Annotated in this window: 49 protein-coding genes, 3 rRNA genes and 1 pseudogene (1 of these 53 only partly in view); 24 read left to right on the forward strand and 29 right to left on the reverse strand. The window is 65.7% G+C overall.

Features of this window, described 5'->3' with window-relative positions:
• The first annotated feature begins 21 nt into the window (after positions 1-21).
• On the forward strand, positions 22-1,248 hold the full coding sequence (locus C5O27_RS21135) for an alanine racemase (protein ID WP_244216548.1): 1,227 nt from the start codon (positions 22-24) through the stop codon (positions 1,246-1,248).
• A complete protein-coding gene (locus C5O27_RS21140) occupies positions 1,236-2,567 on the forward strand; it encodes a D-arabinono-1,4-lactone oxidase (protein WP_042376604.1) in 1,332 nt (443 codons plus the stop codon). The genes C5O27_RS21135 and C5O27_RS21140 overlap by 13 nt, the downstream gene beginning before the upstream one ends.
• A 2-nt stretch (positions 2,568-2,569) precedes the next feature.
• Here C5O27_RS21140 and C5O27_RS21145 read toward each other — a convergent pair whose 3' ends face one another.
• Together C5O27_RS21145 and C5O27_RS21150 are read right to left on the reverse strand one after the other, a co-directional pair.
• A complete protein-coding gene (locus C5O27_RS21145) occupies positions 2,570-3,679 on the reverse strand; it encodes an XdhC family protein (protein ID WP_075863079.1) in 1,110 nt (369 codons plus the stop codon).
• A 121-nt stretch (positions 3,680-3,800) separates the two neighbouring features.
• Positions 3,801-4,532 (reverse strand): enoyl-CoA hydratase, encoded by a 732-nt coding sequence (locus tag C5O27_RS21150; RefSeq protein WP_006359708.1) that lies wholly within the window; start codon positions 4,530-4,532, stop codon positions 3,801-3,803.
• 54 nt (positions 4,533-4,586) lie between these two features.
• Here C5O27_RS21150 and C5O27_RS21155 point away from each other — a divergent pair, with 54 nt between their 5' ends.
• The 5 genes from C5O27_RS21155 (at position 4,587) to C5O27_RS21175 (ending at position 8,853) form a co-directional block, all read left to right on the forward strand.
• A complete protein-coding gene (locus tag C5O27_RS21155) occupies positions 4,587-5,723 on the forward strand; it encodes an NAD(P)-binding domain-containing protein (RefSeq protein ID WP_006359707.1) in 1,137 nt (378 codons plus the stop codon).
• Between the two features lie 79 nt (positions 5,724-5,802).
• Complete coding sequence (locus C5O27_RS21160; protein ID WP_006359706.1) at positions 5,803-6,117, forward strand: helix-turn-helix transcriptional regulator; 315 nt, start codon at positions 5,803-5,805, stop codon at positions 6,115-6,117.
• The gene (locus C5O27_RS21165; protein WP_035754851.1) at positions 6,114-6,734 is read left to right on the forward strand and encodes a hypothetical protein; all 621 of its coding nucleotides are present in this window, start codon (positions 6,114-6,116) and stop codon (positions 6,732-6,734) included. The genes C5O27_RS21160 and C5O27_RS21165 overlap by 4 nt, the downstream gene beginning before the upstream one ends.
• Positions 6,731-7,627: an ABC transporter ATP-binding protein gene (locus C5O27_RS21170; RefSeq protein ID WP_006359704.1), complete on the forward strand. Its 897-nt coding sequence runs from the start codon at positions 6,731-6,733 to the stop codon at positions 7,625-7,627. The genes C5O27_RS21165 and C5O27_RS21170 overlap by 4 nt, the downstream gene beginning before the upstream one ends.
• Positions 7,624-8,853: an ABC transporter permease gene (locus tag C5O27_RS21175; protein ID WP_127963592.1), complete on the forward strand. Its 1,230-nt coding sequence runs from the start codon at positions 7,624-7,626 to the stop codon at positions 8,851-8,853. The genes C5O27_RS21170 and C5O27_RS21175 overlap by 4 nt, the downstream gene beginning before the upstream one ends.
• Positions 8,854-9,060: 207 nt before the next feature.
• Here the strand turns inward: C5O27_RS21175 and rrf are convergent.
• From rrf to C5O27_RS21210, 7 genes are all read right to left on the reverse strand, one after another.
• Positions 9,061-9,177 (reverse strand): 5S ribosomal RNA (rrf, locus tag C5O27_RS21180).
• Between the two features lie 110 nt (positions 9,178-9,287).
• Positions 9,288-12,424, reverse strand: a 23S ribosomal RNA gene (locus C5O27_RS21185).
• Between the two features lie 469 nt (positions 12,425-12,893).
• Positions 12,894-14,416, reverse strand: a 16S ribosomal RNA gene (locus C5O27_RS21190).
• Together the 16S, 23S and 5S rRNA genes form the textbook arrangement of a ribosomal RNA operon.
• Positions 14,417-14,982: 566 nt before the next feature.
• Complete coding sequence (locus tag C5O27_RS21195; RefSeq protein ID WP_127963593.1) at positions 14,983-16,269, reverse strand: cryptochrome/photolyase family protein; 1,287 nt, start codon at positions 16,267-16,269, stop codon at positions 14,983-14,985.
• A 14-nt stretch (positions 16,270-16,283) separates the two neighbouring features.
• Positions 16,284-16,652 (reverse strand): FKBP-type peptidyl-prolyl cis-trans isomerase, encoded by a 369-nt coding sequence (locus tag C5O27_RS21200; protein WP_005198205.1) that lies wholly within the window; start codon positions 16,650-16,652, stop codon positions 16,284-16,286.
• A gap of 73 nt (positions 16,653-16,725) precedes the next feature.
• Positions 16,726-18,048, reverse strand: a complete 1,323-nt coding sequence (locus C5O27_RS21205) for a citrate synthase (RefSeq protein WP_006361229.1) — start codon at positions 18,046-18,048, stop codon at positions 16,726-16,728.
• A gap of 60 nt (positions 18,049-18,108) precedes the next feature.
• Positions 18,109-19,047, reverse strand: coding sequence for a carbohydrate kinase family protein (locus C5O27_RS21210; protein WP_127963594.1), 939 nt, complete (start codon positions 19,045-19,047; stop codon positions 18,109-18,111).
• Between the two features lie 58 nt (positions 19,048-19,105).
• Between C5O27_RS21210 and C5O27_RS21215 the strand changes: the two genes are divergently transcribed.
• The 6 genes from C5O27_RS21215 (at position 19,106) to C5O27_RS21240 (ending at position 22,828) form a co-directional block, all read left to right on the forward strand.
• Complete coding sequence (locus C5O27_RS21215; RefSeq protein ID WP_006361231.1) at positions 19,106-19,774, forward strand: 5-oxoprolinase subunit B family protein; 669 nt, start codon at positions 19,106-19,108, stop codon at positions 19,772-19,774.
• Entirely contained in the window at positions 19,771-20,643 is an 873-nt protein-coding gene (locus C5O27_RS21220) for a 5-oxoprolinase subunit C family protein (protein WP_035750965.1), read from the forward strand. Before C5O27_RS21215 ends, C5O27_RS21220 begins: the two co-directional genes overlap by 4 nt.
• Before the next feature lie 71 nt (positions 20,644-20,714).
• Positions 20,715-21,110 carry a phage holin family protein gene (locus C5O27_RS21225; protein WP_127963595.1) on the forward strand — a complete coding sequence of 132 codons (396 nt, stop codon included), beginning with the start codon at positions 20,715-20,717 and terminating at the stop codon, positions 21,108-21,110.
• Positions 21,111-21,368: a DUF3618 domain-containing protein gene (locus C5O27_RS21230; RefSeq protein WP_127963596.1), complete on the forward strand. Its 258-nt coding sequence runs from the start codon at positions 21,111-21,113 to the stop codon at positions 21,366-21,368. It begins immediately after the preceding gene.
• A gap of 23 nt (positions 21,369-21,391) precedes the next feature.
• A complete protein-coding gene (locus C5O27_RS21235) occupies positions 21,392-21,661 on the forward strand; it encodes a DUF4235 domain-containing protein (protein WP_006361235.1) in 270 nt (89 codons plus the stop codon).
• A 45-nt stretch (positions 21,662-21,706) separates the two neighbouring features.
• Positions 21,707-22,828, forward strand: coding sequence for an oxygenase MpaB family protein (locus C5O27_RS21240; RefSeq protein WP_006361236.1), 1,122 nt, complete (start codon positions 21,707-21,709; stop codon positions 22,826-22,828).
• A gap of 103 nt (positions 22,829-22,931) precedes the next feature.
• On the opposite strand, the gene C5O27_RS21245 is transcribed toward C5O27_RS21240, so the two are convergent.
• The 3 genes and pseudogenes from C5O27_RS21245 to pdxH form a co-directional block, all read right to left on the reverse strand.
• Positions 22,932-24,005 (reverse strand): isopenicillin N synthase family dioxygenase, encoded by a 1,074-nt coding sequence (locus tag C5O27_RS21245; RefSeq protein ID WP_127963597.1) that lies wholly within the window; start codon positions 24,003-24,005, stop codon positions 22,932-22,934.
• Positions 24,006-24,049: 44 nt separating this feature from the next.
• Positions 24,050-25,318 (reverse strand): annotated as a pseudogene (locus C5O27_RS21250) (MFS transporter).
• 89 nt (positions 25,319-25,407) lie between these two features.
• The gene (gene pdxH, locus C5O27_RS21255; protein ID WP_281430958.1) at positions 25,408-26,103 is read right to left on the reverse strand and encodes a pyridoxamine 5'-phosphate oxidase; all 696 of its coding nucleotides are present in this window, start codon (positions 26,101-26,103) and stop codon (positions 25,408-25,410) included.
• Positions 26,104-26,269: 166 nt separating this feature from the next.
• Between pdxH and C5O27_RS21260 the strand changes: the two genes are divergently transcribed.
• The 5 genes from C5O27_RS21260 to C5O27_RS21280 all read left to right on the forward strand — a co-directional run bounded on the left by C5O27_RS21260 (position 26,270) and on the right by C5O27_RS21280 (position 31,524).
• Positions 26,270-27,397: a citrate synthase 2 gene (locus tag C5O27_RS21260; protein ID WP_006361240.1), complete on the forward strand. Its 1,128-nt coding sequence runs from the start codon at positions 26,270-26,272 to the stop codon at positions 27,395-27,397.
• A gap of 162 nt (positions 27,398-27,559) precedes the next feature.
• Positions 27,560-27,883: an invasin gene (locus C5O27_RS21265; protein WP_127963598.1), complete on the forward strand. Its 324-nt coding sequence runs from the start codon at positions 27,560-27,562 to the stop codon at positions 27,881-27,883.
• Positions 27,880-30,276, forward strand: coding sequence for a TPR repeat domain-containing protein (locus tag C5O27_RS21270; protein ID WP_127963599.1), 2,397 nt, complete (start codon positions 27,880-27,882; stop codon positions 30,274-30,276). Before C5O27_RS21265 ends, C5O27_RS21270 begins: the two co-directional genes overlap by 4 nt.
• 263 nt (positions 30,277-30,539) lie before the next feature.
• The gene (locus tag C5O27_RS21275; RefSeq protein WP_232283215.1) at positions 30,540-31,109 is read left to right on the forward strand and encodes a hypothetical protein; all 570 of its coding nucleotides are present in this window, start codon (positions 30,540-30,542) and stop codon (positions 31,107-31,109) included.
• A gap of 208 nt (positions 31,110-31,317) precedes the next feature.
• Complete coding sequence (locus tag C5O27_RS21280; protein ID WP_127963600.1) at positions 31,318-31,524, forward strand: hypothetical protein; 207 nt, start codon at positions 31,318-31,320, stop codon at positions 31,522-31,524.
• Positions 31,525-31,616: 92 nt separating this feature from the next.
• Here C5O27_RS21280 and C5O27_RS21285 read toward each other — a convergent pair whose 3' ends face one another.
• A complete protein-coding gene (locus C5O27_RS21285) occupies positions 31,617-32,831 on the reverse strand; it encodes an alpha/beta hydrolase (protein WP_232283216.1) in 1,215 nt (404 codons plus the stop codon).
• A gap of 329 nt (positions 32,832-33,160) precedes the next feature.
• Here C5O27_RS21285 and serC point away from each other — a divergent pair, with 329 nt between their 5' ends.
• The 3 genes from serC (at position 33,161) to C5O27_RS21300 (ending at position 36,395) form a co-directional block, all read left to right on the forward strand.
• Positions 33,161-34,306: a phosphoserine transaminase gene (serC, locus tag C5O27_RS21290; RefSeq protein ID WP_075863653.1), complete on the forward strand. Its 1,146-nt coding sequence runs from the start codon at positions 33,161-33,163 to the stop codon at positions 34,304-34,306.
• Positions 34,307-34,538: 232 nt separating this feature from the next.
• Complete coding sequence (gene sepH, locus C5O27_RS21295) at positions 34,539-35,621, forward strand: septation protein SepH (RefSeq protein ID WP_127963601.1); 1,083 nt, start codon at positions 34,539-34,541, stop codon at positions 35,619-35,621.
• Positions 35,622-35,624: 3 nt separating this feature from the next.
• A complete protein-coding gene (locus tag C5O27_RS21300; RefSeq protein ID WP_006361250.1) occupies positions 35,625-36,395 on the forward strand; it encodes a DUF6928 family protein in 771 nt (256 codons plus the stop codon).
• 36 nt (positions 36,396-36,431) lie between these two features.
• Here C5O27_RS21300 and C5O27_RS21305 read toward each other — a convergent pair whose 3' ends face one another.
• The 3 genes from C5O27_RS21305 to C5O27_RS21315 all read right to left on the reverse strand — a co-directional run bounded on the left by C5O27_RS21305 (position 36,432) and on the right by C5O27_RS21315 (position 39,448).
• Positions 36,432-37,991: a DUF222 domain-containing protein gene (locus C5O27_RS21305; RefSeq protein ID WP_425269613.1), complete on the reverse strand. Its 1,560-nt coding sequence runs from the start codon at positions 37,989-37,991 to the stop codon at positions 36,432-36,434.
• Between the two features lie 306 nt (positions 37,992-38,297).
• The gene (locus C5O27_RS21310) at positions 38,298-38,597 is read right to left on the reverse strand and encodes a DUF2537 domain-containing protein (RefSeq protein WP_006360677.1); all 300 of its coding nucleotides are present in this window, start codon (positions 38,595-38,597) and stop codon (positions 38,298-38,300) included.
• The gene (locus tag C5O27_RS21315) at positions 38,594-39,448 is read right to left on the reverse strand and encodes a TrmH family RNA methyltransferase (protein WP_006360676.1); all 855 of its coding nucleotides are present in this window, start codon (positions 39,446-39,448) and stop codon (positions 38,594-38,596) included. The genes C5O27_RS21310 and C5O27_RS21315 overlap by 4 nt, the downstream gene beginning before the upstream one ends.
• A 96-nt stretch (positions 39,449-39,544) precedes the next feature.
• On the opposite strand from C5O27_RS21315, the gene C5O27_RS21320 reads away from it, so the two are divergent.
• Entirely contained in the window at positions 39,545-40,795 is a 1,251-nt protein-coding gene (locus C5O27_RS21320; RefSeq protein WP_006360675.1) for a GNAT family N-acetyltransferase, read from the forward strand.
• Positions 40,796-40,896: 101 nt separating this feature from the next.
• Here the strand turns inward: C5O27_RS21320 and C5O27_RS21325 are convergent, their stop codons facing one another.
• Positions 40,897-41,361, reverse strand: a complete 465-nt coding sequence (locus tag C5O27_RS21325; RefSeq protein ID WP_127963603.1) for a MarR family winged helix-turn-helix transcriptional regulator — start codon at positions 41,359-41,361, stop codon at positions 40,897-40,899.
• Positions 41,362-41,458: 97 nt separating this feature from the next.
• Positions 41,459-43,045 carry an NCS2 family permease gene (locus C5O27_RS21330; protein WP_006360673.1) on the reverse strand — a complete coding sequence of 529 codons (1,587 nt, stop codon included), beginning with the start codon at positions 43,043-43,045 and terminating at the stop codon, positions 41,459-41,461.
• Between the two features lie 24 nt (positions 43,046-43,069).
• Here C5O27_RS21330 and C5O27_RS21335 point away from each other — a divergent pair, with 24 nt between their 5' ends.
• Positions 43,070-43,318, forward strand: coding sequence for a DUF2530 domain-containing protein (locus C5O27_RS21335; RefSeq protein ID WP_006360672.1), 249 nt, complete (start codon positions 43,070-43,072; stop codon positions 43,316-43,318).
• 18 nt (positions 43,319-43,336) lie between these two features.
• On the opposite strand, the gene C5O27_RS21340 is transcribed toward C5O27_RS21335, so the two are convergent.
• Complete coding sequence (locus C5O27_RS21340; RefSeq protein ID WP_006360670.1) at positions 43,337-43,936, reverse strand: TetR/AcrR family transcriptional regulator; 600 nt, start codon at positions 43,934-43,936, stop codon at positions 43,337-43,339.
• Positions 43,937-43,989: 53 nt separating this feature from the next.
• Here C5O27_RS21340 and C5O27_RS21345 point away from each other — a divergent pair, with 53 nt between their 5' ends.
• Complete coding sequence (locus C5O27_RS21345; protein ID WP_127963604.1) at positions 43,990-44,958, forward strand: oxygenase MpaB family protein; 969 nt, start codon at positions 43,990-43,992, stop codon at positions 44,956-44,958.
• 59 nt (positions 44,959-45,017) lie between these two features.
• Here C5O27_RS21345 and C5O27_RS21350 read toward each other — a convergent pair whose 3' ends face one another.
• The 10 genes from C5O27_RS21350 to C5O27_RS21390 form a co-directional block, all read right to left on the reverse strand.
• A complete protein-coding gene (locus tag C5O27_RS21350; RefSeq protein ID WP_006360666.1) occupies positions 45,018-46,019 on the reverse strand; it encodes a formamidase in 1,002 nt (333 codons plus the stop codon).
• Complete coding sequence (locus C5O27_RS21355; RefSeq protein WP_006360665.1) at positions 46,016-47,494, reverse strand: amidase; 1,479 nt, start codon at positions 47,492-47,494, stop codon at positions 46,016-46,018. The genes C5O27_RS21350 and C5O27_RS21355 overlap by 4 nt, the downstream gene beginning before the upstream one ends.
• On the reverse strand, positions 47,491-48,879 hold the full coding sequence (locus tag C5O27_RS21360; RefSeq protein WP_164905336.1) for a cytosine permease: 1,389 nt from the start codon (positions 48,877-48,879) through the stop codon (positions 47,491-47,493). Before C5O27_RS21360 ends, C5O27_RS21355 begins: the two co-directional genes overlap by 4 nt.
• Positions 48,876-49,709 carry a 5-oxoprolinase subunit PxpA gene (locus C5O27_RS21365; protein ID WP_006360662.1) on the reverse strand — a complete coding sequence of 278 codons (834 nt, stop codon included), beginning with the start codon at positions 49,707-49,709 and terminating at the stop codon, positions 48,876-48,878. The genes C5O27_RS21360 and C5O27_RS21365 overlap by 4 nt, the downstream gene beginning before the upstream one ends.
• A gap of 4 nt (positions 49,710-49,713) precedes the next feature.
• A complete protein-coding gene (locus C5O27_RS21370) occupies positions 49,714-51,933 on the reverse strand; it encodes an amidase family protein (protein ID WP_244216550.1) in 2,220 nt (739 codons plus the stop codon).
• Between the two features lie 326 nt (positions 51,934-52,259).
• Positions 52,260-53,333 carry a phosphotransferase family protein gene (locus tag C5O27_RS21375; RefSeq protein ID WP_127963605.1) on the reverse strand — a complete coding sequence of 358 codons (1,074 nt, stop codon included), beginning with the start codon at positions 53,331-53,333 and terminating at the stop codon, positions 52,260-52,262.
• A gap of 48 nt (positions 53,334-53,381) precedes the next feature.
• Positions 53,382-54,632 carry an acyl-CoA dehydrogenase family protein gene (locus C5O27_RS21380; protein WP_127963606.1) on the reverse strand — a complete coding sequence of 417 codons (1,251 nt, stop codon included), beginning with the start codon at positions 54,630-54,632 and terminating at the stop codon, positions 53,382-53,384.
• A gap of 36 nt (positions 54,633-54,668) precedes the next feature.
• A complete protein-coding gene (locus C5O27_RS23065; protein ID WP_244216551.1) occupies positions 54,669-55,724 on the reverse strand; it encodes a hypothetical protein in 1,056 nt (351 codons plus the stop codon).
• Entirely contained in the window at positions 55,625-57,316 is a 1,692-nt protein-coding gene (locus tag C5O27_RS23070; protein ID WP_244216552.1) for an outer membrane protein assembly factor BamB family protein, read from the reverse strand. The genes C5O27_RS23065 and C5O27_RS23070 overlap by 100 nt, the downstream gene beginning before the upstream one ends.
• A 61-nt stretch (positions 57,317-57,377) precedes the next feature.
• Positions 57,378-57,671, reverse strand: partial view of a phosphatase PAP2 family protein gene (locus C5O27_RS21390; RefSeq protein ID WP_127963607.1) — the 3' portion only. It continues 288 nt past the right edge of the window; the window shows 294 of its 582 coding nt (coding positions 289-582); the start codon falls outside the window, past its right edge — the gene reads right to left on this strand; it ends in the stop codon at positions 57,378-57,380.

The raw sequence follows: 57,671 nt of genomic DNA on the forward strand, positions 1-57,671 counted from the left end.
TCCCCCGTCGACGGTCTGTGGGTGACCGACCCCGACCGGTACTGGGCGTCGATCGACGACGCGGTCACCGACGCAGGGCTCGATGCCCCGGTCCTCGCACTCGACCGCGCGGCGCTCGAACACAATGCCGCAGATCTGTTGCGCCGCTCCGCCGGTGCCCCCATCCGGGTCGCCAGCAAATCCCTCCGGGTGCGTTCGGTGATCACCGATCTCGCCACCCGTCGCGGCTTCCACGGCGTACTCGCCTACGACCTCGCCGAGGCGCACTGGCTGGCGACGACGACGGAGATCACCGACATCCTGATCGGTTATCCGAGCGTCCGACGGGAAGCACTGGCAGGCTTCGTGTCCGACGAGGTGGCGGCGAGCCGGGTGAGCCTGCTCGTCGACTCGGTCGAGCAGCTCGACATCATCGACGCCGTCGCCCCACCCGCATCACGACGACCGATTCGGGTCGCCATCGACCTCGACGCGTCGTACCGGCTCCTCGGCGGCCGCGTACACGTCGGGGTCCGGCGTTCCCCGGTGCATTCCCGGCGCGACGTCCTCGATCTCGCCCGGACCATCGTCGCGCGGAACGGTTTCGACCTGGTCGGCGTGATGTCGTACGAGGCGCAGGTCGCCGGTGTCGCCGACGCGGTTCCGGGGAAGGCAGTCGTCAACCGGGCGATCGGGATGATGCAGCGCCGGTCGATGGCCGAACTGCGCCGCCGGCGCGGGAAGATCATCGGCGAGCTGCGGCAGATCGCCGACCTGGAGTTCGTCAACGGCGGCGGCACCGGCTCGCTCGAGGAGACCGCCCGCGACCGGTCGATCACCGACATCGCCGCGGGCAGCGGACTTTTCGGTGGCCATCTCTTCGACGGTTATGCACGGTTCCGACCGGCCCCTGCGCTGTCGTTCGGACTCGACGTCGTCCGGCGTCCGGCCCGCGACATCGTCACCTGCGCCGGCGGCGGCTGGATCGCCTCCGGACCGCCAGCACCCGATCGCCTCCCGAAACCGGTGTGGCCGAGCGGACTCGAGTTCGTCGGCACCGAGGCCGCCGGCGAGGTGCAGACCCCGCTCCGCGGGAAGGCTGCGCCGGGCATCGCGATCGGCGATCGAGTATGGTTCCGGCACACCAAGTCCGGCGAGGTCTGCGAACGCGCCCGGCACGTCGCGATCATCGACCGCGACGACGCTGGTCACGCGGTGGTCAGTGAGGTCGTGCCGACCTACCGAGGCGAGGGGAAATGCTTTCTGTGAGCGGTACGTCGACTGCCGCCGGGCACGGCTGGCGCAACTGGGGTGGTACCGCGTCGTGCACACCGAGACGAGTGGTGCATCCGACGAGTGTGGGCGCGATCGCCGACATCGTGCGGGAGACCGCCGAGCGGGGCGGCACGGTCAAGACCGTCGGTGCCGGACACAGCTTCTCCCCCATCGCCGTCGCCGACGACGTCCAGCTCGAACTGTCCGGCCTGCGCGGTCTGGCCGGCGCCGACGGCCACCGGGTGACGCTGCACGCGGGCACCCACCTGCACGAGATCCCCGCGCTACTGGCACCGAGGGGTCTGGCGATGGCCAACCTCGGTGACGTCGACCGGCAGACCATCGCGGGCGCGACCTCCACCGGAACCCACGGCACCGGACTGGCATTCGGCGGCATCAGTACGCAGATCGCCGGCGTCACCCTCGTGAACGGCAAGGGCGAGATCGTCACCATCGGTCCCGCCGACCCCGAACTACCCGCTGCCGCACTGGGTCTCGGCGCACTCGGGGTGCTCGTCGAGATCACGCTCGACTGCGTCGACAACTTCCGGTTGCATGCCGTCGAAGGGCCGGCCTCCGCCGACGATGCGATCGCCGGCTTCCTCGACCACGTCGCCGAGTCCGACCATCACGAGTTCTACATGTTCCCGCACACCAATTGCGCACTCGTGAAGACCAATACGCGGCTCGGGACGGATGCACCGATCACCGGACCGTCGCGATTCCGCCGCTACGTCGACGACGAACTGTTGAGCAACAAGGTGTTCCGGCTGCTGTGCGAGGTCGGTGTCCGCGCACCCCGGCTCGTTCCCGCCATCAACGCGGTGGCCGGCCGCAGCCTGTCGTCCCGCGAGCTGACCGACACGTCGACCAAGATCTTCGTCTCCGACCGCGACGTACGCTTCCGCGAGATGGAGTACGCGATCCCCCTCGAGGACGTCCCGGCGGCGTTGCGCGAGCTCCGCGCCCTGCTGGACCGCCGCGAGTACCGCGTCAGCTTCCCCATCGAGGTGCGCGCCGCCGCGGCCGACGACCTGATGCTCTCCACCGCCACCGGACGCCGCAGCGGCTACATCGCCGTCCACCGCTACCACCGCGACGACCCGGCCGACTCCGCCGCGTACTTCGCCGACGTCGAATCGATCCTCACCGGCTTCGGCGGACGCCCCCACTGGGGCAAGATGCACACCCGCGACGCCGACTACCTGCGCAGCGTCTACCCGCGCTTCGACGAGTTCCGTGCGGTGCGCGATCGGTTCGATCCGTCTCGAGTGTTCGCGAACGACTACCTGCGGCGGGTGCTGGGGGACTGAGCTCAGCGCCGATGGATCGGCCCGCTTCCTTCGTGCAGTGGGCTCGCCTGTGCGCCATGACGTTCGGCGATGATCTGTGCTGCGATCGCCACCGCCACCTCCGCCGGTGTGTGCCCGCCGAGGTCGAGCCCGAGGGGCGACCGCAAGCGCGCGAGCTGTGCCTCGTCGACGCCCTCCTCGCGAAGACGACGGTTGCGGTCGTCAGCGGTCCGGCGAGATCCGAGGGCACCGATGAAACCGAGGGTCGGCGCCTGCAGGGCGGTGCGGAGGGTCGGCACGTCGAACTTGGTGTCGTGGGTCATCACGCACAGTGCCGTGGTCGAGCGGACCTCCCGGTCCCGGATCTGGTCGGCGAGATAGCGATCGGGCCAGCCGACGATCACCTCGTCGGCGTCGGGGAATCGTTCCGGGGTCGCGAACACCGGCCGGGCGTCGACAACGGTGACCCGCATTCCGAGCGTCGACCCCAGTGAACTGAGCGCGCGCACGAAGTCGTTGGCGCCCACCAGGATCAGACGTGCCGGCGGGGCGAAGGTCTGCACGAAGGTGCGTGGCCGGTCCTCGGTCGGCGCAGCGGGATCGGTGGCCTCGCAGTCGTCGAGGCCGATGACGCCGGTGCGGCCGGTGTCGAGCATGTCGGCGACGTCGTGGTCGAGGCGTCGCCACGGCGGCCGGGAGGTCTCGGTCGCGACATACCAGTCCGGGTGGGCGTTCAGCGTTGTGGCGACCGCGATCGGTTCATCGGCCGCGAGTGCGTCGGCGAGGCGTCGGAGCTGACCCAGTCGTTCGGGCGTCGGCTCGATGCGTTCGACGGCGACGTCGATCTGACCACCGCACGTCAGGCCGGGCGCGGGATCACGAGGGTCCTCGATGCCGAACTGCTCGACGACTGCGAGCCCGTCTTCGAGCACCTGCTGCGCGGTGTGGACCAGGGCCGACTCGACGCACCCACCGGAGACCGAGCCGATGACGGTGTCGTCGTGTGTGACGACCATCGACGCCCCGACCTCGCGTGGCGCCGACCCGGACGTCGCGATGACCCGACACAGCGCGACGGGGCGTGCATCCGGCCGGCCGAGGACGGTCAGCAGGTCGGGCAGGATATCGCGCATGCTCTCCAGTTGACCAGATGTTCCGGTGACCGGCCACCTCGCCACGACCGGCCGATCTCATCTCGACAAGCAGACGTCGATCGAAGTCGGCACGTCGAAGCGAGGTTCGCCGGTCGGGATCTCAGTGCCCGACGAACTTCGGCTGCCGCTTCTCGTTGCGTGCGGCACGCCCCTCGGCCATGTCGTCGCTCTGCCAGGCGCGGACCATCGCGGCGACCCGGTCCTCGGGTGCGGTGTCGCGGGCGCCGTCGCCGTTGAGCACCAGCTTGTAGTGCTGCAGGGTGAGCGGGGCGAGATCGGCGATGGTGGCCGCCCAGTGCTGGGCGTCGGCGAGATCGCCGATGCGGTTGGCGAATCCGAGAGTGTGGGCACGGTCGGCGTTCAACGGGTCGCAGCCGATGAGCATGCCGCGCGCCTGGCCGGCACCGACGAGCGACACGAGCCGGCGGATGGTCCACTCATCCACGGCGACACCGATTTTGGCGGCCGGGATGGCAGCGATCGCGTCGGGCGCCATCACGCGGAGGTCGGCGGCCATGGCCAGCTGGAGTCCACCGCCGATCGCGGAACCGTTGAGAGCCGCGATGACCGGCACCGGCGTCTGCTCGATGCGATGCAGCGTCGAGACCAGCTTGTCGAGGAAGCCGGGGTCGTAGACCGGCCCGGACAGATCGGCACCCGCACTGAACACCGGACCACGTCCGGTCACCACGATGGCCCGCGCACCGGCATCGACCGCGGCGCCGAAGGCGTCGGCCAGCCCGCTGAGCATCTCCTCGTTGAGGGCGTTGCGCTTGTCGACACGGTCGAGCTCGATGGTGACGACGGCGCCGTCGGTGGTGGAGTGAATCATGGGGGCCAAGCCTACCGATGACACTGTCGAGCCGACTCGTGACAGGGTGGTGACGTGCCGAACACCACGCCGAGCAGCGCCACGCCGATCGACGTCGAGGGCCACTCGGACGTCCTGATAATCGGCGGCGGGCAGGCAGCACTGTCGTCGGCCTACTTCCTGCACCGCTTCGGCCTCGGGGAGCGCTATCAGATGCTCGACCATGCGCCCGGCCCCGGCGGAGCCTGGCAGTTCCGCTGGCCGACGCTGACCCTCGCCACCGCCAATCGGGTCCACGACCTGCCTGGGTGGGGGCTCGTCGAGGCACTCGGACTCGACTGCGACCGGCTCCCCGCCGCCACCGCGGTCCCGGACTACTTCGGCCGATACGAGCAGAGGTTCGGCCTCAACGTCCATCGGCCGGTACACGTGCGGGCGGTTCGACGGGACGGTGAGGGTTTCCGTGTCGAGTTGGCCGACGGCCGTACCCTCACCACCAACGTCATCATCAACGCCACCGGCACATGGGACCGGCCGTTCATCCCGCACATCCCCGGCGCCGCGGATTTCCGTGGCCGCCAACTGCACACGCACGACTACAAGACCCCGGCGGAGTTCGCCGGCAAACGCGCCCTGGTGGTGGGTGCCGGCATCTCGGCGATCCAGTTGCTCATCGAGATCGCCCGCGAGGCGCCCGGCGTCGAGACGTTCTGGTGCTCTCGACGCGAGCCGGTCTTCAGTACCGAACCGTTTACGCCCGAACAGGGACGCGAAGCCGTGGCGCGGGTCGAACGCCGCGTCCGCGCGGGGCTGCCCCCGACCTCGGTGGTCTCGGTGACCGGACTCGCCCTGACACCCGCGATCGCGGCCGCCCAGCGCGACGGCATCCTGTCGTGGCGCCCGATGTTCACCCGCATCACCGAGACCGGCGTCTGCTGGGACTGCGGCCCGGAAGGCGGTGAACACCTCGATCTCGACGTCATCTTCTGGAACACCGGCTTCCGCAGCTCGCTCGATCATCTGACGCCGCTGCGGCTGCGCGCACCGGGTGGCGGCATCACCATGACCGGCCGTCTCGCGACGGTCGTCGAGGCCGATCCGCGGATTCAACTGATCGGATACGGGCCGTCGGCATCGACGATCGGGGCCAACCGGGCGGGCCGCGAGGCCGCGAGAGTGGCCGCTGACCTGCTCGGAGTCGCCGCTCACTGACCCGCCACCGCCGCGACGACGCTCACGTCGCCGTTATTGGGGATTGACAGATTGTTGTGTTTTCCTAACACTTGGTGGGGTGAGTCCAATACGCCGTGGGGAAAAACTCCCCATCTTCAACCGCATCGGCGTCCTGCGTGCGGAACGGCAGATGTCGCGGGCCGAGCTCGCGAATCTAGTCGGCATCAACGTCCAGTCCGTCGGCGCACTCGAGCGGGGCGACAACTACCCCAGCCTCGACCTCGCCTTCCGCATCTGCGACGTCTTCGACCTCCCCGTCGAAGCCGTGTTCAGCCGAACCCCGTTCGGCGCCATGTCCGCCGAGCTCTACCGGCGCGACACGCGTCCGGCCGCGAACGGCTCACCCACCAACGACACCGGAGGTGATCGATGAACGACCCGAACTCGGCATTCCCGGAGGAGGCCAAACCCGCGATCTGGCGCCGTTACGAGAACTGGCGTGGGCGCCGGCACGAGGAGTTCAACGCCAAGCACGCCCACCGCCTGACCACGTGGCGTAACCAGCGCGCATACCGGCGGCTGGTCATCACGCTGCTCTGCGCACTGGCGTTGATCATCGCCAGCTCCTACCTGGCCTTCCACTCGTCGGGATGGTTCCTGCTGCCGTTCGGCATCGGGTTGGTCTCGGTCATCACCATCCAGACCGCACTGCGCATCGTCACCGGCTCCATCGCCGACGCACCGGTGTCGGCGCTCGACGAGATCCAGCTGGCCCAACGTAATTCGGCGCGGTCATTCGGCTTCTTCGTGCTCTACGCGGTGATGTTCATCCCGTACTTCGTCCTCGTCGCGATCAGCATGCGCGACGAGGTACCCGGCCAGTGGGTCTACGGGAGCGCCATCCTGCTGATCTCCCTGGTCCTCACCGCGATCTGCGTGCCCACCATGCTGATCGCCTGGTGGATGGCCGATCCCGACCCGGAAGACCTGGTCGAGCCCCGACAGACACCCTCCGACACCGCCACGGGCGGAAAGGGACGTGACTCATGAACGCACCACTCATCGTGGACGGCCTGCACAAGCGCTACGGGGATCTGGTCGCATTGCGCGACATGACCTTTCACGTCGACCCGGGAGAGATCTTCGGCTTCGTCGGCAGCAACGGCGCCGGCAAGTCGACCACCATGCGCATCATTCTCGGAGTCCTCTCCGCCGACGCCGGCGAGGTCCGGCTCGGCAACCGACCCATCGATCTCGACCTGCGTCGTCGTATCGGCTACATGCCCGAGGAACGCGGCCTCTACCCGAAGATGAAGGTCGGCGAACAACTCACCTTCCTCGCGAAACTCCACGGCATGGACACCGCGGAGGCCGAGGAATCGGTGCGGCGCTGGACCGATCGCCTCGGCGTCGGCAGTCGGTACGACGACAACGTCGCCGACCTCAGCCTCGGCAACCAGCAGCGCGTCCAGCTCGCGGCCGCGCTGGTCCATGATCCCGAGGTGCTGGTGCTCGACGAGCCGTTCTCCGGGCTCGACCCGGTGGCCGTCGACGTGATGAGTGACGTACTCAAGGAGAAGGCCGCCGAGGGTATCCCGGTGATCTTCTCCTCGCATCAGCTCGATCTCGTGCAACGACTGTGCGACCGCGTCGGCATCGTCACCCGCGGCGAAATGCGTGCCCTGGGCACGGTCGACGCACTGCGTTCCCGCGACGGCATCACCCTCGAGGTCACCGGACCGCGTGCCGACGTCGCGTGGGCCGACGCCCTGCCCGGCGTCCGCGAGGCCGCCTACGGCGAGACCACACGACTCCTCGTCGACCCGGATGTGGTCGACGACCAGCAGATCCTGGCTGCGGCACTCGATCACGGTCCGGTCCACCGCTTCACGACGTCCACCCCGTCCCTCACCGACATGTTCCGAGAGGTCGTTTCGGCATGACCACACTGCACGACATCCCCACCACCACACCGAGCCCGTCCCCCAAGGCCTCGGCTGCGAAGGCCATCCGGCTCGTCGCCGAACGCGAGATCACCACTCGAGCCAAGACCCGGTCCTTCGTCGTCAGCACCGTGCTCCTGATGGTCGTGATCATCGTCGGCGCCATCGTCATCAACCTGCTCGCCGGTGGCGAGGACGTCGAGAAGGTCGCCGTCGTCGGACAACCGGCGGCGATCAGCGAGTCGATCGTCGAACTCGGCGACTCCGCCGGCACGTCCATCGCGACCGAAACCGTGGACACCGTCGAGCAGGCACGCGCCAAGGTCGCCGACGGCGATGTCGCGGCGGCACTCGTGCCGGGTGAGAACCCCGGGTCCTACGTGATCCTGACCAAGGACGGCGCCGACCCGGCTGTCGAGGCCCCCATCCGGACCGCCGTCTCCCAGGCCGGCCTCACCGACGCACTCGCTGCCCGCGGAGTCGACGCTGCGTCCCTTCCCGCGATGGCCATCTCGGTGACGCAGCTCGAACCTGCCCGCCCGGATGAGGGAGAGCGGCTTGTCATCGCCCTCGTCGGAGTCATCCTGTTGATCACCGCGATCATGATGGGCGGCACGATGGTGGCCGTCGGCGTCGTCGAGGAGAAGACCTCGCGGGTCGTCGAACTGCTGCTGGCGACGATCAAGCCGCTGCACCTGCTGTGGGGCAAGATCATCGGTATCGGTGCGGTCGCCCTCACACAGGTCGTGCTGCTCGGTGCGACGGCGCTGATCGCCGGTACCGCCACCGGAATCCTCACGTTGCCCGGAGCAGCGGTCGGGATGTTCGCGGCCGTCATCGCCTGGTTCGTGCTCGGCTTCCTCTTCTTCGCCTCTCTCTACGCCGCGACCGGCGCGATCGTGTCGCGCCAGGAGGAACTGAGCTCGGCGTCGTTCCCGTTGACTGTTCTGGCCATGGCGGTCATGTACGCCGGCATCTTCGGAGTGCAGGCACTCGATTCGACCCTGATCAAGACCCTCAGCTGGATTCCGCCGTTCAGCGCGGCACTGATGCCGATGCGGATCGCCAGCGGCGACACCAACACCCTCCAGATCGTGCTCACGTTCCTGATCATGGTTGCGGTCTGCGCGCTCGCCACCTGGCTCGCGGCACGTATCTATCAGCGCTCGATCCTCCGTACCGGTTCCCGCCTGGGCTGGGGCGAGGCGCTCAAGCTGGCTCGCTAGCACCGGATTTCGTAGAGGCAGCGGACGTAGAGACGACAGATGTCTGTGGCCCGAGCCGGCCGCACACCCACCCTTTTTCCGTAGATCCACCACCCGGTCAGGGGGTGGAAGTACGGAAAACCGGTGGGTTTCCTCTATCAGCGACAGCCCCGGAAATGCATTGTGGCCCTACACGATTACTCGTGTAGGGCCACAATGGGATGTTGTGTTCGGCGGTGTCCTACTCTCCCACACTGATTAAGGTGCAGTACCATTGGCGCTGGAGGGCTTAGCTTCCGGGTTCGGAATGGGGCCGGGCGTTTCCCCTCCGCTATGGCCGCCGTAACTTTATGAAACAACCACACACAGTTGTTTATTTATGTGTGTGTTGTTTCAGAAGTGTCATAGTGGATGCGAACACACCAGAAGTTTGAATTCTGTGGTGTGTGGGTGTTGTTGGTAAGTCCTCGGCCGATTAGTACCAGTCACCTGAACACATTGCTGTGCGTACAGTTCTGGCCTATCAACCCCATGGTCTGTAGGGGGCCTTAACCCCGCAAAAGGGGGTGAGAAACCTCATCTTGGAACAGGCTTCCCGCTTAGATGCTTTCAGCGGTTATCCCTTCCGAACGTAGCTAACCAGCAGTGCCCCTGGCGGGACAACTGGCACACCAGAGGTTCGTCCGTCCCGGTCCTCTCGTACTAGGGACAGGTTTCCTCAAGTTTCTTACGCGCGCGGCGGATAGAGACCGAACTGTCTCACGACGTTCTAAACCCAGCTCGCGTGCCGCTTTAATGGGCGAACAGCCCAACCCTTGGGACCTACTCCAGCCCCAGGATGCGACGAGCCGACATCGAGGTGCCAAACCATCCCGTCGATATGGACTCTTGGGGAAGATCAGCCTGTTATCCCCGGGGTACCTTTTATCCGTTGAGCGACACCGCTTCCACTTGCCGGTGCCGGATCACTAGTCCCGACTTTCGTCCCTGCTCGACATGTACGTCTCACAGTCAAGCTCCCTTGTGCACTTACACTCAACACCTGATTGCCAACCAGGCTGAGGGAACCTTTGGGCGCCTCCGTTACTTTTTAGGAGGCAACCGCCCCAGTTAAACTACCCACCAGGCACTGTCCCTGAACCCGATCAGGGTCCGAGGTTAGAAGTCCAATACGATCAGAGTGGTATTTCAACAACGACTCCATGAACACTGGCGTGCCCACTTCACAGTCTCCCACCTATCCTACACAAACCGAACCGAACACCAATACCAAGCTATAGTGAAGGTCCCGGGGTCTTTTCGTCCTGCCGCGCGTAACGAGCATCTTTACTCGTACTGCAATTTCGCCGAGTCTGTGGTTGAGACAGCAGAGAAGTCGTTACGCCATTCGTGCAGGTCGGAACTTACCCGACAAGGAATTTCGCTACCTTAGGATGGTTATAGTTACCACCGCCGTTTACTGGGGCTTAAATTCTCAGCTTCGCCACCCAAAGGTGACTAACCGGTCCTCTTAACCTTCCAGCACCGGGCAGGCGTCAGTCCGTATACATCGTCTTACGACTTCGCACGGACCTGTGTTTTTAGTAAACAGTCGCTTCTCTCTGGTCTCTGCGACCCACACCCGCTCAGAGAGTAAATCCCGTCACCGGTCTGGGTCCCCCTTCTCCCGAAGTTACGGGGGCATTTTGCCGAGTTCCTTAACCACAGTTCTCTCGATCGCCTTAGTATTCTCTACCTGACCACCTGTGTTGGTTTGGGGTACGGGCCGTGTACCAACTCACTAGAGGCTTTTCTCGGCAGCATAGGATCATGGAATTCGCCGCAACGGCTACGCATCACCTCTCAGGCTATATGTGTTCCGGATTTGCCTAGAACACGCCCTACAGGCTTACACCAGTACAACCACTGACTGGCCCCACTACCTTCCTGCGTCACCCCATCGCTTGCCTACTACCAGCCAAGGTCCCATGCATCACCCCACCCGGCACCCGAAGGTGCTCCTGGGGGATCTGGATGGTTAGTACAACTGATTCAGCATGGGCGCGGATACACGGGTACGGGAATATCAACCCGTTGTCCATCGACTACGCCTGTCGGCCTCGCCTTAGGTCCCGACTCACCCTGGGCGGATTAGCCTGGCCCAGGAACCCTTGGTCATTCGGCGGAAGAGTTTCTCACTCTTCTTTCGCTACTCATGCCTGCATTCTCACTCCCACACCCTCCACCACTAGATCACTCTGTGGCTTCCACGGATGCAGGACGCTCCCCTACCCACCCACACACCTGGTTCACCATCCGTAAACGATGAACGGGCTAACGTGTGAGTGCCGCGGCTTCGGCGGTGTACTTGAGCCCCGCTACATTGTCGGCGCAGGATCACTTGACCAGTGAGCTATTACGCACTCTTTCAAGGGTGGCTGCTTCTAAGCCAACCTCCTGGTTGTCTTCGCGACCCCACATCCTTTTCCACTTAGTACACGCTTAGGGGCCTTAGCCGGCGATCTGGGCTGTTTCCCTCTCGACTACGAACCTTATCGCCCGCAGTCTCACTGCCACACTCTCACTTACCGGCATTCGGAGTTTGGCTGACGTCAGTAACCCTGTGGGGCCCATCGGCCATCCAGTAGCTCTACCTCCGGTAAGAAACATGTGACGCTGCACCTAAATGCATTTCGGGGAGAACCAGCTATCACGGAGTTTGATTGGCCTTTCACCCCTACCCACAACTCATCCCCTCCATTTTCAACTGAAGTGGGTTCGGGCCTCCACGACGTCTTACCGTCGCTTCACCCTGGCCATGGGTAGATCACTCCGCTTCGGGTCTAGACCCGGCGACTCAAACGCCCTATTCAGACTCGCTTTCGCTACGGCTACCCCACACGGGTTAACCTCGCCACCGAGCACTAACTCGCAGGCTCATTCTTCAAAAGGCACGCCATCACCCACCACAGTAAACTGTGCACAGGCTTTGACGGATTGTAAGCGTCCGGTTTCAGGTACTATTTCACTCCCCTCCCGGGGTACTTTTCACCTTTCCCTCACGGTACTTGTCCGCTATCGGTCACCAGGAAGTATTCAGGCTTACCGGGTGGTCCCGGCAGATTCACAGCAGATTCCACGAGCCCGCTGCTACTTGGGCACCCATCACGCAAGACCATGTGTTTTCAGCTACCGGACTCTCACCGTCTACGGCAGACCATTCCAGGCCACTTCACCTAACACACGATTTTCTGACTCACGCTTCCACAGGTAGATGGAAGAAGATGAACCCCACAACACCACACACACAACCCCTACCCGGTATCACATGCGCATGGTTTAGCCTCATCCGCTTTCGCTCGCCACTACTCACGGAATCACTTTTGTTTTCTCTTCCTATGGGTACTGAGATGTTTCACTTCCCCACGTTCCCTCCACACCCCCTATACATTCAGAGGTGGGTAACACGACATCACTCGTGCTGGGTTTCCCCATTCGGACACCCTCGGATCACAGCTCGTTTGACAACTCCCCGAGGACTATCGCGGCCTACCACGTCCTTCATCGGCTCCTGGTACCAAGGCATCCACCGAACGCCCTTACACACTTACAACAACACCTACAAACCACCCCCACCCACAACCAGACCACCCGAAGATGACCCAACCGCGTCACGAGGATCGAATGTAGACATCACAAAACAAACAAATTTCTGCTAAATCACAGACCAACGTCAACGTTGATTTGAAATAAAGATGCTCGCATCCACTATGCACTTCTCAAACAACACACACCGTCTGACCGCCCACACCTCCGCGCCCCATCACAGGACACCTCACCAGCATGATTGACCGAACAGCTAGGTCAGAGACAACCCGACACACACCCGAAGGCATGCCGCGTGTTCTCTCAGAACCCCGATAGTGTGACGTGAACCCACCGGCCTCACAGCCCAGCGGTACCCCCAACATTCCGTCCTGTGACAGAACATCGAACAGGGCTGTCTGATGTTTCACCCTCGAACACACACCCACCGCACAGACATACGCCGGCAGAAATGGGTGATGTTGTGTGCTCCTTAGAAAGGAGGTGATCCAGCCGCACCTTCCGGTACGGCTACCTTGTTACGACTTCGTCCCAATCGCCGATCCCACCTTCGACAGCTCCCTCCCACAAGGGGTTAGGCCACCGGCTTCGGGTGTTACCGACTTTCATGACGTGACGGGCGGTGTGTACAAGGCCCGGGAACGTATTCACCGCAGCGTTGCTGATCTGCGATTACTAGCGACTCCGACTTCATGGGGTCGAGTTGCAGACCCCAATCCGAACTGAGACTGGCTTTAAGGGATTCGCTCCACCTCACGGTATCGCAGCCCTCTGTACCAGCCATTGTAGCATGTGTGAAGCCCTGGACATAAGGGGCATGATGACTTGACGTCATCCCCACCTTCCTCCGAGTTGACCCCGGCAGTCTCCTGCAAGTCCCCGGCATAACCCGCTGGCAATACAGGACAAGGGTTGCGCTCGTTGCGGGACTTAACCCAACATCTCACGACACGAGCTGACGACAGCCATGCACCACCTGTACACCAACCACAAGGGAACATGTATCTCTACATGCGTCTGGTGTATGTCAAACCCAGGTAAGGTTCTTCGCGTTGCATCGAATTAATCCACATGCTCCGCCGCTTGTGCGGGCCCCCGTCAATTCCTTTGAGTTTTAGCCTTGCGGCCGTACTCCCCAGGCGGGGTACTTAATGCGTTAGCTACGGCACGGAACTCGTGAAATGAGCCCCACACCTAGTACCCACCGTTTACGGCGTGGACTACCAGGGTATCTAATCCTGTTCGCTACCCACGCTTTCGCTCCTCAGCGTCAGTTACTACCCAGAGACCCGCCTTCGCCACCGGTGTTCCTCCTGATATCTGCGCATTTCACCGCTACACCAGGAATTCCAGTCTCCCCTGTAGTACTCAAGTCTGCCCGTATCGCCTGCACGCCTACAATTGAGTTGCAGAATTTCACAGACGACGCGACAAACCGCCTACGAGCTCTTTACGCCCAGTAATTCCGGACAACGCTCGCACCCTACGTATTACCGCGGCTGCTGGCACGTAGTTGGCCGGTGCTTCTTCTCCAGGTACCGTCACTTGCGCTTCGTCCCTGGTGAAAGAGGTTTACAACCCGAAGGCCGTCATCCCTCACGCGGCGTCGCTGCATCAGGCTTGCGCCCATTGTGCAATATTCCCCACTGCTGCCTCCCGTAGGAGTCTGGGCCGTGTCTCAGTCCCAGTGTGGCCGATCACCCTCTCAGGTCGGCTACCCGTCGTCGCCTTGGTAGGCCATTACCCCACCAACAAGCTGATAGGCCGCGGGCCCATCCTGAACCGCAAAAGCTTTCCACCCCAGAGCATGCACTCCAAGGTCATATCCGGTATTAGACCCAGTTTCCCAGGCTTATCCCAAAGTTCAGGGCAGATCACCCACGTGTTACTCACCCGTTCGCCACTCGAGTACCCAGCAAGCTGGGCCTTTCCGTTCGACTTGCATGTGTTAAGCACGCCGCCAGCGTTCGTCCTGAGCCAGGATCAAACTCTCCATGAAAAAATAGCGAAACAAAACCAACACCCACAAGGTGCCAGCGTTTCAACACAATCAGGAAAGCAAAACCTGACCAATCCAAAACTAGCAAAACATGTGACACCCAGACAAAGCCGAGCGCCACACAAAAAACAAACATCAACATCCATAAAGAATGCACGATGCCAAAAATGGCATCAGACAATTCATCATCACACTATCGAGTTCTCAAAGAACACACACCCACCAACTACTCACCCCCACAAGGGCTTTCACCAGCAGACTTCGTTCTGACTTTCACCGCCACCCCGTCTCCGGGGCAACTCTTCCAGCCTACCAGACCCAAACCCCGCCCGCAAAATCCGAAGATCCGCGCACCAGGACAGTCCAGCAACCCCACACACCCAGCCCGAGACACCAAGTCTCAAACCAGAAGATCAGGGGCGGCCAACGAAAAACCCGGTCTCCACTCCCCACCAGTCAGACCCTCTCAGGTCCTCCGGGGCGGCGCCGTGGCTCGCTGACTCGACATAAGTTACGCACTGTTTACCCTCAACACAAATCGGCTGGTCAGAGGCTTTTCTGTGCGGTCAGATCTGGCCGAACCGTCGCAGTGCTTCCTCACGTTCGGCTTTGTGGTCGACGATCGGTTCCGGGTAGTCGTCGGCGTCGACATCCCCCACCCAACGCCGAACGTACTCCCCCTCGGGGTCGAACTTCGTGGCCTGCGCTTCCGGGTTGAACACCCGGAAGTACGGCGCCGCGTCGGTTCCGGTGCCGGCCGCCCACTGCCACCCGTGGTTGTTCGACGCCATGTCGCCGTCGACGAGCTGTTCGAGGAACCATTCCGCACCCCACCACCACGGCAGGTGGAGGTCCTTCACGAGGAACGACGCGGTGACCATGCGGACCCGGTTGTGCATCCAGCCCGTCTCAGCCAGCTGCCGCATACCGGCGTCGACGAGAGGAAAGCCGGTGCGTCCGGCCTTCCACGCCTCGAAGCGTTCGTAGGCCTCGTCGTCGGTGTCCAGCTCGATGTCGTCGAACTGCCGATTCCAGTTGTGCCACAGGCTATGTGGCCAGTGGTAGAGGACATCGGCGTAGAAGTCGCGGAACGCCAGCTCGCGAAGGTAGGCCTGACCGCCGGCAGAGCGGCCGAGGTCGGCGGCGAGCGTGCGCGGGTGGATGTTGCCGTACTTCAGGTACGCCGACATCCGACTGGTCACGTCGGCAGCCGGGTCGTTGCGGCCGGTGTCGTAATCGGCGAGATCGTCGTCGACGAATTCTGCCCATCGGGCCAGGGCGGCGTCCTCGCCGGCGGGGAAGGACAGCGTCGTCGGCGCCTTCGGGATCTTGATCCGGCCGGACTTCTTCACCCCCGACGGGTCGAGGACTGCAGAACCCGGGATCGAGGAATCGGCTGGTTGACGCCAGCCGTGTTCACGCCACCGGCGGAAGTACGGGGTGAACACCTTGTACGGTTCGCCGTCGTCCTTGGTGATCCGACCCGGTGAGACCAGATACGGCGAGCCGGTGGCCTCCAGTGGGATGTCGCCGAGCGCCTCGGCGACGGCCTCGTCGCGGCGTCGCCCGAAGGGGGTGAAGTCCCCGGAGATGTGGACGGCCTCGGCGTCCACGGCTTTCGCCAGACGCGGGATCTCCTCGTCGGGGCGGCCCCGCACGACGAGCAACTTCCCGTCGAGCTTGGCGTCGAGCTCGCGGAGCGAATCGAAGAGGAACGCGAGTCGTCGCTCGCCCGATGATCTCTCGAGCCGAGGATCCACCACAAAGCACAGAAGGACCGACGAATCGTCGGTCCCTCTGGCTGTGGCTAGTGCTGGTAGGTCGCTCAGACGCAGGTCGCGTCTGAGCCACACCAGGTTGGTGGACGTCAGCCCACTCCGAGCAGATCGATGACGAACACGAGGGTCCGTCCCGAGAGGCGGTGCCCCGCGCCGGCCGGTCCGTAGGCCAGCTCCGGCGGAACGGTCAGCTGGCGACGGCCGCCGACCTTCATTCCGGGGATGCCCTCCTGCCAGCCCGGGATCAGCCGGTCGAGCGGGAAGTTGGCCGACTGGCCGCGGTCCCACGAAGAGTCGAACTCTTCGCCGGTCTCATAGTCGACACCCACGTAGTGGACGTCGACCACGCCCCCGCGGACGGCCTCTGCGCCATCGCCGACGATCAGGTCGGTGATGGTGAGATCGGCCGGCGGAGGACCCGCCTGGAACTCGACTTCGGGCTTCTCAGTGCTGGTCACAGGACTCTCCTTTGAGTCGGGCGGTCAGTCGGGGTTCCGGGTGGTCGGCGGCCCGACCCGGCGGGGCGATCGCTCAGCGATCGCCCATCTGCACGTAGTCGCGCTCGGTATAGCCGGTGTAGAGCTGACGCGGACGGCCGATCTTGGTGGTCGGGTCCTCGTGCATCTCACGCCAGTGGGCGATCCAGCCCGGCAGGCGGCCAAGCGCGAACAGGACGGTGAACATCCGCGTCGGGAAGCCCATCGCACGGTAGATGACACCCGTGTAGAAGTCCACGTTCGGGTACAGCTTGCGCTCGATGAAGTAGTCGTCGGACAGCGCGACCTCTTCGAGGCCCTTCGCGATGTCGAGCAGCTCGTCCTCGACACCGAGGGTCTGGAGGATCGAGTCGGCGGTCTTCTTCACGATCGCGGCGCGCGGATCGTAATTCTTGTAGACGCGGTGACCGAAGCCCATCAGCTTGACGCCGGCTTCCTTGTTCTTCACCCGCTTCATGAAGTCCTTGGTGTCGCCACCGTCGGCGCGGATGGCGTCGAGCATCTCGAGCACCGCCTGGTTGGCGCCACCGTGCAGCGGACCCCAGAGGGCGTTGATGCCACCGGAGATCGAGGTGAACAGGTTGGCCTGCGACGAGCCGACGAGCCGGACCGTCGAGGTCGAACAGTTCTGCTCGTGATCGGCATGCAGGATGAACAGCATGTCGAGGGCCTTCGCGACATCCGGGTTGACCTCGTAGGGCTCGGCCGGGAAGCCGAAGGTCATGCGCAGGAAGTTCTCGACGAGGCTCAGCGAGTTGTCCGGATAGAGGAACGGCTGGCCGGCCGACTTCTTGTAGGCGTAGGCGGCGATGGTCGGCAGCTTCGCCAGGAGGCGGATCGTCGACAGCTCGACCTGCTCGTCGTCCTTGGGATCGAGCGAGTCCTGGTAGTACGCCGAGAGGGCGTTGACCGCACTCGACAGCACCGGCATCGGGTGCGCGTTACGGGGGAAGCCGTCGAAGAAGCGCTTGAGATCCTCGTGCAGCAGGGTGTGCCGCTGGATCTTGGTGGTGAAATCCTCGAGCTGCGACGGGGTCGGGAGCTCGCCGTAGATGAGCAGGTAGCTCACCTCGATGAAGGTCGACTTCTCCGCGAGCTGGTCGATCGGGATACCGCGGTACCGCAGGATGCCGGCGTCGCCGTCGATGTAGGTGATGGCCGACTTGGTCGACGCGGTGTTCACGAAACCACCGTCGAAGGTGGTCAGATTTGTCTCGGCAAGGAGCTTGCCGAGTGCGACCGAGTCGGTGCCCTCGGTGGCCTTCAGGATCGGGAGCTCCAGCTGTCCACCGGGGTAGGTGAAGGTCGCTGAGGCCGTGTCGGACGCCTGGTCGGCTGGGACTGTTTCAGCAGACACACGAACCCCTTATTCAGATCAGAGTATTGACAGTGTCCGGATAGGACACACAGGTACAAACTAGTCGCTTCTCAGCTCGCTTGCCCAAGGAGGGTCGGCGCCGGGCCTCGAGACCGTGACCGCAGCGACGTGAGCTGCGAATTCGGCGACCTCACGCCACTGATCGGTGGTCAGTGAGCGAACGGTACGCGGTGACAGCGCACCCAGACGGTCGAGCTGGTGGACGATGCCTCCCAGGACGCTGTCGCCGGCCCCGATCGTGTCGACGACGTCGACATCCCGGGCGGGCACGGTGACCTCGTCATCCGCGGTGGTCACGGTGATCCCGGACGCCCCGGCGGTGGTGATCACCGCGGCGACACCGTCGGCGAGCCAGTCCTTCACGGTGCTCCCGCCGGCGCCTTCGCCGAGCCATGCGGCGTCCTCGTCGGACAGCTTCACCACGTCGACGGACGGCATCCAACTGCGGAAACGGCTCCGGTAGGCGTCGGCGTCGGGGATGACGACCGAGCGAATGTTCGGGTCCAGCACGACGAGTCGGCGTTCGGCGTGACAACGCCGCATCAGGTCCTCGTAAACGGTCGCACCGGGTTCGAGCACGAGCGAGAGGGTTCCGAAGGTCACCGCCGCGACGGTCGGGGCCAGCGAACCCGGGTCGGTGACAGCGCGATCCGCGGTGCCCTCGACGTAGAAGGAGTACTGCGCGGAACCGTCGTCGGCGATGGTGGCCAGGGCCAGCGACGTCGGCTCCTCACGCCGCTGCAGCATCGCGGTGCCCACCCCGGCGCCCTGCAGTGCGCCGACGATCGCCTGGCCGTAGTTGTCGGTGGACACCGCCGACAGCAACGACACGGCACTCCCCAAGCGTCCCAAGGTGATCGCGACGTTGAAGGGTCCGCCACCCAGCGCCGGCTGCAGCGGCGCCAGCGTCGCGCCGGATGCCGCCTTCTCCTGCACCACGTCGACGAGCGCCTCGCCGCAGACGACGATCTCTCTCATGGGACCCCTCTTTTCTGTGTGACACAGTCTGCCATTCCCGCGGCGGTAGATTCGGTGCATGCGTGAGTTGCCGGCGGGCCCTGATGCGGTCGTGCTCGACTTCTCGGCCGACGAGTCCCCGTCGGCCGCAGTGCTCGACGCGACGGTCGCCCTGCGTGATGCGGTGGACCGAGGAGAGTTGCCGGAGATCGCCGACCTGGTGCCGAGCGCGCACACATTGTTGGTGCAGGCCCGGCCCGGTCGCGGCGTCGACGAACTCGGTGTGCGGCGGGCGTTGCGCCGCCGACGTTCCGGTGTCGATCGCGGTACCGGATCTGCCGATGAGATCGTGATCCCCGTCCATTACGACGGCGAGGACCTCGCGGATGTCGCTGACACACTGGACATCTCGGCCGACGAGGTGATCGGCCTGCACTGCAGCACGCGCTGGCGAGTGCAGTTCATGGGCTTCGCACCAGGGTTCGGATATCTGGTCGCCGACGGGCCGACACCGCACCCGTTCGACGCGGTGGGCAGGCGCGCGGAGGCACGTCCACGCGTTCCGGAAGGTGCGGTGGCGATCGCCGCCGGTTACAGCGCTGTCTACCCGAAGGCGAGTCCGGGTGGATGGCAGTTGTTGGGCCGCACCGATGTTCGCCTGTGGGACGAGAAGGCCGACCCGCCTGCACTGTTCGCGACCGGGCGGATCGTGCGGTTCGTCGACGCCGGGACGGGCCACCGCGGATGACCGCTGTCACCGTGCTCGCGACCGGCCCCCTCGCGACCTTCCAGGACCTCGGCCGCCCCGGCTACGCGCATCTCGGGGTGCCCGCGTCCGGCGGCGCGGATCGCGGCTCGCTGACCTTGGCCAATCGTCTCGTGGGCAACGACGAATCGGCGGCCACGATCGAGACGACTCTCGGCGGCCTGCGCATCCACGCGCACGGCGACGTACTGGCCGCGGTGACCGGAGCCCACACCGAGGTGCGTCACAACGGCATTCCGGTCGGACTCGCCGCGACCGTCGTGCTGCACGAGGGTGATGAACTGGCCGTCGACCCACCGGCGTGGGGACTGCGCAACTATCTCGCGGTCCGCGGCGGGTTCGACGTCGAGCCGGTTCTGGGGTCTCGGTCGACCGACACCCTGTCGGGGCTGGGGCCTCCGGTGCTCACCGCGAACGTGACCGTGAAGGTGGGTCGTGCCGCCGGCGAATGGCCCCCGGTGGAGTCGGCGCCGTCGAACACCACGCATCCGCGGGTCGTCGTACTCGAGGTGGACGAGGGACCACGCGCCGAGCTGTTGGCGGTTCCCGCGAATCTGCGTTCGGGAACGTGGGTCGTCGGCGCAGACAGCAACCGCGTCGGCGTGCGCATCGACCGCGCCTCGGGATCGTCGCACCCCCTGCTGACGCATCGGGAGGACGCCGGCGAATTGCGTTCGGAGGGCGTCGCACACGGGGCGGTGCAGGTGCCGCCGAGCGGGCGGCCGGTGCTGTTCCTCGCCGACCATCCGGTCACCGGCGGTTATCCCGTCGTGGCCGTTCTGACCGATGCCGCGGTCGATCTCGCGGCTCAGCTCGTCCCCGGTTCGGAGGTCCGCTTCCGGCGGCGATAGCGTTCGGCGCTCAGGTTTGGGACCGCGGACGGCAGGGAACGCGGTGGACGTCCCCGAATGGAGGTACCAACGTGAGCGATCCTTCAGTGAACGACCTGTCGACCGTGCAACTCATCGAGCGCCTACAGAGTCAGACGACAACCCTGGTCAAGACCGAGTTGCAGCATGCGGTGGCGGAGATGAAAGGCAAGGGCACCCGGATCGGAGTCGGCGCGGTGATATCCGGCGCGGGCACCCTGCTGGTGCTGTTCGGCCTCGGAACATTGGTCGCGGCCGCCGTCCTGGGCTTGGCCAACGCGGTTCCGGCGTGGCTGGCCGCGGTGATCGTCGGCGTGGTGCTGCTGGTGATCGGCGGAGCGGCTGCGGCCATCGGTGCGAAGCGTGCGAAATCGGCCGTCCCGCCCGCCCCCGAGCACACCGTCGAAAGCGTCCAGCGCGACATCGCAACCGTGAAGGAGCACCTGTAGATGAGTGACACGCAACCCGACCGGAACCCGGCCGGCGACCCGCCGCCGGTGGAACAGCAGCGCGAGGAACTCGCCGAGACGGTCGATGCGCTGGCCGCGAAGCTCGACGTTCCGGCCCGGGTGAACACGGCTGCCGCGGAGACCGCCCACACCGCGAAGGTGAAGGCCGAGGAGAACCGGACGACGCTGATCGGCGTCGCGGTGGCCGCGGTTCTCGCGATCGGAACCGTCATCGTCGTCAAACGCCGTCGCCGCTGACCCGACTCACAAGGAGTTACGACATGAGTGCCGTGTCCAAGACGTTCTACAAACCGCTCTCCCTGGCGACGAGCGTGCTCGGCGGTATCGCCGCCGGGGCCGTCTTCGGTCAGATCTGGAAGCGGATCTCCGACGACGCCGAAGCCCCCGACCCCAAGGACCTCGAACGCAGCAATGTCGAGGTCTTGGCCGCCGCTGCGCTGCAGGGTCTCGTCTTCGGGCTGGTCCGCGCGGCCGTCGACCGGGCCGGAGCACGCGGCTACAAGGCGGTCACACACGAGAACCCCGACTAGGCGTACGGTTGACACCCACCTGAGACGAACCTAGGGTTCTGTCTCATGACTGAGGTACTGAACGACGCACAGAACACCTGTCCCGTTCACGCCACCGACTCCGGGCCGGCCGGGGCCGACTGCCCGGCCGGGCACTCCCCTGATGCCCAGTTGTCGGAAGACGGCTACGAGATCAACGCCTCGGGAGTCAAAGCCGCGCACGAGTACGAACCGCTCGGTCCGGACTCGCTGACCTGGCAGATCTGGGGCACCTGGACCGGCATGTTCCAAGGGCTGTGGGCCGGCTCGATCCAGAACATGCACCCCAAGCTGGGTGCGGCCGTCTGGGACCACTCCGACTTCTTCGGCGAACGCTGGCAGCGCCTCATGCGGTCGCTGTACCCGATCAGCGGCGTCGTCTTCGATTCCGTCGTCCCCGGCGCGCAGACCGGTCTCGAGGTGCGCGACTACCACAAGACGGTCAAGGGCACGATGGAGGACGGATCGCGATACCACGCACTCGATCCCGACGTCTTCTACTGGGCGCACGCGACGTTCTGGTACGGCAACGTCCGACTGTGTGAGCGGTTCGGACCGTTCCTCACCGAGGATCAGAAACGTCAGCTGTTCGAGGAGTCCAAGGCCTGGTACGCGCAGTACGGCGTCTCGATGCGCCCCGTCCCGGAGACCTACGAAGATTTCCTCGAGTACTGGGATTACATGTGCCGCAACGTTCTTCGTGACCACGTCTCGGTACGCACCGTCCTCGACATCACCCAGCTGCCGCCGCCGCCGTTCCTGAGCTTCGTCCCGAAGTCGGTCTGGGACCGCTACCTCGTCCCGCAGAACCAGAAGCTGTTCATGTGGCTGACGACGGGTTTCTACGACGAGCCGATCCGCGAGATCCTCGGGCTCGAGTGGACTGATGCGGACGAGCGTCGATTCCGCCTGCTGGGCAAGGGCATCAACCTCGTCATGCACAAGATGTTGCCGAAACGCCTCCTGCGCCACCCGCGGCCGCGCGACGCCTGGGACCGCGTCAACGGCAAGGTCGCGACGGACGCACCGATCGTCCACACGCCCAAGCGCAACCTGCCGCCGCTGGACCAGCGCGACAATCCGATGCACTACTGCCCGGTGACCGCCGCTCGTCGGGCTACCTATCCGACGGTGCTGACCTCGGACTGAGTCCTTCACTATTGTCGTCGGGGGCGGTTCCCGCTCACGAGTTCCGTTGCCGCTCACGCCCTTCGTGTGAGCGGGAACGGACTGAGTGAGCGGGAACTGTCGTCTACTGCTGTCCCAGTCCCCGGCGCATCGCGTGCCGCACTCGTTCCGCCTCCCGCTGGGCGTACGGGTTCGGCCGGCCGGCCCGTGATCCAGCGAGTTTGGCACCGATGTGTTCCCCGACCGTGATCGGCGAATACCGGCTTCCCGCACCGACACACGACGGCAGGGTCGCGATCATCGCGTCGATGTTGCCGTCGTGGAAGTACGCGGCGGAGCGTCGACGTTCGATCGAGCCGTCGACGATCGGCGGTTTCACCCGATGCAGCGTCGACATCCACCGCTCGTTGGTCCAGCGGGCCATCAGGTCCCCGAGATTGATCAGCAGTGCACCGTCTTCGGGACTGACGTCGTGCCATCGCCCCTGACGGTCGAGGACCTGCAGACCCTTCACCTGGTCCGCCCACAAGACGGTGACGATGCCGTAGTCGGTGTGCTCCCCCATTCCGGTCAACTCCCCGTCGAGTTCGAACTCGCCGGGAGGAAGGGCGTAGTTGTTCATGCGCAGGACGTCGAGCGAGTGGTCGGTGAAGCCCTCGAAGAAGTCGGCAGGAAGGTCGAGGGCGTCCGCGAAGATGCGGGTCAGGGTGTGCGCGACGCGTCGTGCCTCGGCGAAGTACGCCGACACCGCCGCCTCGAAATGATCGACGGCCGGCCACGTGTTCGCGGCGTAATGGTCCTCGGGAAGGGCGAGGTCGGGGTACTCGCGGGCCTCGACGCCGACGTTGAACGCCTCGAAGAAGTCGTTCATCCGGTCCGCCTGCTCGACGCCCAGCGACAACGACAAGGACTCCGATCTCGGTGGCGCATAGCCGCGATTGATCTCGGGTGGCGTGCGGTAAGCCTTCTTCACCTCGAGTGGCAGCGCGAAGAAATCGTCCATGACCGCGGTGAATTCCTCGATGACCGCCGACGGGATCTCGTGCCCGACGATCTGCATGAACCCCACCGAGCCGGCGGCGGCGTCGACCTTGGCCGCGACGACGGCCCGATCGGCGGGGTCACCGTTGCGAATGTAGGGCGAGATGTCGATGATCGGCACCTGGAAACCGGTTGAGGCGGCGGTCATGGGACCCATGGTGACACCGAATCGCCGAAATCGCTGGCCAGGCGCGGATCGCCTCAGGTCCGCTGACCTGCCCGGTACTGGACGAAGGCCGGGATCAGCAGCGCCGCGATGATCGTCGCGATCACCACCGCGACCCCACCGAAAGCCGTCGCCGCCGCGACGCCGATCGATGCGGCGGCGGTGCCGTGCGCGACGTCGGCGATGCGGGGTCCGCCGGCGACCACCACGATGAACACGCCCTGCAGGCGTCCGCGTACCTCGTCGTTTGCCGCCGCGAGCAGGATGGTCTGCCGGAATGCGGCCGACGCCATGTCGGCGGCACCGCCGATCATCAGCAGCACCACCGCGACGACGAGCATCGGCATCGCCGAGCCGTCGGCGAAGGACACGGCGATGCCCGTGCCGGTGATCGCCAGGCCCCAGATGATGATGCACACGATGACGGCCAGACCTTGCCGTTCGACGCGTGTGACCCAACCCGAGAAGATGCCGCCGACCACGGCGCCCGCCGAGATCGCGGTGAACAGCAGTGCGAAGGCGATGCCTCCGCCCTCCGGCCCGCCGAAGTTCTCGTGCGCCATCTGCGGGAAGAGCGCACGAGGCATGCCGAAGATCATCGCGATGAGGTCCACGAGGAAGGACGCCATCAGGATCTTGTGGCCGGTCAGGTATCGGAGACCTTCGATCACCGATCGCAGTCCCGCGACCTTCGGTGCCGCGTCGCTCTCGGGGCGCAACGACGGCAGCATGACGACCGCGATGAGCGTCGGCAGCAGGAACAGGGTGTCGACGAAGTAGAGCCACGAGTAGCCGAGGATCGGGATCAGCGCGCCACCGACGAGCGGCCCGGCGATCGCGCCCGCCTGCATGACCGTCATGTTCAGCGACAACGCCGCGGGGAGGTCCTTGGCGTCGATCAGGCGCGGCAGCACCGCCGTTCGTGTCGGCTGGTTCACCGCGAAGAACGCCTGCTGAACAGCGAAGAGCACCAACAGAATCCATACGTTGTCGCCGCCGGCCGCGGCCTGCGCCCAGAACAGCAGGCTTCAGACGATGAGGCCGATCGTGGTGACGACCAGCAGTGTCCGACGGTCGACGACGTCGGCGAGCGCACCGCCCCACAGCCCGAACACGACGAGCGGGACGAGCCCGAACACGCCGGTCAGACCGACGTACGCAGAGCTGCCGGTGACCTCGTAGATCTGCGCGGGCACCGCGATGATCGTGAGCTGGGCCCCGATGACCGTGACGATGTTCGCGATCCACAGCCGTCGGAAATACCGGTTCCGCAGGGGCGTCGTGTCTGCGAGGAGCCGTGACATTTTCACGATGCTAGGAGGCCCCTCGGGTGTGACCTCCGTCCGGTCCGCCGGGCCGCCACGAACCCCCGGGAATCACCAGTGGACCCGTCTCAGGGCTGCAACCGCTCGATTCGCCATTCGTGGTCGACGTGGGTGAGTCGCACCCGGTTGTGCAGGCGGTTCGCCCGCCCCTGCCAGAACTCGACCTCCACCGGCTCGATGCGATAGCCACCCCAGTCCGACGGGACGGGGATCTCGTCGCCGGCGTCGAATCCGCCGTACCGGTCGGCCAGATCGGCGGCCTTCTGTTCGAGTTCGAGGCGGCTGCCGATCGGCCGGGACTGATCCGACGCGGCGGCCGACAACTGCGAGCCGCGCGGCCGGAGCTCCCAGTAGGCCTGTGTCTCCTCGGCGCTGAGATGTTCGACGGGACCGCGGAAATGGACCTGACGCTCCAACGCGATCCACGGGAATGTCACGGATGCGTAGGGATTGTCGGCCAGATGCCGACCTTTGTCCGACTCGTAGCCGGTGAAGAAGACCACCCCGTTGGCGTCGACACCCTTGCACAGCACTGTGCGGGTCGACGGCCGACCGTCGGCGTCGGCGGTACCCAGGACCATCGCGTTGGGCTCGGCGATCCGGGCGTCGAGCGCTTCCTTCAGCCAGACACTGAACAAGTCGAGCCACGGCGGGTCGCCGCGGAGCCAGCTGGGGTCGAGGTTCTCGCGAATTCCGTCTGCTCCCGCCGCGCGATCGCCCTCTCCGATGTTGGGCGGAATACCTCCGCCGTAGCCGACGCGCATGTTCGGCAGATCAATCGGATCGAGCGGTTTCTCCAACACTCGCCTGAATTTACTCCGCCGACATCGTCACTCCCTGATACACGCGGGGTGTCGTGCTGATCTACAGTTCGATCTGGATCGACGCACGTGATTGCAGGACACAGTTGTCTGGAGTGAGGTGGTTGTCATGGCCAACGCGGTTCCCGAGGATTTCGTCCCAGGTCTCGAAGGCGTGGTGGCTTTCACCACCGAGATCGCCGAACCCGACAAGAACGGCGGCAACCTGCGTTATCGCGGCGTCGACATCGAGGATCTCGTCGAGAACAAAGTGACCTTCGCCGACGTCTGGGCACTTCTCGTCGACGGCAAGTTCGGCGACGGACTGCCCCCGGCCGAACCGTTCCCGCTGCCCATCCACACCGGTGACGTGCGCGTCGACGTGCAGGCCGCACTCGCGATGCTCGCCCCGATCTGGGGTTATGAGCCGCTCCTCGACATCGACGACGAGACCGCTCGCGAAAACCTGGCCCGCGCATCGGTGATGGCGCTGTCCTATGTGGCGCAGTCGGCTCGAGGCATCCATCAGCCCGCGGTCCCGCAGCACGTCATCGACGAATGCTCCACCGTCACCGAACGGTTCATGACCCGCTGGAAGGGCGACCCGGACCCCAAGCACGTCGCCGCCATCGACGCCTACTGGGTCAGCGCCGCCGAGCACGGCATGAATGCGTCGACCTTCACCGCACGAGTCATCGCCTCCACCGGCGCCGACGTCGCCGCGTCGCTGTCGGGAGCGATCGGCGCCATGTCCGGACCGCTTCACGGTGGTGCGCCGGCCCGCGTGCTGCCGATGATCGAAGAGGTCGAGGGCACCGGTGACGCACGAGGATTGGTGAAGGGAATCCTCGACCGCAAGGAGAAGCTGATGGGCTTCGGGCACCGCGTGTACCGCGCCGAGGACCCCCGAGCCCGCGTGCTCCGACGCACCGCCCAGGAACTCGGGGTACCGCGTTTCGAGGTGGCCGCCGCGCTCGAGCAGGCCGCGCTCACCGAACTTCGCGAACGACGCCCCGACCGCGCGATCGAGACGAATGTCGAGTTCTGGGCCGCGGTCATCCTCGACTTCGCCGAGGTCCCGCCGCACATGATGCCCGCGATGTTCACCTGCGGACGCACCGCCGGCTGGTGTGCCCACATCCTGGAGCAGAAGCGCCTCGGCAAGCTGGTCCGCCCCGCGGCGATCTACACCGGCGCCGCACCCCGCCGTCCCGAGGACGTCGCCGGTTGGGGTGACGTCGTGAAGCCGGGACTGTAGCCGCCGCACGAGATGCTCGACCGGACCGCCGGACTCCAAGCAGGATGTGAATCAACAGCCACCCGACGGCCGCCGCCTGTGAGTACCACTCAGGCGGCAGGGCCTGCGGCATCGTAAAGTCTTGCGTGGGTAACGCCGTATGCACGACGTTTGGGGGAACGAGTGAGTGGGGAATTCACGGTCGACGCCGGTGCGATGGACAGCATCGCCGGGGCGCTCGAGGGTATGTCGGCTTTCATCGAGTCCGCGCCGAGCCCCGACCTGTCCGCCGATGTGGCCGACGCAATGCCGAACTCTCCTCTGGTCGCAGCAACAGCCGGTGCGACCACAATGGTGAAACAAACCACGACCGCGGTGTCCGGACAGTGGGAAACCTTCGCCTCCGCGGTGCGCGTCGCTCGCACCATCGCTGAGAGCGCCGACGAAGGCAATGCGACGAAGTTCCAGAACCTGGCGGCCCTCCCCGGGACCGAGGCACCGCAGTGACCGATGCTCCGCTGCTGACCAAGGCGATCATGGATTCGTGGAACCCGTGGGACATGCCGGAGCCTTCTCTGACAACTCTCGCCAGCGCAATCCGTGAGAACTCCGATGCCGCTCACTCAACGGTCGACCAGATGCCGAACACCTCGTGGAGAGGCCAGGCCCGCGATGCCGCGAATTGGCGTGCCGCCGACCAGTCCTCCTGGGCGAAGAAGGTCGCGGCCGGTATCGACGATCTCCAGGTGGCGCTCACCGACGCCGCCGAGGCGATCGGTTCCTCGCAGGCCGCCGTCAACGGCGCGCTTCTGGGTGCAACTCTGCAGCGTTGTTTCCTGGTCAGCGACACCGATCCGACCTGGGCGATGCGTTATGTCCCGAAAGAGGACGATGATCTGACGCCGGCAGAGATCGCGGAGAGAGAACGTCAGATGACCAGCTTCGTCAAATCCAAGGCCGACGAACTGGCAACGACGGCGGCCGACCATGCCGCGCTGATCAAAGGGGCCGTCGACGCACTCGGCATTGTCGCACCGCCGTCGCTGACCATCAGCGCGCAGGACGGTCGCCGGGACGCCGGGATGGCCGAGAGCGGTTGGACCGACGAAGAAGCCGCGTTCGTCGGCCGCAACCTGCGCGCCGCCGGCCTCACAGAGGATCAGATCCAACGACTTCTCAACGGCGAGAAACTCACCGACGTCCCAGTGGGCGTGCAGGAATACCTGCACATGTTCTACGGGAACCTGAACTCAGACGAACTGTTCAGCCTGAAGTCGAAGTTCGAGGACATTGGAACACCGGAAAGCGCCGCCTGGTCCCAGGCACTCGGCCAGGGATTGGTCACCCTCTCCAACGAGAATGTCGGCAACAACACCGGATATCAATACCTCCCGGGATGGGCGCAGGAGTGGGCCGAGAACCGCGCCAGCGACGGTGCCACCTTGCGCTACCAGGACGTTCCATTCGCCGGACTGTTGGGCAACTCGGGTGGGGTCCCTCCAGGCGAGCGTCTGGGAACCGAACTCCTACGTCGCGGCTCCGCGGGCGCGTCCCGAGACATTGGCGGAGACGGACAACGACCCGAAGTCGCTTATGGCGCGTTCGACACGGACCCCGATGAGCTGAAGCGGGTATACGAGTCCACTATTCGTCAATTCCTCGAAGTCGGTACCCGGAACCACGAGTCGTCAGCGGCACTCCTCACCGGGGAGTATTCCGACGGAACAAAGCTCGCCGACTATGACCGCGACGCTACCGTCGGCAACTTGATGAGACACGATTGGTCGGATCATGGCGATAGTGCCGGCAACCTCGTCGACTGGATTCGCGACTATGGCGGCGGAACCGACCCCAACAAGGTCAAGCTCGCCGACCGCGCATTCTCGGGTCTCTGGGATTTTGCGACGTCCACGGACGGCGACAACAATTTCAAGCAGTTGATGAACACCAATAGCGACGGCGACGCTACTGGAAAGATCAATCCGTTGCTCGCGGACGCTATACGAAAGGCATCCCTCCCATACCTGAATTACTTGGGTAATCCAGAGGGAGCCGCTGCAATGCACGGCCATCCAGATCTTGAGCTGACGGGCTCTGAGGACAGACATAATTTCGAAGCGCGAGCGACACGCCTCTTTTCCGTGATCGCCAGCGACGACGCGCCGAACGGGGAGATTTCTGCGAGCAATCCGGATGGCGTGAACACCGCTACACAGCTCTACCGCGATCTCCTTGAGAAAACAAACGAGAACGCGACTTGGGTAATGAGCCACCCCGAGCTCGCTCAAAGCTTGGGAAATACGTCAGCCGAGCTCCTTGAACGTGGGCGGGCAGGAATTTATGGCGCACAGTTCGACTTGGCGATCGACGAAGGCGACAAGGCCGCGTCCTCGCAGGCCGCCGAGAGCCGGACTGAGAAAATCCTGTCCTCGGCAAGCTACCTGCTGAGTGTCACGCCCCATGGAACCGCCGCATCCGTCGGAATCGGGGCTGCGGCACCGTGGTTGGTCACTTCCAGTCCGGCGGAGGACGTTCCATTCAAACTCCCCACAGGGTCCGATGCCTTCGGTGTGGACGATCCGACGCGAGTAAAACTGTCATCGAGCTATGCCATGTTTGCGAATTCCGGAGTACAGGGTCCAGCCGAATGGTACGGCACGGACGGAAAGCTCAAGACAGCCGAAGCGATTCTCAAAGAGTCTGATGGCGACGCCAGCCAACTTGACCAAGCTATTCGCACCAGGCTGCGAGCGGAGCATCCCGAGATATACGGCGCAGACGGCGCGGCTGGGTACTGGGACGCTGGATTCAACGAAGGCGCCAAGGACGAAGACCTGCAATACAACGCGACGACCATGGCCACGTACGAAAAATGGGTCTTGGAAGGAGACGAACGGTGACGGGTCGAGATCGAGCTCTGCTGTGGGCTCTCCCACTTCTCCTACTCACGGGATGTACGCAGTCTCCCGAACCGTCCACCAGTGGAGGGACGCAAGCCATTTCGAGCCCTCAGGGGTCTTATACCCCCGCGGAACCGCTCGCGTACCAATTCCCCACCGATCTGGCCGGCGACTTCAATGTCGTCTGGTCCGCGCAACCAGGGATCGATCTGGACACACGACCGGGTGAGGTCGTACGAGCAACTGCTGAAGCGGGAACGATCATGAGCGTTCCCGGCGAACGGAACTATCCAGGCGCCCAAGCGGCGTCCAAGGATGCCTGGACTTTTCCTGGCGGCTACACGTTCGAAAGCGACCCCGCGAATCTGACCGAGAAGAACGGCACCATCTTCATCCACCTCACCGATCTCACCTCCACCGCAACAGCGATCCACGCCGTCGGGTGCAAGTTCGAGTTCGGTGTCATCGCCGAGCTGGAGCAGCCGTCAGCAGGTGGCTACCTCGGCGGCTCTGCGTTTGCCGTGGACGCGACTCGACCCGCGGATGCTGTGGACCCGCGGGAAAACCTCTCGCGAAACGAACCGACCGGTACCGGCGACCGCGCACCGCGCTTCGATGCATTCGCACCGTGGAGCGTGACTTACCGAACCATCCCACACGACGATCCACGGCTGGATTCATGCCTTCCCACGGGCACAGAGATCGCAAAAGACCACCCTGCGTACGCCGACTACCCGTTCACCGACGACACCACGTCGGTCAGCGTGATCAAACCGCCCAACCGAGCGCTGTTTCCGGTGCTTCCACAATCACCGGCGTGGCCGGCACCGTGATTCAGGCACCGCGATCGCGAAGGCGCGCGGACGCCCGACACCTTGGCGCACGCTTGGCGAGCAGCGGGCTCGGTGGGGCGGCACACTCCTGTCCGATCGAGGACACCGCATTCGATCCAGCGATTCGACGATTCGCCGGGAGACGTCGCTTGCTGACGGGCAGGTTCCTTCGATCGCCGCAACAGCCGGACTGTGAGGCTAGGACAAGGTGATCGGCCAATTCGACGGAAAGATCAAATACTCCGGGCAGTTCGGGACCTCTGCGTCGGAGACTGTCTTCGCCGAGAAACGCAGCGAGGACGCAATCCGCCGAACCGGTCGCATCGCCGTGCGATGGACGTGGGACGACCTACAGAAGCCCATGCAGTTCCGGAATCTCATTCTCGGCGCGCTCAGAGAGGCTGAAACCTTCTGAGCGAATACGGAATTCGCCACCTCCGATCAGAAGCGCTAGCTGGAACTAGCGACCCTGGCCGTAAGTAGCGATTTCGGGAGAGCGTCAGACGGTCAGCGCGGAGCCCACGGCAGACGCCAGGTCGACGGCTGGAGCAGGTTCGGCACCGGACGCTCGACCTTCATGGCCGGCGCTTCCTTTGTGACCGGGGTCTTCAGCGCACCAACGGATTTCGGCGTGCCGGCCGACTCGGACACCGGAGAGGCCTTCGACGACGGCCGCTGACCTTCGGACTCGAGCGCCCGCTCGACCTCGCGCGCATCGTCCTCCGACTCGGCACCCCAGGCGTACCAGTTGTGTCCGCCGTTGCGGTACTTGAACTTGATGGGCAGCCCGAGCTGATCGACGGTCGACTGGAGAAGGCCCGTCGAAGCGAATGCGCCGGCCTCCAAGCCGATGCCCAGCGCCAGAGCGGTCACGGCCTTCTGGACCAGCTCCGGCCCGGCACTCGGGTCGGCATCGAGTTCGCGCTGGAACAGGGCACCTGCTTCCTGGAGCTCAAAGGTCGTGGGGATGCCGGTGCCGGTCGAGACGATCACCGTCTGGCCGGTCTCCCCGACCTCGCCGATCCGGTTCATCACGTCGTTGTCGGCCCACCGATTACCGGGGCTCTGGGGCTTGCCCCACATCGCTGTCTCGCCGTTCTCGATGTCGGCGCGCTGCTTCTGGATGGACGGAATCGCCATCCAGCCCAACGGATTGTCCGTCGGGAAGTAACCCGAGTAGGAACGCACGACCCGGAAGACCTCGGGGTTGTCGAACGCGATGATCATCGCCGGGCCCGCTGACATCGACACGCCGACAATCGCATTGTTCGACGTCTCGACGTCGAAATTGCTCTTCAGGTAGGTCGGCAGTTCCTCACCGACGAAACTCCCCCACTTCGGCGCCACAGACTGGCCGGTGGGCGGCTTCTGCCAATCAGTCGACCACTCGCCCGCACCGCCGACCGGCAAGACGAGGTTGCTCCCCGCGCCGTAGGCGTCGATGCCGGCCTCGGGCTGGGTCCACGTGCTGAACTCGGGGTTCGAGCCGAGACCGTCCAGGAAGTAGATTCCGTGCTCGTCCTCGCCCGCCTTCTTGTCCGACGGACGAACTTGGACGGACACCTCACGCCCCAGCGACTCCGAGTCGAAGGTGCACGTCTGGATCTGCTTTGCGCGGTCCTCTTCGGTCCGCCAGACGCAGCCCGCGTCCGAGCGCAACCGGTCGGGATCGACCGCGTGCGCGGGCGCCGCGCCCAGCAAACCGGCGGAGGTCGCACACACAACCGCCGCAGAGACAGTGGCAACACGACGACTGCGCGCGCTTCGGTCAACAACCAGACCCATGTACAAGCCTCCGAGGTGGGGTGGATCGACCAGGGAAACCCCAAACGAGGCCCTGGTGTTTCGCAAACCTTACAGAGTCGGAGTATGGCCCGCACGTTGGACTGAGCGTGCCCTAACTTCGCACATTCCATATTCGCCAGCTGACATGAAAGGCGCTATCTGCAACCGGCGCACTTGCCCGAAAATGGCGATTCCGCGGATGTCCCGTATCGCGCAAGCCGAGGCGGCCCAAAAGTGGCGTCCGCCACAACCCTAGAATCGACGCCATGAGCGATACCGCAACCGCACCCATCACCCTGCCCGCCGACCTGCTGCCGTCGGACGGCCGCTTCGGTTGCGGACCGTCGAAGGTGCGCCCCGAGCAGTTGCAGTCCCTCGTCGACACCGGCGCATCGGTGTTCGGCACCAGCCACCGGCAGGCACCGGTCAAGAACGTGGTCGGCTCGATCCGTGAGGGTCTGGCCAACCTGTTCTCGCTGCCCGAGGGCTATGAGGTCGTCCTCTCCAACGGCGGCACCACCGCCTTCTGGGATGCCGCCGCGTTCGGCCTGATCAAGCAGCGTTCGCTGCACCTCACCTACGGTGAGTTCTCGTCGAAGTTCGCGACCGTAGCCAAGAAGGCGCCGTTCCTGGACTCGCCCGCGGTCATCTCCACCGATCCCGGCACCGCTCCCGATCCGGCCGCACTGACCGCTGACGATTTCGGCGGCGTCGACCTCATCGGATGGGCCCACAACGAGACCTCGACCGGCGTGTCCGTGCCGGTCGTGCGCCCCGCCGGCTCCGACGACGCGCTCATCGCCATCGACGCCACCTCGGGTGCAGGCGGCCTGCCCGTCAACGTCGCCGACGCCGACGTCTACTACTTCGCGCCGCAGAAGTGCTTCGCCTCCGACGGTGGCCTGTGGGTCGCGCTGATGAGCCCCCGCGCCCTCGCCCGCGTCGCCGAGATCGCCGAGACCGACCGCTGGTGCCCCGAGTTCCTGTCGCTGCCGACCGCCGTCGACAACAGCAGCAAGAACCAGACCTACAACACCCCCGCAGTCGGCTCGCTGCTGCTGTTCGCCAACCAGATCGAGTGGATGAACAACAACGGCGGCCTCGACTGGTGCGTCTCGCGCACCGCCGATTCGAGCTCGCGCCTGTACCAGTGGGCCGAGGCCAGCGAGTACGCGACGCCGTTCGTCGCCGAGCCGGCCAACCGCAGCCAGGTCGTCGGCACCATCGACTTCAACGATGACGTCGACGCCGCCGCGGTCGCCAAGACCCTGCGCGCCAACGGCGTCGTCGACACCGAGCCGTACCGCAAGCTCGGCCGCAACCAGCTGCGTATCGGCATGTTCCCGGCCATCGATCCCGAGGACGTCACCAGGCTCACCAACTGCATCGACTACATCGTCGAGCGCCTCTGAGCTCGGCCAGAACCAACCGTCACCGGCGCGTCGCACCTTCGGGTCGACGCGCCGGTGGCGTTCGGGCCAGCGGGTAGCCTGGACAACACAGACCACATACGACGCACCCATCGCTGGTGTCGCAGCGGCCCCACGGGTTCTGAACTGCGGTTTTACCGCGTGTCCCACAGTGAATCGGCAGATCGGTGAGTTAATGTGACCCCAATGCGTGCACCCACCGGAGGAGGAGCAGATGCGTGAGCTCCGCGTCGTCGGGGTGGAAACCGACGGTTCCCACGTCATCTGCCAAGACCCTCAATCAGGTGAGAAATTCCGGATCGCCTCCGACGAACGCCTTCGCGCCGCGGCCCGCGGCGACATCACCAGGCTGGGACAGATCGAGATCGAGATGGAAAGTGCATTGAGGCCACGAGAGATCCAGGCACGCATCCGCGCAGGCGCCTCCGTCGCCGAGGTCGCCGCCGCGGCCGGGGTTGGTGTGGACAAGATCGAACGATTCGCCCACCCGGTGCTGCTCGAGCGCAGCCGCGCGAGCGAACTCGCCGGTGCCGCCCACCCGATCCGGCACGACGGCCCGGCCGTCGCGACCCTCGCCGAATCCGTGGCGGAAGGGCTCGTCGCATACGGCCACAACCCCGCCGACGCCGACTGGGACGCCTGGAAGGACGACGGCGGCTACTGGGTCGTGCAGGTCGCCTGGAGCGTCGGACGCACCGACAACCTCGCGCACTGGCGCTACCAGCCCGGCACCCACGGCGGCACAGTCGACCCGCTCGACGACCTCGCCGACGAACTGACCCACCCCGAGACGATCGCGCCGCGACGCCGGCTCACGCCGGTCGCCGCACCGGAGGTCGCCGTTGAGACCACGTCCGACGGCCGCGAGGAAGTCACCATCGACGCCAACTCCCTCATCGGTGCGCAGCGTGCGCGGCAGGAACGTCGCGCGACGCACGACGACCACGGCACCGTCCCCCTCGATTTCGGGTTCGACGACGAGACCGACGCGCACACTCCGCCGGCTGCGGTCACCCCGATCTCGGCTCCCGTCGCACAGGCTCCCGACGAAGTAGCTCCCGTCGAACGGGCCGTCGACGACGAGGAGCCCGCCGAATCGGCAGTCCGGGAGACCACCGAAGCCGACGCCGCCCCGGCGACCGCCGAGGACAGCACTCACGATCCGTCGGAATCGTCTGCGTCCCGCGAGCCCGGACCGGCCCATGCCGACCGTCCGCGCAAGAAGAAGACCCGCAAGCCCGCCGTGCCCGCCTGGGAGGACGTCCTGCTCGGCGTACGTAGCAACGGGAACAGCTGATCGATGTCGGAACGCGCGGCCACCGTCTGGTTCATCGACTCCCCTGACCCGGCCGACGACCTACGAACCATCGTGCGCGCACAGCAGCACGATCATCAGCACGCCCAGCAGCTTGCGACGAAGATCTATGGCGACAGCGTGCTCGTCCCGCTCGTCGACACCGACCTCGCGACCGCGGCCGCCGCGAAGGATCACCACGTCTACGCCGGTTATTACGGTTCGCTCGCGGTGATCTCGTGCTCGCTGTTCGAGACGGCGACCCCCTCGACGCTGACCCGGACGCTGGCCGCGGTCCGACCGAGTGCGGTGACGACGCTGCTGTACACCGAACCCGAGACGTCGTTCGGTGCGTTCGCCCGCTGGGAGTCGGGTTCACTTCGACGTTCGTTCTCCGCCGACCCGGTGACCATCCACGAGGACGACGGCCTCCCGTTCACCTTCGAGAAGCCGTTCTGGGGCGGCGAATACCCGCTCACCTACGCCGAGGGTGTGCCGAACCAGGGGATGGCGCTGCCCTTCCACCCGGCGCAGCTCGCCGAGGAGGCCAACCGGTCCTGGCTCGGGTTCCGCTACACCCATCCCCTCGCGCCGACCGACCTCGACCCGGCCGACATCACCGTCACCTGCTTCGCGCTTCACCCCGCGGAGTACGAACCCACCGCCGCCGACTTCGAGAACTACCGCAGAGCCACCGCCGCGCGTAGTGCGGAACGCACCGCGCACGAGGGCACGCCACGCAAGCGCGGAAGATTCCGGGAGTACTTCGGTTTCTGATCCGGGTGGCTTCTGTTCCCGGACGACTTGTCGCCCTCAGTCGTACAACGTCACCTTGCCGAGGAGTGCCGCCAGTTCCAGTTCGACAGCAGACAGCTCGGAGATCGACAGCTTGCGGGCAGTCGGCCTCGCCGGCCGATAGTCGATGACCCTGCGTGCGACAAGGCGCACTCCATCGCCGGACTGCTCGTCGGGTCCGTGGATCTCGGTGCGCACCTTGTTGAGTTGTTCGGCGAATCGGCGGGTGATGTCGGGTCGCCGGTTGATGTGTTCGGGGTTGGGTGGGGCGCCGGGTTCGGCGTTCAACCGCCAGGCGCAGCGACCTTCGTCGGGGCCTTCACGGACCATGCGGGTGGTGAACTGACCTACCTGCTCGCCGACCATGCGATTGTGTTTCGGGCACGCCGGTGCGAGGTCGGTGATGTCGGTGAGTCCACCGAGACCCCAATCCAGTTGCGCGTGGTGCATTTCCACGTGCGCGGCGGATATGCCGCAGTCGGGGGTGGAACAGACCTCGCCGTCGGGTCGGGCGAAGGACACGAGACGTTGTTCGCGGGTGGCCAACCTCTTGCCGCGTCCGAAGTAGAGCGGGATTGCGGTGGCGTCTTTGAACACCGCCAGCCAGGGCTGGGTGTCGGCGGCCATGTTGACGAGGTCGGTGATCGGGATCAGGGTGCCGGTCGCGGTGGTGGCGAACCCGGCTTCGCGTCGTAGGTCGTTGAGATCGGCTTTGATGATCAGCTGGATGGGTAACCCGCGGTGGCTCTTACCCAGGAGTCCGTCGTCGAACACGGCTTTCAGGAGTGCGTTGAGGGCGTCGTGGTTGAGCTGGGCGGGGGTGCGGTCGTCGCGTGCGGCTGCGGCTTCGACCGCTTCGGGGTCGGCGTCCTCGATGGAACCGTGGGGGGAGTCGGGGTCGTCGGGGTTGTTCATGCCGGGTTTGGCCCAGACGGCGAGCAGCATGGTGATGCGGGCGAGGAGTTCGGGGGTGAGGTTGGCGGTCATCTTGGCGGTGCCGTCGGCGCGTTGCCGGTTGACCGACAGATTGCGGCGACGTTTGCGGTCGGTGTCGTCGGTCAGTGTGCCGTCTGGGTCGAGGTGGGCCAGCAGTCGTGCACCGAGGGCGGTGATGTCGGCGGGGGTGTGGTCGACGGCGATCTCGGCCATCTGTCGTTCGGCGGCGACTTTCACGTCGTGGTCGGTGGCGTGTGGGATCTGGTCGAGGACGTCGAGTACTGCCCGGACGTGGGAGGTGCTGACCTTGCCGTCGGCCAATGCCTCTGCCAGAGCGGGGCGTTCGGGTTCGAGTGGTTCGCCGGTCGGGCTGAGGTGGGTGGCGGTCGCGTGGCGTTGTTTGGTGCGGCGCATGGGGTCGGCCATGCGTAGGCGGTGGGTCATGAACTGGGTGATGCTGCGGTGGCCGGTCTTGTGGGGTAGGTCGCGGTCGGCGATCTCGATGATCTGTCGGTCGCCGGCGAAAGTGAGTCGGGCGATGGCGCGTTCGGTTCCGGCGGCGACGTCGATGAGTTCGGCATCGGAGCACTGCGTCAGATCGACGGCCTGGAGTTCGGTGGTGATCCGGTGCAGTTCCTGCACGAGCTCGGAGGGGCGGGTCGACGGCCCGACGTCGGTCTGCGAGATTTCGGTCAAGACGGTCACCCCCCGATGCCGTGTTCGAATGTATGTTCGACTGTACTCGCAATCCCATTGCCGCGCAACGCGTATCGAACATCGATCGATCGCGGGGATTGTCGGTGGCGTCTGGTAATGGGCGGCGTGGTGCTGCCGTCCCTTCGATACGCTCGCAAGCTCGCCACTCAGGGAGCAGAACGACGCTCGCAAGCTCGCTACTCAGGGAGCAGAACGACGCTCGCAAGCTCGCTACTCACGGAGCAGAACCGGTCAGCGCCCCATGATCAGCAACGCGACCGACGATGTGATCCCGGCGAGGAAGCCGATGAGCAGGCCCCACACGATCCAGCGCCACACCTGGCGGTAGCGGAACTCCCAGAGGGTCCAGCCGAGGCCGCCGGCGACGATCAGCACCGCCGCGATGCCGAGGAACTCGAGGATGCCGCCGATGAGTTCGTAGATCCCGACGAGCACGAAGGCACCGAAGAGCGCACACACCGCGGACACGATGATCCCGAGCGCCCAGGGCGTGGGCTCCGCGGCCCGATCGAACGGTTCGGGGGTGTTCACTCCCCCATCGTGCCCGACCGGACGCGTTCGTAGAACGCAACGGCCGCGGCTGTCGCGACGTTGAGCGAATCGGTTCCGCGACTCATCGGGATGCGGGCCTTCACGTCCGTCGCCGCCATCGCCGACGCGGTGAGCCCTGGCCCCTCGGCGCCCACGAGGAAACCGACCTTCTCGGCATCGACCGCCTCGGCGAGCGTGACGGCGTCGGGATCGGGGGTCATCGAGACGAGACGGAAGTCGCGCGAACGCAGTTCGTCGAGTCCGCGCGGCCACTCGTCGAACTTCGCGAAGGGCACCAGCAGCGCGTGACCCATCGAGACGCGCACGCAGCGCCGGTACAGCGGGTCGGCGCAGCCCTGACCGAACAGGACGGCATCCACACCGAGGCCGGCGGCGTTGCGGAAGATCGAGCCGATGTTCTCGTGGTCGTTGACGCCTTCGAGGATCGCGACGGTGCGCGCGGTCTCCAGGATGTCGGGCACCGACAACACCTCGGGGCGTCGCGCGACGGCGAGCACGCCGCGGTTGAGGTGGAAACCGACGATCTCGGCCATCACCTCGGCCGACGCCCGGAAGAACGGGACTCCCGACAGCGACGGGTCGCGCAGATCGTCGTCGAGTTCCTCGAGGCGTTTGTCGACGCCGAGGAAGGCGTGGGCGGAGAACCGCGAGGCGATCATGCGCTGCGCGACGAGCACGCCCTCCGCGATCACCAGGCCGCGTCCCGGCCGGCCGCCGGGCAGAACCGGAAGGTCGGGTCGACGGTCCACCGAGTTGAGGTCCCGAAAGTCCTCGACCCGGGGATCCTGCGGGTCGTCGATGTCGATCACTTCCACTGCGAGCCCGGGCACCGCAACAGTGTGCCACCCGCCACCGCCGTGACCTGCGACACCCGGTACAGAACCCAATGAGTGCCCGAGTCGCAGTGATGTGAAAACGTTGAAGTCGTGACCAACAGCGGCTCGACACCTCAGTCACGTCTGTCCCTCAAGCGCGCCACCGACGCCGACTGGGACGACATCATCACCACGGATGCCCGCGCATTCGCGATGCGCAATCCGCTGCCCGACGACGAACGCGCCGACCTTCGCGGCAAGGTCGCCGACGACGACATCGTCCTGGTACGCGACACCGGCCTGCCGTCGAAGCCCCTTGTCGGGGTGTCGATGTTCTACCGGATGTCGATGTCGCTGCCGGGCGCGGGTGTCGCCGACACCGTCGGCCTGTCGTGGGTCTCCGTGGCATCGACGCATCGTCGTCGTGGAATTCTGCGCACGATGCTGACCGAGCTCTTCGAGCAGTGGGAGGCCGAGAACTACACGTTCGCGATCCTGACCGCGAGCGAGGGCACCATCTACGAGCGCTTCGGGTTCGGTCCGGCCTGCTTCTCCAACACCGTGTCGATCACGCCCGGCCAGGCTCCGCTCCGCGGCGACCAGCCGAAGGACGCGACCGTGCGGTTCGCGGACGCCGCCGAGGTCGCCGCGGCCGTCCCCGATCTCCACGCACGCTGGACGCTCACCACTCCCGGTGCGCTCACCCGCACCCCCGCCTGGTGGGCGCCGATCCTCGCCGACCGGCCGTCGGAGCGTCCGCTGCCCGCGAGCGGACTGCATTACCTGCTGCACGACGACGGCTACGCCAGTTACCGCATCTACAAGAACGAGAACGGCGGCGTGCGGGGCGAGGTGAACGAGGTCTTCGCCGTCACCGACGACGCCCACTCCGACCTGTGGCGGGTGCTGACCAACCTCGACCTGATCCCGTCACTGACCGCGACCATCCCGGTCGACGACCCGTTGCGCCACAAGCTGATCAACGCGCGAGATGTGTCGATCACCGGCCTGCGCGACGAGATGTGGCTACGCATCCTCGACATCCCGGCCGCGTTGGGATCACGGAAGTACGCCGCCGACCTCGATGCCGTCGTCGAGGTCACCGACGAGTTCCGTGGTCACGGAGGGGTTTTCACGATGTCCGCGCGCGGCGGCGACGCGATCGTCGCGCCGGCGGCCGAAACCGCAACGCCCACAGTGAAGATGGACACCTCGGTACTGTCGAGCATCTATCTCGGCGGCACACGACCGTCGGCCTTCGCGGCGGCCGGCCGGCTCAGCGTCGACTCCCCGACAACGCTTCGAGCTCTGGACCAGGCCTTCACCACCGATCGCGCACCGTACTCCGGCACGTTCTTCTGACCCTTCGAGACGTCCCTCCGCAAGCTCCGGGACTCCTCAGGGAGCAAAGAAACGTCCCTCCGCAAGCTCCGGGACTCATTCCGGGGCGGGGAACGACCGCGTCAGACCGCCCGGGTGTGCTGCACGTCGGTGTCCGGCTTACCGAGGATCTTGTTGAAGATGATCACGCCCTCGCGCAGGGCGTCCCGTTCGTCCGGCGACAGTTCGCGCAGCCGGTCGCTCAGCCAGGCCTCGCGGGCCGCCAGCTCTTCCTTGATGACCTCCACCCCGTCCTGCGAGAGGGTCACGATGGCCTGACGCCCGTCGGTCGGATGAGGTTCGCGCTTGATCATGCCCAGATCCGACAGCGACGCGATCACCCTCGTCATCGACGGGGGGCGCACCCTCTCAGCCGCGGCGAGAGCACCAGGGGTCATCGGACCTTCGTGGTGCAACGTGTAGAGGGCGGAGAGCTGCGTCAGTGAGACCAGCTTGTTCTCGCGCCGCCCCCTCAGGCGTCGCGCGAGACGTACAACGGCGAGCGACAGGTCGCCGGATAGACTTCCGTCACCATACGGTGAATGCATTACCCCAGAGTAGGGCAGGTATCGACGCCCAGATCCCTAAGCAAAGCAAATTGACCCGGGTGGATGACAAACCGGTCGCAAATTTTGACTGCAGGCGTTAGCTGATGAGGTCGGAGATCGGTCCACGAGCGAAGTAGGCGACGAAGACCGCGGCCACCAGCCACAGCAGCGGATGGACCGAGCGTGCCTTGCCGGAGGCGGTGGCCATCACGACCCAGCTGATGAAGCCGATACCGATTCCGTTCGCGATGGAGTACGTGAAGGGCATCGTCACCACGGTCAGGAAGGCCGGCAGCGCGAAGTCGAAACGACGGAAGTCGACTGCCGTCAACTGCCCGATCATCATCGCACCCACCACCACGAGAGCCGGTGCGATCGCCTCGAGCGGGATCACCTCGTAGATCGGGGTCAGGAACATGGCGACCAGGAACAGCACGCCGGTGACGACGTTCGCCAGACCCGTCCGCGCGCCTTCGGCGATACCCGAGGCCGATTCGACGAAGACCGTGTTCGACGACGCCGACGCGGCACCGCCGGCGATGGCGCCGGTCCCCTCGACCACCAGCGCACGGCCGATGCCGGGGAGGTTGCCCTTCTCGTCGGCCAGCCCGGCCTCCTTGCCGAGGCCGGTCATCGTCCCCATCGCATCGAAGAAGTTGGACAGGACGAGAGCGAACACGAACACCGACGCGGCCAGCACACCGATGCGGGTGAACGCGCCGAACAGGTCGACATCTCCGACGAGGCTGAGGTCGGGCAATCCGCCCAGCGCGGTGGGGATGTCGGGCACGGTGAGGCCCCAGCCCGACGGGTTGTCCATGCTGGAGCCGTAGTCGAAGATGCGCTCGAGCACGACCGACAGGACGGTGGTGATCGCGATCCCGATCAGCAGACCGCCCGGGACCTTCCGTACCACCAGGACACCCATGATCAGGACGCCGAGGGCGAAGATCAGCGTCGGGATGGTGGCGATCGAGTTGTCGCTGCCCAGCTGGACCGGAACCGTGGTTCCTGCGGCGTCCGGGATGCGTTTGACGAAGCCGGCGTCGACGAAGCCGATGAACGCGATGAACGCGCCGATGCCGGCGGCGATGGCCGCCTTGAGCTCGGTCGGCACCGCGTTGAACACCGCCGTGCGGAATCCCGTCACCGCCAGCAGCACGATGATGATGCCGTCGACCACGACGAGACCCATCGCCTCCGGCCACGTCACCTCGGGCGCGATCGAGACTGCGAGAAGACTGTTGATCCCGAGACCGGCGGCGATCGCGAACGGATAGTTGGCGACGAGACCGAACAGGATCGACATCACGCCCGCGACCAGTGCGGTGACCGCGGCGACCTGCGCCAGCGGCAGCACGTTGCCGAGCACGTCGGCGTTCTTGTCGCCGCCGGGGATGCCGCCGATGATGATCGGGTTGAGCACCACGATGTAGGCCATCGTGAAGAACGTGACCAGGCCGCCGCGGAACTCGCGGTTGATCGTCGATCCGCGCTCGGAGATCTTGAAAAAACGGTCGAGTCGACCGTTGGGCGTCGTGGACGCAGGGCCTGCGGTGGTCGCGGGGCCGGTGTCGACCGTTGCCGGGCCGGCAACACCTGCGTCGGCCGCTTCGGTCGCCTCCGCGGTCGAGGTGTCGGCGGGTGTCAGGTCGCGGGCCTCACTCGGGACATCTTTGGGCACCTGTGGAAAGCTACCCTTTGTCTCATGGCCGATACAGTCGACGTCCCCGAACTACCGCGCGTGCTGCGTGCTCCCGAGCCGGTGATCGTGGTCGGGATGGTGGCCTGGCTGGTGGCGACGGTGGTCGTCGCGGTCAACGATGTGGGCGGCGGCAACGCACTCCGGATCTGTCTCGTCGGGCTCGGCGTCGGCCTTCTCGGCACCACGATCGTGCTGGTCCAGCGGGCCGGCGTCCGCCGAGGCGCCCGCGGCGCGCAGGAGGGCCTGGACTAGAACGGGCCGGCGAAAGCGTCACTCCGCCGAGAAGAGAATCCACCCGACGTGTTCGCGTCCCCACGCGGCCACCTCGTCGCGGGTCGTGAACGGACGTGTCTCGAGCGTGGTCAGCAGCAGCGAATGTGTGATGCGAACCATGACCTCGGCGACCCGCCGCGCCTCGTCGTCACCCATCGGGGCGTCGGTCATCAGACCAGCCACCCGGGCGGCCAGATAGTCGACGGCACGATCGAAGACCGGCGCCGACGACACCGTCAGCACCCGCAGCGTCGTCGCCGGGTCGGCGGCGTACTCGCGGGCCAGTAGCGGGTGGTCGTAGAACGACCAGAAGATCGCCGCGAACCCCTCGATGAGCCGCGCCTGCGGATCGCCTGTTCCCGCGAGCTCCCGGTCGACGTGCGCGAACAGCTGGTCGGCCTCACGCGAGAGCAGGTCGGAGAACAGATCCTCCTTGTGCGGCCAGCGGCGGTAGACGGTCATGTGGGACACGCCGGCCAGCGCGGCGATCGCCTCGATCGAGGTCCGCTTGAGCCCCTTCGCGAGCAACGACGACATCGCCGCATCGAGGATCTTCTGCCCCGTCCGCTCGGCCCGGGACGCGCTCGGCGTCTTCACACCGCCATCATTGCAATGTTAGTGTTCGGCCGAACCACTAACATTGGAGTTTCATGACCGTCACCGAGAACCCGGACGCGTCCATCGCCGACACTCCGACGCCCTCCGTCGACCTCGCCGACCTGCCTCCCGCCGTCGAGCAGTTCCGGTGGCATCTGGGCAGCGTCCTGTTCGGCTTCTTCGGCGCCTCGTTCTTCGACCAGGTGGCGCTGGTCCCGGTGGCGGCGGCCGTCGACCGCACCGGCCGCTTCGCCGAGAACTTCGTCGACCGTGGGCTCCGCAGCTTCAGCGCCGAGCAGCTCGTGCTCTGGGGCGACGAGCGGACCCGCCACACGTTCGCCGATCGGTTGAAGTTCCTGCACCGTGAGGTCCGCGGCACCGGACGCGACGACTTCGCCGAAACCCGGTACAGCGCACTCGATCCCACGCTGTGGAACTGGATCGCGATGAGCGCGATCATGGGCTACCTCAACACGTTCACCGCGTGTACCGGCATCGAGCTCTCGCCGGAGGAGGAGGAACTCGCGTACGCGGTCGCCCTCGAACGGCCGGGCATCCTCTCGCTGCCGGGGAAATCGGCCCAGCTCCCGCCCACGCTGGCCGATGCGCGCCGCTGGTACGACAGCGTGGTCGACGAACGTCTGCAGCCCAATCCGTTCCTCGACGCCGTCACCGACCAACTGACACGTCTCCCCCTCCCGACGATCGGCCTGCCGCCACTTGTGCGCATCGCCCTCACGCCGCCTTGGCTGGTCATCCGCCCGCTGGCCGGCCACGTCGTCAAGGTCTGCTCGTTCAGCGTCATGCATCCCGGCGTCCGGGAGCTGACGTCGGTTCGCTTCGGGCGACGTGAGCAGTGGGAGTTCCGGATCTACCAGCGTCTGCTGCAGACCGCGTGGCGCCGGCTCCCCCGCCGAATCGTGCTCACGCCCATGACGTATCACGAGTACCGTCGCGAACGGCTGGCACAGACGTACCACTCGATCCAGCTGGAGTCGTTCGCACCGAAGTGCCCGGTGTGAGGCCCGGCGGCCCGCTGGAGTCACATCACACTTCGCTTCACCGCCCCGGGTAGCGACTGTTACCTGGCTCGCACCGTGTCCGGTGCGCCCCATCCCGCCGCCTTCCCGTCCACGTGGGCGACCTCGCTTTCCCAGGGCACCCGATACTCACCCGCGACCAGGTCGCGCATGAAGGTGTACGGGCAGTCCGATGCGCCGCCGGCGACGGCGGTGTAGCCGCGATGGCCCAGTTGGTAGATGTTGTTCTCCACCCCCCAGGTTCGACGAGCGTCGTCCGCCCGCGAAGGCACCACCTCGGCGGTGACGACCCGGTCCGGAGTTCCGTCGCCGGAGACGAGGACCGTCCCGTCCACATCGCAGACCATCGCCTCTCCTTGTGACCAGATGTTGTTCTGGTCAGGGCCCGCGAGCGCAACCGAAGCGGTGTACGCGAGGTTATGAAAGGCGTTGGTCTGGTTGGTGATTCGCCATGATTGCTGGATCGGATACGTGTATCCGGCCGTCCGCAGGATCACGTTGGCGCCCTTGTACGCGGCCTCTCGCGCCATCTCCGGGAACATCCCGTCATGGCAGATGATCAGCGCGAGCCGCGAGCCGGACGGACCGTCGCAGACCGGGATGCCGAGGTCGCCCGGAGCCCACGGTTCGGCAGGCACCCAGGGATGCATCTTGCGGTAGTAGAGACGCTCGCAACCCTGGTCGTCGATGATGATCCCGGAATTCCAGGGTGCCCCTGCAGGGTTGCGCTCCATGATCGAGAAGCAACCCCAGACCCCGGCTTCACGACAGGCGTCCGCCAGCAGCGACATCTCCGGACCGTCCCGGTCGCACAACAGGGTGTCGTCGAGCCATGTGTCAGGATCGAGACCGTTGATGCTGTACTCCGGCATCACGACGAGATCGATCGAGGGCATGCCCTTCTTTGCGTTGCGGACCATACCGGCCAGGCGTTCGGCGGTCTCCTTCAGATCGCCCGGCTCACGGATCGTCGGGACACGCGCTTGCACGAGCCCGAGGACGAGTGCACCCGGTGACGGATTCAGCCCGTCGAGTCCGCTCATGATGTGACCTCATTCGCCGCCGCGGGGGCCGGGTCGGGCCACCGGTGCGCCCAAGGGCGCGCTGCCTCGAAGGCAGCAGCAGCTCGCAGGGTCGTTCCGTCGTCGAGGTGCGGTCCGACGATCTGCATGCCGATCGGCAAGCCGTCGTCCGTGACTCCGGCCGGCACGGACACCGCCGGCTGTCCGGTCATGTTGAACATGCCGAGGAAGGCCATCCAACTTCCCGCGCTGACCATCTGACCGTCGATGACTTCGGGCCCCTGCATGCCGATCGGGAAGGCAGGCACCGAGAGGGTCGGAGTCACCAGCAAGTCGATGCCCTGCATGAGCTTCCACATCTGGTTGACGAGTCGTTTGCGCCCCATCTGCGCGGTGGTCAGCTCCTCGGCCGACCACGGACGGGTGAGGAGTTCGACGAGGTGAGGCGACATCTGACCGCCGTGGTCGGCGACCATCTGCCGCATCCCGGCGAGGTCGGAATCGGCCATGACCAGAGGCCAGAAGTGCGGTGTCGGGTCGTCGAGGGCCGGGTCGAGTTCGATGACTCGCGCCCCCAGGTCCGCGAAGACACCGACGGCGCGCCCCACGACGTCACGGACGCGGGGATCCACGGGGAACAGACCGAAGTCGGCGGTGTAGCCGATGGTCTTACCTTCGACAGCGGTGGCGACCGATTCCTCGGACACGCAGTCGAGCCAGTCGACATCACCTGCGGGCAGGGAGTGGCGATCACGCGCGTCCGGACCTGCGATGACCGACATCAGCAGCGCCGCGTCGGCGGTCGTCCGCGTGATCGGACCGATGTGTTCGAGTGTCTCCCAGCTCGATACCCCGGGGAATCGTTCGTCGCGGCAGCCGGGGTACAACGGGACGCGCCCCATGGAGGCTTTGAACCCGACGAGACCGCACAATGAGGCCGGGATACGGATGGAGCCGCCACCGTCGCTGCCGAGCGAGAGCGGCGCCATTCCGGTCGCGACTGCCACCGCCGATCCCGCCGACGAACCGCCGGGTGTCAGATCCGGGTTCCACGGATTGCGCGCGGCCGGCGAAACCGGATTGTGTCCGACTCCGCTGTAACCGAATTCGGGAACAGTGGTCTTGCCCAGGATGATCGCCCCGGCGGCCTTCACGCGTTCGACGACGATGTCGTCCTCGTCGGGCACCCAGTCCTGGTAGGCGATCGACCCGCTGCGGGTCACGACCCCCGCTGTCGCGATGAGGTCCTTCACCGCGATCGGCACGCCGGCAAGCGGCCCCGGGTCCTCGCCACGGTCGAAGGCCTCGTCGACGGCTGCAGCCCGGTCGAGAGCGGCCGCGTCCGTGCGTTCGACAAAGGCGTGGAGGTGGTCATCGAGCGCGTTCACGCGACCGAGCGCGGCTTCGGTCACCTCGACCGCAGTGACCGATCGCGAGCGGATGGCGGCGGCCAGGTCGGAGGCCGACATCCGGGTGAGGTCGGTGGCAAGCGTCATCGGGCAACCTCGATCTCGGTCGTGCCCTCACTCGGGGACGTGGCGCCCGAGCGGCCGATGCCGTTCGTCGGCATGAATTCGAGAATCATGTACACCCCTGCTGCACAGATCATTCCGACGACGGCCTCGCTGAGCTGCGGAGCCCAATGGTGTACGGCATAGGCGCATGCGGCGCCGATGATCCAGGCGACGAACGGTTGCGCGCGAAGTCCGGTCACTTCCCGTGCGGCCGCTCGGCGGGTGACCAACTGGTCGACGATCAGCACAGCACCGATCGACGGCACGAAGATGCCCAGGAGATTCAGCCACGTCGAGAAGTGGCTCCAGACACCGGCCAGGGCGATGACGAGTCCTATCGCGCCGAGGATGAGCGTGAGCACGCGCATCGTGGAACCGGTGAGCTGGCTCCAACCGACCGCGCCGTTGTACAGGCAGTGGGCACACACCGACCCGAGGTTGACGAAGACGAAGATCACTGCGAGCACGGTGAGGACCGCGCCGTGGTCGACGAGGATCGGCAGGAAGTCACCGCCGTCGGTCGCGGGATTGAGTGCACCGCCGGCGGCCACGATCAGTGCGCCGGTCGTCATCGCGATGAAGTTGGCGACGGGGAAGGCACTGAAAGTCGCGATCACTGCGGCCTTCCCGCTACGAGACCAGCGGGTGAAGTCTGCGGTCATCGTGCCGGAGTCGATGAAGGTGGCGACCACGATGGTGACCGCGGCCCCCAGCGAGAGCACGGTCGCGTCCGGCGCGCCGCCCTCGTAGGAGGTGATGGCCCCGAACCCGTGGTCGCGCGTCACCAGGACGATCGCCACGACGCCGAGCGCGATGAACAGCGGTGCCGCGATCATCCCGATCAGGGTCAGGGCACGGATGCCGACGAACGTGACACCGATGTAGAGCAACCCGGCCAGAAGGACGATCAACGTCTCGTTCCAGCCCAGCGAGACATTCAGGGTTGCGCCGGTGAGCCCGGTTTGGAAGGCGAACCAGCCGATCACGACGGTCGCGAGGAAAGCCGTCACGATCTTCGAGCCGTGGCGGCCGAAAGTCTCTGCGGCGCTGAGGGCGAAATTCTTGCCGGTTCGGCCCGCAAGGTATGAGAGCGCGCCGACGTAACCCAACAGGACTGCGTTACCGAGCAGGATCGCCAGCAACCCCTTCCAGAATCCCAGGCCGTAGGCGATGGTGCCGCCGAAGATCGCACCGGTGAGCACCATCGGGAACCCGAACCAGACGGCGGAGACCGACAGCGTGGAGCGACGGTGGGAAGCCGGGACCGGCACGTCCTCGAACTCGGATTCGAGATGGATGGCGTGGTCTGTACTGGTGGACGGTCCCTCGGACGGGCGCCCGGTATTTGTGGAAGCAGGAATTGTCATGAGGCTCTTTCTGAGTTGATCGTTGACGCCGCCACGGCCGGTTCGAGAGTTCTCGGGGTCTGCGCTGACCGGTCGGCCACGGGTGCGGGTGGGCGGTTGCTCGGTTGTGGTGATCGAAACGAGAAGCCCGCGTCGATGAGGGCGTTGCGTAGTTCGGAGAGGAGTAACGGGGCGTTCGGGGTGTCGCTGTGCACGCACACCGTTCGGCTGTCGGCTCCGTCGAGTGCGGACAGTTGCGCCAGGGTGCGGGCGATGACCTCCTGCGGTCCGCCGATGAGCTCGGCGGTTCGGTCATACATCTGTACTTCGTCGTCCAGGTAGGGGCGGTCCGCGAATACCTCGACGACCGTTGACAAGTCGCTTTCGATGGCCGCGGCGTGTAGATGCGAACGAGGAAGGGCGTAGACCTTCAGCGTCGGGTCGAGGTCGGTGACCGCCGCACACACAGCGTGGGCGAGGTCACGATCGCGATTTGCCATCATGTACAGCGCGCCATGCAGTTTCACGTGCTGCATCGTGGCGCCCCGCACTCGGATGAAGGCGTCGAGCGCACCCACCTGGTACAGACAGAGGTCGTATACCTCCTGAGGGGTGGTCGGGATCTCTCGACGACCGAAACCCAGCCGATCGGGCAGACCGACGTGCGCTCCCATCGCCACACCGTGGGTGAGAGCGAGGTCGACACTGCCTCGCATGACTGCCGGGTCACCCCCGTGCGCGCCGCAAGCGATGTTGGCCGAGGTGATCATCGGCATCATCTCGGAGTCGGACCCGTAGGAGTAGACACCGAAACTCTCGCCGAGGTCGCAGTTGAGATCGACGGTGGTCACGTCGTCATGCCTCCGCGACCGACGTCAGAGCAGCTGCGCGCCTGGGTGACTCGGCCAGCTCCCAGGCACGTGCGAAGCGTAGGAGGGCACGCTCGGAGAGCGGCCGCCCCAGGACCTCGAGGCCGACCGGCAGACCGTTGTCGGTGAACCCCACGGGAATACTCATGGCGGGCAGTGAGGTCTGCGAGGCGATGACAGTGTTTGTCGGGAAGTCGAGCGCGGTCCACCTCTTGGCCGCGAGCTCCTCTCGGGTCGGTGCCGGCACCTGGACCGTCGGGTAGACGAGGAAGTCGACGTCGGCCTCCGCCATCATGGCGATCAGTGTGCGCCGCCATTCCTCTTGGCGCGCCCGGCCCTTGAAGTAGTTCGGATCGTCTTCGGGGTCGTCCGGGCCGTCGGCGATGTCGGCGAGTAGGTCGGTGAGCTCGTGAAAATCCCCCGCATCGACGATCTCCCGGATTGTCGACGGCCCGCCGTGATCCCTCGCGGCGAGGAAGTTCTCGAGATCGCTCTTCGACTGGATCGTGTAGAGCGATGTCTCTGCCACCCATGCCGGCAGGTCACCGAGGACCAAGCCGTCGACCACGCCCGCGCCCCGGCGGCGCAGCGTGTCCAGGGCCGCACGCACCACTCCGTTTGTCCGCTCCTGATCGTCGCCGGAACCGAAGGCGTCGGAAAGAACACCGACTCGGAAGTGCTGAAGTGCGTCGACGTCGACGCCGCTGACGGCCTCGACGTAGTCACCCACGTCCGAACTGGTGGTCGCGATCGCGGTGTAGGCATCGGCCGGGTCATACCCGACGATCACGTCCAGAATGGCCGCCAGGTCGGCGACGTTGCGCGCCATGGGCCCAGGTGTGTCCTGGAAATGCAGCAACGGCGAGAAGCCGGTTCGTGGGACGAGTCCGGTGGTGACACGCAGGCCGAAGAGATTCGTGAACGAGGAGGGTAGGCGGATCGATCCTCCCGTGTCCTCACCGATGCCGACCAAACAAAGGTTGGCGGTCACTGCGGCGGCAGTGCCCGCGCTTGATCCGCCCGTCTCCCGGTCCAGCGCATAGGGATTCTTCGTGTGCTGGGTGCGGGAGGAGAACGAGAACCAGCCCGCGGCGAAGTCGCACATCGCGGTCTTGCCGAGGATCACCGCGCCGGCCTTCCGCAGGCGATCGACCACGGTGGCGTCGACCTCGGGAATGTAATCCGCGAATGCCGTGGAACCGAAAGACGTGGGAATGCCTTTGGTCTCGCCCTGATCCTTGACCAGGACCGGCACGCCGTGCAGCGGGCCGACGAGGGTACCGGTTCGTGCATACCTCTCATCGATCCGACGGGCCTCCGCGATGGCTTCCGGATTGACGGTCACCACCGAGTTGAGCTGTGGCCCTGAGGGATTGTCGGCGTCGTCGAGCTCAGCGATGCGCTGGAGGTACCACGCGGTGACCTCCGCACTCGTGGTCTCGCCGGATTCGATCAGTCCGTGGAATGAACTGACAGAGAGCTCTTCATAGTTCACGTTCTTCTCCTGGTCCTCGTGGTCGGCACCCGTGTCCAGCGCGCGGATGATCGCTTCCGCGGTGTCGTGCAGGTGTTCTCTGGTGGCATCGAGCAGTGCGTCGAGGTCGCCCGCGAGCATGAGTTGCAACATGTGCGCATGCTGACGGTCGGCCTCGGTGAAGTCGTGCACAGCCGAGGCGTAAACCGCCATGTACGGCTGGATGCGGTCCCAGATGTTGTGGATGAGTTCGAGCAGATATCGACTGGTTCCGCACGCGTAGAACGTTTGGTGGAACTCGCGGTTGAGCTCGCGCCAGACGATGGGCCCGATACCGGGCTCCGCCATGCGATCAAGCACCGATCGCAGCGCGACCGCCGCCTCGGCGTCGAATGCGGGCAGTGCCCATTCGGTCGCCAGGCACTCCAGTCGCGATCTGATGGTGAACAGTTCCCGGATCTCGTCCGGGGACAACATCGTGATGGTGACCGCCCGTCGGTCGAACTCGACGAGCCCCTCGAAACCGAGGCGCTTCAGCGCTTCTCGGGTCGGCATGGTCGACACCCCGACGGACTCCGCGAGGGACCGAATGGAGACACGCGTTCCGGGTGCGATTCGGCCCTCGAGGATGTTGCGCCGGATCTGCTGATACACGCCCTCCGCGAGGGTGGGTGCCGCAGCAATACCCGTGCCCTGTGATATCACCTGCCGGGCTTCACTCTTTGTGATCACACGGAGATCGTGGCGGGCCGGGATGACGAAACTGTTGTTGTCGTGTTTCGGAAATGTGACGCCGCTTCGGCCTCACGCGCGTCCAGCATTGCGCTTTGCAATCGCGACTGCTTCACCCGCTGAGAGAGCACCGCCGCTGGGTCGGTGACCGGACAGCGGATCTCCGATGGGAGGCGGCCACTGAAGGCACCAGGGACTCGCTCCCGGTCCCGACGGGCGAGGTGGTCGTGCAGGCAGCACCGGTCCGGGGCACTGGGTTCATGCCGGGCGCAGCATTGGTTACGAGGCGCACGATCCGTCGTGGGACGCGATCACGGCGCTCCGTCTCAACCGCCGACGATCTCGGTCAGGCGTTTGCCGATGATGCCCACCGCGTAACCCAGTCGTTCGAACTCCTTGTTGGTGGTCTGCCCGTGGTAGTAGCGGTAGTAGATCTGTTGCGCGATGACGACGGCCCGGAAGAGTCCGAACGCCTCGTACCACCGCCACCGCTCCGCCGACATCTCGAAACCCATACGCTCGCAGTATCGTTCGACGAACTCCGCACGCGTGATCATCCCCGGCAGGTTCGTCGGGACGCGGCGCATGAGCTGTAGGTCGTCGGGATCGTCGGCCTGGATCCAGTACGCCATCGACCCCGCGACATCCATCAGCGGATCACCCAGCGTGGCCATCTCCCAGTCCAGGATGCCGATGACCTTCGTCGGGTCATCCTTGTCGAGCACCACGTTGTCGAGCTTGAAGTCGTTGTGGATGATGCAGTTCGCCACATCGTCGGGCTGGTTGTCGGCCAGCCACGCCATCGCCGCCTCGAAATCGGGCACGTCGTCGGTGTGCGCGTTGCGGAACCGGGCGGTCCAGCCGTCGACCTGGCGCCGGACGTAGCCGAGTCCCTTCCCGAGGTCGCCGAGACCGGTCTTCGCCGGGTCGACCGAATGCACCTCGACGAGCGTGTCGATGAAGTTGAAGCAGAGTTGCCGTGCCTGATCGCCGTCGAGCGGGACGTCGGCGGGCCACTCCTTGCGCGGGATGACGCCGTCGATGCGACCCATGACGTAGAAGTCGGCGCCGAGGACCGAATCGTCGTCGCAGAAGGCGATCATCGGTGCGATGTACCGGATCACCCCGGAGAGTTCGGACTGGATGCGGTACTCGCGGCGCATGTCATGCGCGCCGCGCGCCTTGGTACCGCGCGGGGCCCGGCGCAGGATCAGGTCCCGCGTCGGGTACCGCAGCAGGTAGGTGAGATTGGAAGCGCCACCCGCGAATTGCCGCACCTCGGGCACCGCGTCGAGTCCCTCGACGTCCGGCGCCGCGGTCCGCAGCCACGAGGCCACCGCCTCGACGTCGAACGCGTCCTCGTCCCGCACCTCGCGCGCCTCGGTCACCTGGTCAGCCATCGTGGGAAGTCACCCTTCTCGATCGTGAATGTGTGTGGACGGACGCGGTCAGCGGTACTTACCGAGTTCCAGGCGGGCAACGACGTTGCGGTGCACCTCATCCGGACCGTCGGCCAGGCGCAGCGAACGTGCACCGACCCAGGCCTGTGCGAGCGGGAAATCGTCGGTCAGGCCGGCACCGCCGTGGAGCTGGATGGCCATGTCGATGACGGACAAGGCCATGTTCGGCACCTCGACCTTGATCTCGCTGACCGCGGACAACGCCTCCCGCGACATGCCCTGATCGAGAAGCCAGGCCGCGTGGTGGACCAGCAGTCGTGAGCGGTTGATCGCGATGCGGGCGTCGGCGATCCGTTCGCTGTTGCCACCGAGCCGGGCCAGTTGCTTACCGAACGCCTCCCGCGAAAGTGCCCGCTTCACACCGAGTTCCAGTGCGCGTTCGGCCAGGCCGATGGCACGCATGCAGTGATGCACGCGCCCCGGGCCGAGGCGACCCTGGGCGATCTCGAAGGCGCGGCCCGGTCCCAGGAGGATGTTCGACGCCGGGACGCGGACGTCGGTGAAGGACACCTCACCGTGGCCGAACGGCTCGTCGAAATAGCCCATGGTGGTGAGCATCCGGTCGATCGTGACGCCGGGCGTGTCGGTCGGGATGAGGACCATGGTGTGCCGCGACTTGCGGTCGGCCTCGGCGTCGGTGACGCCCATGAAGATCAGGACCTTGCAGTCGGGGTGCCCGACACCGGTGGAGAACCACTTGGTGCCGTTGATGACCACATCGTCACCGTCGAGAACAGCCGACGCGGCCATGTTGGTGGCATCCGAGGAGGCAACCGCCGGCTCGGTCATGCAGAAGGCGCTGCGGATGTCGGCCCGCAGCAGCGGTTCCAGCCAGCGCTCCCGCTGCTCCTCGGAGCCGTACCGAAGCAGAACTTCCATGTTTCCGGTGTCGGGGGCGTTGCAGTTGAAGATGACCGGCGACAGCGCCGACGATCCCATCGCCTCGGCGATCGGGGCGTAGTCGACGTTGGACAGGCCCTCTCCCCCGTCGGTCCCGAAGTCGGCGGCGTAGCGACCGGCGTGCGCAGCGGGCAGGAAGAGGTTCCACAGGCCCTCAGAACGCGCCTTCGCCTGCAGTTCGGCGATGATCGGCGACGGCGTCCACGGATCGCCGTCCCCGTCGCGCCGTTCCTTGATGTCCTGGTGGATCCGGGATTCGACGGGTTCGATCTCGTTGGTGACGAACGCCCGCACTCGCTCGGTGAGCTCGGCGGACCGTGGGGACGGAGAGAAATCCATTCCCCGACCGTATCGCGGAGGAGCCCTTTCCGGCGGCTACTTCCAGTACAGCGTCGAGCCGTCCGGTCCGGCCGTGGTGCTCACGAGTTTGGCGAAGCAGTGGTCGGGGTCGAAGCCCTGGGTTCGGCACCAGTTGTTCGCCTCCACCGGGCCAGGGAACGTCGCCGCGACCGTCACCCACCAGCCCTGGTACGAGAACACCGGCCACTCATCACTCCACAGCAACTGAACATCGTTGAACCGCAGACGAAGTGCGAGGAACTCGTCGAGGATGGCCTGATCGTCCCAGGTACGACCGTCGGCCACCAGACCCGGACGTTTCGAGCTGAGCTGGGCAACCCAGCGGTTGTTCAGGTTGGCGAGGATGAAGGCGCGGTCGGCGTCGGCTTGCAGGCGAAGGGCGTCGACGCTGGTCGCGGTCACATCCGTGCCGGCCGGGAACGCGGCGCCCGTGGCGACCGACGATGCCGCCGGCATGCCCGAGCCCGGCGTGGCAAGCGAAGGTGGCGGCCCCGGCGTCGGGCCCTTGTCACAGTCGACGAGATACTGTCCCCCAGCCGAACCCGAGCCACCGGCAGAACCCGAACTCGGTCCGCTTCCGTTCAGCGTGTCGGGCAACCGGAAGAAACTGCCCGGCGGGTAGGTCAGCTCGAGATCGACGGCGCTACCACCATCGGGCGCCGGGACGGCGAGCGGGGATCGCTGGAAGTCGAAGATGCCCGACGCGACCAGACCCCCGCCATCGGAGACGGTGATCCGGGTCTGCGGACCGAACAGGACGTCCCCGCCGGGACACTTCGCGGTGACCCTCATCGTGACGACGAGGCCACCGGTGGCGGTGCGGAACGACTGCGGGGTGAAGACCGGCGGCGACCCGCACGGTGTCACGTACTCCGTTCCCCCACCGCCGGAGCCGCGGTCGCTCGCCCGGGTGGTGCCCGGGACGATCGCGCGCGGACCCGTCGGGGCGAATCCGGTGATCGTGGTCGAGGTCAGCGTGACCAGACGGTCGCCGATGGCGAAGGTGCGGGGTCGACGTAGGTGTCGTCCTGCGCGACAACGTTCCCGATCGCGGCCGGCGGCATCGACCACACCGTGGACCCGGTCGCCAGATCGATGGCGACGACACCGTTGTCACGGGACGGCACGATGACGCGTTCACCGTCGGTGACCCCTTCACCCGTCCGTCCTCCATACGCACCCGCCGGGGCAGTCCAGCGCGGCCGGCCACTGTCGGCGTCCAGCGACACGACTTGCCCACTGTGCAGGTAGACGAACTCACGGTCATCGGCGACGAACCCCGTGACGATGCCGTTGGTGAAGTCGGGAATCGACCATGCGGTCTCGCCGTCGCGGAGATCGACGTAGGCGCCACCGGCCAGCACCCGGTCACGCTGGCCGGGTGTCGCGACAGATGCGACCGCCAGGTAGACGCCCGGGAATTCTGCAGTGGTGCCGTCTGCGCGCAGGTGCACGACCGGCCCGTTCTGCGGCTGCCCACCGTTCATGCTGCCGCTCAACAACATCAGCGAGCCGTCCGCGAGGCGTCCGATGCCGGTCCGACCGGGGCTCGTATAGACCACACGTCCGTCGTCGGCCGACACCACCCCGATGACGCCGTCAGCGCTTGCGACGAACTTGTCAGTCGCCGTGAACTGCGACGAGTCCCCGCTCGGTAATGCCTCGGGAAGGGTCACCGTCTTCTGCCACTCGGTGCCCTGTGGCGTCAGCTTGATCAGCGTCATCTGGCCTTGCCCGCCACCGAACTGCCGCACGAATGCCGCGCTGCCGTTGAACGCGATGCCGAAGGCCGACCCCGGGACCGGCACACTGCCGGCCGAGCGTCCGGTTCGCGTGTCGATGAAGTGAGCGCCCGCGTTGCCGAGACAGGCAATGGTGTGATCGACGATCGCGTCGGAACACGACGACACCGGCTCGTCGAACATCCACCGTTTTCCCGATGCGACATCGATCCCCAGCACACGGTGTCCGGAGGACGAGTTCCCGCGGTCCGCTCGGAGCAGGGTCACGAGTGTCTGGTCGTCGTGTACCGCACCCAGGGTCTCGTATGACGATTCCATCGTCAGCGGTGACACATACGAATCCGCCCCGAACGATCCCGACTCGACGGCCCACACCGCACTCGGCGCCGTGGGATACGACCCCGTCAACTGTCCGGCGAGCAGGTCGGGCTCCTCCGCGGACTGCGTCGTCTTCCACCACACGACGCCACCCACGACGAGGGCGAGCACGCATGCCAATGCGATCCCGGTGACGACATACGCCTTGGTGTTCGACCGGCGCGGAGGTGGCGGCTGCCAACCGGGCGGTGGATACCCGGGAGGTGGATACCCCGGCGGCGGTTGCCAGCCGGACGGTGGGTATCCCGGCGGTTGGTAGCCCGGCGGTTGGTAGCCCGGCGGTGGATACCCGGGCGGTCGCATCGGGGGCGCCATGCCGGTGGGCGGATGGGGACTCTGGCCGAACTGCGTCGACGCGTACGGGTCGGGTTGCGCCGGCCCGGCGCCGGAGGGCATCGTCGCGTGCGGGTCCGGGCGACTGTCCTTGTTCAGCGAGACCCCGGGTACCACCGTGGGACGAACAGGTTGGATGGACGTCGGCGACTCGTCGGATGGCCGGGGCGCGTCGGCATCCCCATCGGACGGCGGACCCGGATGCGACATCTTCACAGTCAATCCCAGTCGCACGCGCCCGAACTATCCCCTGCCCGGACGATTTCCCGGGTCAGCTCGAGTCGGCGGTGGGAACGTCTGCACGCCTCCGCGTTTCGTACCGTGCGAGCACCCAGGTGCACAGCGCGACCCACAGCACCCCGAAGATCCAGCCGGACACCACATCTGTCGTCCAGTGCACGCCGAGCTCAATTCGGGTGAGCCCCACGAGAATCGACAGCAGCGGTGCGAGCAGAAGAATCCACCGATGCCCGCGCACCCACGCGAAGCAGCGGTACGCCACCACCGCGCAGAGACCGAACACGACCATCGTCATCATCGCGTGGCCCGACGGATAGGAGAACGA

Source organism: Gordonia alkanivorans, from assembly GCF_004011905.1.
GTDB lineage: Bacteria > Actinomycetota > Actinomycetes > Mycobacteriales > Mycobacteriaceae > Gordonia > Gordonia alkanivorans.

Coding starts and splice junctions, on each gene's coding strand:
- pdxH (WP_281430958.1), bottom strand. CDS start 26,103: ATGCGCGTCGGCTACGGCGGAGGTATTCCGCCCAACATCGGAGAGGGC.
- C5O27_RS21360 (WP_164905336.1), bottom strand. CDS start 48,879: ATGACAATTCCTGCTTCCACAAATACCGGGCGCCCGTCCGAGGGACCG.
- C5O27_RS21235 (WP_006361235.1), top strand. CDS start 21,392: ATGAGTGCCGTGTCCAAGACGTTCTACAAACCGCTCTCCCTGGCGACG.
- C5O27_RS21275 (WP_232283215.1), top strand. CDS start 30,540: ATGAGCGTTCCCGGCGAACGGAACTATCCAGGCGCCCAAGCGGCGTCC.
- C5O27_RS21345 (WP_127963604.1), top strand. CDS start 43,990: ATGACCGTCACCGAGAACCCGGACGCGTCCATCGCCGACACTCCGACG.
- C5O27_RS21210 (WP_127963594.1), bottom strand. CDS start 19,047: ATGAGAGAGATCGTCGTCTGCGGCGAGGCGCTCGTCGACGTGGTGCAG.
- C5O27_RS23070 (WP_244216552.1), bottom strand. CDS start 57,316: ATGTCGCATCCGGGTCCGCCGTCCGATGGGGATGCCGACGCGCCCCGG.
- C5O27_RS21145 (WP_075863079.1), bottom strand. CDS start 3,679: ATGCGCGATATCCTGCCCGACCTGCTGACCGTCCTCGGCCGGCCGGAT.
- C5O27_RS21170 (WP_006359704.1), top strand. CDS start 6,731: ATGAACGCACCACTCATCGTGGACGGCCTGCACAAGCGCTACGGGGAT.
- C5O27_RS21260 (WP_006361240.1), top strand. CDS start 26,270: ATGGCCAACGCGGTTCCCGAGGATTTCGTCCCAGGTCTCGAAGGCGTG.
- C5O27_RS21240 (WP_006361236.1), top strand. CDS start 21,707: ATGACTGAGGTACTGAACGACGCACAGAACACCTGTCCCGTTCACGCC.
- C5O27_RS21350 (WP_006360666.1), bottom strand. CDS start 46,019: ATGAGCGGACTCGACGGGCTGAATCCGTCACCGGGTGCACTCGTCCTC.
- C5O27_RS21215 (WP_006361231.1), top strand. CDS start 19,106: ATGCGTGAGTTGCCGGCGGGCCCTGATGCGGTCGTGCTCGACTTCTCG.
- C5O27_RS21335 (WP_006360672.1), top strand. CDS start 43,070: ATGGCCGATACAGTCGACGTCCCCGAACTACCGCGCGTGCTGCGTGCT.
- sepH (WP_127963601.1), top strand. CDS start 34,539: ATGCGTGAGCTCCGCGTCGTCGGGGTGGAAACCGACGGTTCCCACGTC.
- C5O27_RS21230 (WP_127963596.1), top strand. CDS start 21,111: ATGAGTGACACGCAACCCGACCGGAACCCGGCCGGCGACCCGCCGCCG.
- C5O27_RS21355 (WP_006360665.1), bottom strand. CDS start 47,494: ATGACGCTTGCCACCGACCTCACCCGGATGTCGGCCTCCGACCTGGCC.
- C5O27_RS21140 (WP_042376604.1), top strand. CDS start 1,236: ATGCTTTCTGTGAGCGGTACGTCGACTGCCGCCGGGCACGGCTGGCGC.
- C5O27_RS21175 (WP_127963592.1), top strand. CDS start 7,624: ATGACCACACTGCACGACATCCCCACCACCACACCGAGCCCGTCCCCC.
- serC (WP_075863653.1), top strand. CDS start 33,161: ATGAGCGATACCGCAACCGCACCCATCACCCTGCCCGCCGACCTGCTG.
- C5O27_RS21165 (WP_035754851.1), top strand. CDS start 6,114: ATGAACGACCCGAACTCGGCATTCCCGGAGGAGGCCAAACCCGCGATC.
- C5O27_RS21150 (WP_006359708.1), bottom strand. CDS start 4,532: ATGATTCACTCCACCACCGACGGCGCCGTCGTCACCATCGAGCTCGAC.
- C5O27_RS21220 (WP_035750965.1), top strand. CDS start 19,771: ATGACCGCTGTCACCGTGCTCGCGACCGGCCCCCTCGCGACCTTCCAG.
- C5O27_RS21380 (WP_127963606.1), bottom strand. CDS start 54,632: ATGGATTTCTCTCCGTCCCCACGGTCCGCCGAGCTCACCGAGCGAGTG.
- C5O27_RS21325 (WP_127963603.1), bottom strand. CDS start 41,361: ATGCATTCACCGTATGGTGACGGAAGTCTATCCGGCGACCTGTCGCTC.
- C5O27_RS21245 (WP_127963597.1), bottom strand. CDS start 24,005: ATGGGTCCCATGACCGCCGCCTCAACCGGTTTCCAGGTGCCGATCATC.
- C5O27_RS21300 (WP_006361250.1), top strand. CDS start 35,625: ATGTCGGAACGCGCGGCCACCGTCTGGTTCATCGACTCCCCTGACCCG.
- C5O27_RS21375 (WP_127963605.1), bottom strand. CDS start 53,333: ATGGCTGACCAGGTGACCGAGGCGCGCGAGGTGCGGGACGAGGACGCG.